Source organism: Alphaproteobacteria bacterium 33-17 (assembly GCA_001897445.1).
Lineage (GTDB): Bacteria > Pseudomonadota > Alphaproteobacteria > Rickettsiales > 33-17 > 33-17.
The window spans coordinates 1-57671 of sequence record MKSX01000022.1 but is presented as its reverse complement, the minus strand read 5'-3'; the positions used below and the strand labels follow the sequence as shown (position 1 = coordinate 57671).

The window sequence follows — 57671 nt, the reverse complement described above, 5'->3', positions numbered from 1 at the left end:
ATACCAATCGAGTCATCATTTTCTAAAACTTTAGATATTATAATATTATTATTTGCACCATTCTGAATGTACTGACTATCACTTCTAATCTTACGATTCGAGCCAAGCTCAGGATGGATTAGCATCTCAATTAAAGCATCATAATTAGTGCTATTGGATCCTGGGCCATAAAACTTAATTTCAAGTTTAGGAAGAGCAGGGTCTAAATCACTAAATTTATATGCTTTGTTATTAGACAGGCTTTCTGCTAGAGCATATTTAGATATATTGTTAATTTTAAATTTCTTATTAGCTATAAATACTAACGCATCTTTTCCTACTAAAATATGATCGATATTTTTAATATTATTTTGTTTGCATAGACTTATTTCGCTAGGCTTAATTTCACGCGAAGCCATTACAATATCTGGATAGGCTTGCGTATTTTTCATGCAAAAAATGTTAAACCCAGCCCCTGTGCCTGTGGCTTCTACTAAAGGGATTTGGAAACTTCTGTTTTTACCAAACTCTTCTGCAAGTCTTGAAATTGCTGGATAGAGGCTTGTAGAGCCTACTATCCTTACGTAATCTCTTGTATCTGCATTTGCATTAAAACTTGCAAGTAAAATAAGGTATTTAAGCAGTTTCACCATTTAGCCTCTTTAATGCTTTTTCTCTTCCTATTACAGGAAGTAAATATTTAATTTCAGGACCATGCTCAAGACCTGTTAATGCTTTTCTAAGTGGCATAAATAAAGCTTTACCTTTGAGACCACTCTCGTTTGATATTGCTTTTGTCCAGGCTCCCCAGGTATCTAAATTCCAGTTACCTTCTGGCGCTAGTTTTATAGCTGTACTTAGCAATTCATTGTTTTCTAAAACAGGTGTAATTGGGTTTACACACATATCCCACCAGTACTTAATGTCATCAACTTTATCTAGGTTACCTTTTACGCCATCCCAAAACGTACTGCACTTTACGCCTAAGTTATTAAGCCTGCTTTCTGCTTGAGCATATGGCATGATCCCAACAAGTTTACGGTTAAGCTCAAATAACTCATTTTCATCGTAATTTGCGGGTGCTTTACCAAACTTGCTAATATCAAAGCTTGCTGTTAAATCATCCATTGTTAAAAATGGTTCAATAGCATCTGATGTTCCAATTTTTGCGAACATTGAGGCAATAGCCATAGGTTCTATGCCTTTTTCACGCAATGTCTTAATATCGAAGCCACCAAGCCTTTTAGAAATTTCCTGCTCTTTTGATTTTATAAGCGCTGTATGACCAAACTGTGGATGCTTGCTTTGTAGAGCTTCAAACATTTGAATTTGTACTGCTGTATTACTTACGTGATCTTCACCCCTTAAAATATGGGTGATATTAAAATCAATATCATCGACAACCGAACATAATATATAAGTCATAGAATTATCTTCACGAATAACGATAGGATCGCTAATATTGTTCCCTGCAAACTTAAGTTCGCCTTTTACCATATCGTTCCATGTGATATCGCTATCATTCATTTTAAAACGGTAATGCGGCTTTTTACCTTCAGCTTCTAGAGCCTTAATTTGATCGGCTGTAAGTTTTAGAGCGCTTCTGTCATATATTGGTGGCTGACCACGAGAAAGCTGCATTTTTCTTTTAATTTCAAGCTCTTCCTGTGTTTCAAAGCATGGGTAAAGTCTCTTCATCGATAAAAGCTTTGTTTTTACTTCATTGTATCTTTCACTTCTGGAGGATTGTCTTTCATATGAATCCCATTTAATACCAAGCCATGTTAAATCTTCTTTTATCTGATTTACATATTCTTCTTTTGAACGCTGCAGATCTGTATCATCCATACGAAGTAAAAACTCACCACCGTTTTTGCGAGTGAATAAATAGTTTACTAACGCTGTTCTAACGTTACCAATATGTAGAAAACCCGTTGGACTTGGGGCAAATCTTGTTTTAACTGTCATTTGTGATTTCCGAATGCTATAAATTTTTAAGTACTATAGCACTTTCTTAGGCAAAATCAACTTGTCTAAAAAGCTTTCCTCGAAAGCCTGAGTTGCGTTAAGATTTTCGCGCTTAATCTTATTATAAATTTCTTTTCTAAGGACAGTAATATTGCGTGGAAATTTAAAGCCAAGCTTTACCATCCCGCCTTTTATTTCTTTTACTACCATTTCAACTTCATTTGCAATAATGATAGATTCGCCAATTTTTCTGTTTAAATATAGCATTTTGTATAACTAATTAAGTTATTGACATACATAGAATATTATAACAATATTTAAATGTAAACTATTATTACGGTAAAGTGTAATATGAGTATTAAAAAAATAGATATTACTAAAAATATAACTTATGCAATGCAATATGCGGCTGAGAAGCAAAAAGTAATTGCTGGAAACATTGCACAGGCAAATATACCGGGCGCTAAGTCTAAAACACTTGAGCAACTGGATTTTAAGGATTTGCTAGCTAATAAAAAGCGTAATTCATTTAATTTAGCGCGTACTGCGTCTAAGCATATTCAGGGTAAAGATGTTCCTGATTATTTTAAAATTATTAATAATCCTGAAGCTACAGAAATCACTCCATCAGGCAATAACATAGTACTTGCTGATGAAGTAAAAGAAGCTTCTAATAACAATATTAATTCAACAGAATATGGTCGCATGTTCTCTAAGTTTATAGGAATGCTAAAATCAACTGTCACAGGTAGGGTATAAAAATGCTTAAGCTAATATTTATCGTATTATCTTTTGTGTATACTTATCAAATTTCTGATGCAGCTTTTAAAGGTGGTCTTCGTGATGCGATGGAAGTTTCAACCTCGGGGCTTAAAGCGCAAACTAAGCGTATTTCAGTCGTATCGCAAAATATTGCCAATGCTGAATCAAGCGGTTCTGTTCCAGGCGCACAGCCATATAGAAGAAAAGTTATATTTTTAGATTTTGCTAAAGACAGAAGCCGTGGTATAGATATTGTAAAAGTAAAAAAAGTAGATAGGGATCCTAGTGCATATAAAGTAAAATTTGATCCTCACCATCCGGCAGCTAATGACCAGGGCTATGTTCTTTATCCAAACGTTGACAGAACTTTAGAGGCGATGGATGCAAGAGAAGCTCAAAGAAGTTATGAGGCAAATATGAGTATGTACGAAATAAGTAAAAATATGGAAATGCGTACTTTAGATATTTTGAGATAAGCTATTGAAAAAAATATATTTAGTGATAGTATGGTAAAAAAACAGTGTAATATTAGCAAAATTCGCTCTTTTAAGAATTTAAGTCTAAAGATTTCACCTGGAGTTAGAAATGTTTTCGCTATTTAAAACTGCTGCAAAAGCTTACAATGATACTCAAAGTATGAAGGTAAACCCTAGTGTTTCCAAGCCTTCCGTTGATAATATTTTTGCAGACTTTGTGAAATCATCTTATAACGATGCAGTAGATACAATCCAAGGCTCCGAAAAACTGTCCATGCAGTCTTTGCAAGGAAAGGTAGATACCACAACAGTAGTAACAGCAATATCAAATGCAGAAGTAACACTTCAGGCGGTACTTGCCATAAGGGATAAGTTTATTGCTGCGTATCAAGACATAATGAAAATGCAAATCTGATAAAAATAGATTAGATTTGCTATTATTGCTTCTCTCCTTGCTCGTGTACTACATCGTACACTTCGCTCGTCGTTCATGATACTATCTAAACCTAATCTATTTTTATTGCGAGCAGTTTTGAAGGTTCAATATTATTGCTATTATAAAATTTCATAAAAAATTAAAGTTTAAAGCTTTAGTTACTGTCATTAACAGGAATGCAAAGCATTCCTTGGTAATTCATAAAAATAATAATAGATTTCTACAAAATAATACTCATAACCTATACAGTTACGATAATATCAACCTACAGACCACTTTCTAAAATAACACTTGCTGATACCATGTCGTCAACTTTATCGCGATCTTTGCGTTTGATATTGCCTTGTTTTAAAAGTGTATTTGCCATGCGGGTGGTCATTCTTTCGTCAGATAGGAATATAGGTAATTCAATAGCTTCAAGAATTTGTGCTGCTACTTTTTCTACAAATAAACATTGTTCATTTTTTTCGCCATTCATGCTTAAAGGCAGCCCTATTACAAGTCCCGCAGCTTTATACTCAGATATTAAAAGCTTTATTTCGTTGATATTTAAGGAAATGACTTTAAGAGGCATCGCCATAAATCTTGCTGCGTCACTAATTGCTATGCCAACTTTCTTTTGACCAATATCAAGGCCAAGTAATATTCCGCTAGATGCAAGGTTTTGCTGAAATTCTGTTTTATTATAATAAATCATGAAAATATATTTTTGATTAGCAATATGTCATTGTTAATATATAAAAGCAAGATTTAATCTTTATACTCTAAAAACTTGTTTAAAGTATTATATAGCTGAATTTTAGAGACTGGTTTGCTAACAAATTCGTTCATTCCCGCTTTTAAACACTCATCAAGATCATCCTGCGTTGCTTTTGCTGTAATAGCAATTATTATGCTGTCTTTAAACTCAGGCTTTGCCCTAATTTCCCTTGTTGCTGTAAATCCGTCCATTTCTGGCATTTGGCAGTCCATAAGAATAAGATCAAATTTATCTCCGCAATTTAATCTGTCCAGCGCCTCGCGCCCATTATTAGCGATTACTGCAGTAATACCAAAGCTTTCTAACATTTTAACAATAACGATCTGATTTACCGAGTTATCTTCGGCTATTAAAACGTGACCCTTTAGTTTCTTGAATACTCTAACTTCGCTATTCTCTTTTTTACGCAAATCTTCAATATCTTTTTGGCTTGCCACAGGAAGAGGGGCAGTAAACGTAAAGGTCGATCCTACACCGTACTCACTTGAAACTGTAATATCACCGTCCATTATATTCGCAAGTTTTTTGGAAATTGAAAGCCCAAGTCCTGTGCCGCCATATTTCCTAGTTGTTGATAAATCTTCCTGTGTAAATTTTTCAAAAATGCGATTAAGGTAATCAGCTTTGATGCCAATTCCTGTATCTTTTATTTCAATTATCAAATTTAGAATTTTTTCATCTAAAATGGAAGGTGTTTGGCTGATATGAATCATCACATAACCCTGATGAGTAAATTTAATAGCATTATTTACTAGATTAAGGGTAATTTGTCTTATGCGGCTTACATCTCCGATTAGGTAATTTTGAACTTCTTTATCTACTTTAAATAATAAATCAATATTCTTTTGAGCTGCTTTAATTTTCATTACTTCGTGAAGGCTTTTAATAGAGTCGGTAACATCAAAAGGTATATTTTCAAGGTTTAACATGCCTGATTCAATTTTAGAAAGATCTAAAATGTCGTTAATAATTACCAGAAGGTCTTCACTTGAGTTTTTGATAAGCTTAATATAATCCATTTGAGAAGAATCTGTAATTTTTTCTTCAAGTAGTCCTACGCACCCCATAATCCCATTAATTGGAGTACGAATTTCATGAGACATATTAGCTAAAAACTCAGATTTAGCTTTATCTGCCAGATTTGCATGGTTTTTTGCTATCTCAAGTTCTTTATTAATGAGTTCAAGCTGGTGTATCTGCTCAACATTTGCAGTTAGATCATAGATAAAGAATATATAATGTATGTCTGTTTCGTTTTCTAAAACCTGGGATACACATAAATCAATTGATTTTTTATTGCCCAAAATATCATTTGCCTGACATTGAATTGTTTTGTCCAGTTTGGAAAGTATATAATTTACAGGAGAGGGCTGATTAATCACAATTAGGTCAAATATGCTTTTATCAAGAAAGCTATCACCTACGCCAAAGATTTTGACTGCGTAATTGTTATATTTGAATATTTTAAAATCTTTGTCGCAGAAAAATATAGAATTTGTAATATTTTCAATCACTTTAATATTTAAAAACTCGGACTGATCAACTTTATTAAGCATACTATTAAGGTTTTGAGTAAGATTTATAATCTCATTATTCATAGCCCTATTGTTATATACTGCTTTTACACCTTCAGAGCGTAAGTTGATAATATAGTTGATGTCATCAATCGGTTTAATTACTTCCTTATGGATAAGTATTATTATAAGAATAGCTAACACTATGCTAATAAATATGATAGCAAAAATAATGTAAACAGCCCAATTTTGCAGGTTGCTATCCAGCCAGTTATGCGTTTCAAAGTGGATAGCAATAGGATTAGTGTATTTTGTAAATTTTATAACAGTGAAATGTTTTTCGAGATTATTGCTTTTATCAATAACAGAATAAAACTTTGGTTTATCTTTGTGATAATATTCTGGTGAGTTTTCAAGTTTTTTAACATTATCCAGTATGTAATCTATCTCGTCATCTTCATGAATTCCTTCTGCGTGATTTTCTTCGGTAATGTTAAATATGGTTTTCTTTGTAACTGTATCAAAAACCACGAATTCGTTGCAATTTATATTATTTAGTAAGAAGCGTAGTTCATTTTTAAGTTTTTCTTTATTGCCAATCTCATTTTCGACTTTATGTATAATTATTTGATAAAGGCTTTCAAGCTTACTTTTAAGTTCAATCTGATAGTTTAAACTTAATTTTTCAATGAAAAAGAAGGAAAAGATTGCAGAAAAAAGCCACGGAATCATGATAATCGCAACAATCCTGGACTTTAAGGATGTAATCCGAAATATAGTTATATCATTTTTCCAGTTTAGCAGACCCATAAACCACACACCTTAAGCTACAGCACTCTAATTTGCATAGTGAAATTACAGTATTGGCATAAATATCAGATACTTAAAACATCAAATAACAATCAATGTGTATGCTGATAGAATGCCAAAACCGAAATAATTTAGCTTATTTATATACCTACTTTAGATTGTACATCTAAATGCATGTTGGGTTCAAGTTAATTTATTAACTTTTAAAAGGACTTGGTATAAATCTATATTATTCAGATGCATCCCTAGGTGTATTGCCAAGCATACTATCTAGTTCTGTCTGCTTACAAAGACCTAGTAATACAGGGTCTCTTGGTCTGATGTTATTAGCATTCCAGTGAGTTCTTTCTTTAACCGACTGAATAGTGCTTTTTGTTGTACCAATAAGCTTAACAATCTGTGTATCCTTAATTGTAGGATAGTTCTTGAGGAGCCATGCAATAGCGTCAGGTTTATCTTGTCTTCTTGCAACTGGTGTATATTTGGTACTTTTCTTGCGTTTTGCTTCAACGTGCTTAAGAGCTTTTTCAGATAAATGAAGCCTTGCGTTAGGGTTCTCTTCGCATTTCTTAATGTTTTCGGCAGTAAGCTGACTATTAGCAATAGGATCGAAACCTATAATTCCATTTGCTACTTCGCCATCTGCAATGCCCTGAACTTCAAGTGGGTGCATGCAGCAAAAATCAGCAATTTGATCAAATGTTAAAGATGTATTTTCTATAAGCCAAACAGCCGTTGCTTTAGGCATGAGTGGAGGCGTCTTGTTATTCATACTAAATTGTCCTCGATTTTTTTGGGTATAGAGTAAACTACTTCCCATTACTTTGTCAATTTGTTATATATGTTTTACAAGAATAATTTTATGGAAGTTTTATATGTCATTATGTTTATTGGATAATAGGGCGGTAATAAGTCTGGAAGGAAGGGATAAGTTACTGTTTTTAAATAATATTTTATCAAATGATATATCTGCTATCAGTGATAATAAGCTAATGTATGCTTTAATGTTAAGTCCGCAAGGTAAATACCTTAGTGACTTTTTTATACATGAAAATAATGATACTTTTTACCTTGATATTCCTAGTGATATCGCTGAAAACGTAACTAAAAAATTAAATGTTTACAAGTTAAGATCTGATGTGATTATTAAGCAAACTAATAAAAATGTATATTTTTCAGATACTTATATTGAAAATGCCTACGAAGATCCAAGGCTTAAAAATTTAGGTTTTAGGTTGTATGCTGAAGAGATTAAGGGCATAGAGTTTGGTTTTGATTACAAAAGTCATGCAATAAGTCATGTAATTCCAGAGCATGGGGCAGAATTACTGCCAGATAAAACATTTCCTTTGGAAGTTGGCATGGATCATATTAATGCTATAAATTTTAAGAAAGGATGTTATGTAGGTCAGGAGGTTACAGCGAGAACTAAATATCGGGGTGTAGTGAGAAAGGCTATGTATAACGTTTTGGCTGATTTTGATTTGAAAGATGGTGATATTATTCTCAACGGTCAAGCGCATGAAATTGGCAAAATCACTAAAAGTTTAAATAAAGCTGGCAATTCAATTATACGTGATGTAGAAACAGATATGTCTTTGCCAAATATTTTAGGTAAAGAAGTAAAGTTAAGTAAAGCGGCGTGGTATAAAGATGAGTGATGTTTTTGGGATGATTGGAGTAGTATTTGTTCTTGGTACATATTGTTTATTGCAATTTGGCAAGATGAAAGCAGAATCTTTAAATTACTCCCTAATAAACTTTTTAGGCGCTGCATGTATATTGTATTCTCTGACGTTTGAGTTTAATTTACCCTCATTTATTATTGAAATTGTATGGCTCATTATGAGTTTTTTTGGCATTTGTAAATATTTTTATTTAACAAAATACAAAAAACTTAATAAGATAAAATGAGTCCTAAGAGTTTAACTAATATGAAGTATTAAAAATGGCTGATGAGAAAGCACCCTTACCTAATCCTGCTGATGAAATTGAGAAGATTGCTGCTGGCGGTACAACCGAAACAGATGAAGAAAAGCAGAAGGCTGCTAAAGTTAGAAAAAAACGTCTTTTAATGGTAATAATTATTGCCGTTATTTTATTAGGTGGGGGAGGTGCAGCAGCCTTTATGCTTCTTGGTAAGAAAAAAGAAGATAAGAAAGAAGTAGAAAAAGCAGCGGTCGCAGTTCATACCAGTATTTATATTGATCTTGAAGATTTTATTGTTAATTTATCTGCATCAGCTTCACAGCCAAGGTTTTTAAAATTAGTAGTTTCAGTAGAAGTTGGTAGCGAACCTGATAAAAATCAGGTTATTGCAAATATGCCTAAAGTCAGAGATGCTTTTCAGGTTTATTTAAGGGAACTAAAACCAGAAGACTTGCAAGGTTCACAATCATTGTTTAGACTACGTGAAGAGCTATTATTTAGACTCAATAAATTATTATACCCAGTTGTAGTAAAAGACATATTTTTTAACGAGGTCATAGTACAGTAACTATGGACGAAGATAAAGACAAACAGGATCAGGAAAAAGGAAAATTTGCGGAACAGACTGTAGCAGACTGGGAAGCAATGGTATCCAAAGACGAAAAAAAAGAAGATGCGGCAAAAGAAGGTGCTAGCGAAGAAGATATGATGGCTCAGTGGGAGGCCATGTCATCTGGTGATGAAGCACCAAAAACCCTAAACCAAAATGAAATTGACGCCTTATTAGGTGTTGCGTCTCAGAAAAATGATCACCCAAACCGCGGTATAAGGGCGCTAATTGAAAGTGCCATGAAATCATATCAAAAACTTCCAATGCTTGAAGTTGTATTTGATAGATATACCAGACTTGTATCAACAAATCTAAGAAGCTTAACATCTGAGAACGTCGACGTAGATGTTCGTAATATATCATCATTACGTTTTAGTGATTACATCAATGCTGTAGCAATGCCTGCGTTACTAGGGATCTTTAGAGTGATCGAGTGGGATAACTTTGGTATGGTAAATATCAGCGGTGATTTGGTATATGCTTTATTAGATGTATTATTTGGTGGAAGGAAGGTTATTAAAGCAACCCGTTTTAATGGCAAGCCATACACCAATATTGAACAAAATGTTGTACGTCAGTTTTGTGATCTTTTGCTAAACGATTTAGGTATAGCTTTTGAGCCACTTAGTCCTTCAACCTTTTTATTTGAAAGGTTAGAAACAAATCCAAGATTTGCAACAATTGCTCGTCCAGGGGATGCCGTTATATTAATTGAGCTTGATATTAATATTGAAGACAAGGGCGGTAAACTCGAAATATTACTTCCATATGCAACACTTGAGCCAATTAGAGAGCTTTTAACTCAGGTATTCCTTGGTGAAAAATTCGGTAAAGACAGTACATGGGAGCATCATATTTCAAAAGAGCTTATGAACACAACCATTACTCTGGATGCGGTTCTTGCTGAAAAAGAAACCAAATTTGAAAATATACTAAAGCTTGACATAGGGCATACAATAATACTAGATTGTGCGCCAGGGGATGACGTAATTTTGAGTTGTGCAAACATAAAGTTATTTGCGGGCAAACTAGGTAGTTTTGAAGATAACATTGCTGTTAGCGTAGAGCGACCTGTTCATAAAAAACTAGTAGAGATGATGGAATGATAGCTATAGATTTAATAATTGCAGTGCTTTTACTTGTTACTATTTGGTACTGTTTTAGACTTAATTCTAAAATTGTAGAACTCCAAAGAGGTAAAAAAGATTTAGCTATTCTTTTTAAATATTTTGACAATGCTATTAAAAGGGCGGAAGAGGCGCTAGAGTCATTAAAACATAGTACTTCTAAAACCAGCCATACTATTGATGCTAAAGTTCAGGAATCTAAAACTATGATTGATGAAATGGCATTTTTTATTGAAAAATCTAATAAAACTTTAAAACATTTAGAAGATATTCAGGCGAAAATATCCTTAAAAGAGCATATAATTCAGCAAGACACTGCTGCTGCGGTACGTCATAATAATAACTTTTACACACAACCTTCAAATGATTATAAGCCCCAAGAGCAACTTAAAAAGCCTATTATAACTTCACCTTCAACAGTAATATATGGTAGTAAGCCTGCTGTCCCACAGCCACAGGAAGCCGAAGATAAGCAAGATAGTAAAAAACTGGCTATCGAAAGTTTGTTAGAAAAAATAGCTGAAATTCAAAAGAGATCTCGCGGAAATGCCAGCTAATACTTGTGCAATTATTGTTGCTGGAGGAAAGGGTATAAGATTTGATCCAAGTCTTCCTAAGCAATATTATAAACTTGGAGTATCAAGTATAATTGAGCAAACTATTAATAAATTTGCCAAGTTGGTGAATAGAATAATTGTTATAGTGTCTCCAGATGACAAATATATCGACAAGTATGAGTTTTTACCAAGCGTAATTGTCGCTAAAATCGGTGGTCAAACGCGGTTTGACAGTTCTAAAAATGCACTTAAATTTATAAGAGAAAACCTGCCATGGTGTGAAAAGGTTTTAATTCATGATGCATGTAGACCTTATGTATCCGAAGACCTGATCAGAAACTCCATTCACACACTTGACAACCATGAGGGAGTACTGCCTGTTGTTGACCTTATTGATTCATTAAAGCAAGTACAGGAAGGATTTGTCCAAAGCAATTTAAATAGAGAAGAATTTAAGCTTGCTCAAACTCCGCAGAGCTTTATTTTTAGTAAAATTTGGAGCGCTTATAATAAAACGCAGTATTCCGATTTTACAGATGACGTTGGTGTGTTCGCAAGTCAGGGCGGCAAAATAAAGATTATTCCCGGGGAAAAAACTAATATTAAAATTACAAGTAAGGATGATATAAAAATAATGAGTGAAATGAGAGTTGGTTTTGGTATAGATGTACATTCATTTGAAGAGGGTAATGGCATTATGCTGGGTGGTATTATGGTTCCATGTCAGTATGGTGTGAAAGCGCATTCTGATGGTGATGTGCTGCTTCATTCTTTATGTGATGCAATATTAGGTGCATGTGGGCTTGGTGATATTGGTGTTTTCTTTCCGCCAACAGAACCTGAATGGAAAGATATGGCGTCAAAAGTATTTGTTAAAGAGTGTATAAACAAAATGCAGGAAATGGGTGGTCAAATTGTAAACATTGACTTAACATTGATGGCAGAAATACCTAAAATTAAAGATGTGCGTGATGATATAGTAGCAAATATTGCAGAAATTTGTGGCATTTCAAAAGAAAAAGTAAATTTAAAAGGTACTACTACTGAAAAGCTTGGCTTCTTAGGAAGAGAAGAGGGGGTAGCTGCTAACTGTGTTGTAATGGTAAATTTCATAAACGGAGCGCCAATTGTTTGATTATAATAAGCTATTTGCTACATTTTTTTATTCTGGTTGTTCAAAAAAAGCTCCTGGTACAGCTGGTTCTATTGCGGCGCTTCCATTTGTTTTTTTAGTCAATTATTTGATTTTAAAACTTCATGATTTCAATGGATTTAAGGAAATTAATGATTTTTTCCATTTATTAGGTGTGCATTTTATTCTATGTGGAATATTGTTTGCAGCAGGAAGCTGTAGCGCAGATAAATATGCCAAGGATGTCGGAAAAGATGACCCTAAAGAAGTAGTGATTGATGAAGTTGTAGGTATGTGGCTTACTCTTATAATATGCGCACCTGGCGCAATAGCAATTGTTGATCAAATTCATAGTGCAATATTATTAGTATTCATTTTTTTATTATTTAGAATGTTTGATGCTATTAAACCATGGCCTATATCATGGCTTGACCGAAACATAAAAGGCGGTATTGGAATTATGGTTGACGATATTGCAGCCGCATTCTTTGCAAGTCTTATGTTTTATTCTGTTTGGTTTGCATTTGCAGATTACTGGAAAGCATAATTAATTATATGAGAATATTTTCGTGGAATATCAACTCTATACGCATTAGAGGGGATTTAATTAGATACATTTTTGAAAAGTATAATCCTGATATTATAGTCTTGCAGGAAACTAAAGTCAAAAATGAAGAGTTTCCATTGCAAATATTTACTGATAATGGATATAAGTATAATTTTATAAACGGTGATAGTCATTATAGCGGTGTTGCTATCTTATCGAAAATACCTGGCAAAATACTTCCGTATAAAAATTTTGTAGGACTGCCATCCAGGGATATAGCGGTTAGTTTTGATAATTTTGAACTGCACAATTTATACGTACCTGCGGGCGGATATGAGGCATCGCTTGAGCTTACTAAGTTTGCTCAGAAAATTGAGTATTTTAAAGAGCTAATAAAATGGTCGAAAGATTATCATTTAGCTAATCAGTCTGCGATTATTCTGGGAGATATTAATATAGCACCAGAAGAAAATGATGTATGGTCGCATAAGCAATTACTTACAGAAGTTAGTCATACGCCACTTGAGACATGTCTTATGAAGGAATGGATTAATGATAATAATCTTGAAGATATAATGCGTAAATTTGTAGGTGATGGCAAAGTTTACAGCTGGTGGAGTTATCGTAACAAGGACTATAAAAAATCAAACAGGGGCAGAAGGCTTGATCATGCTTTTGCATCTGGCGGAATCACAAATAATGTTACATCAAGTGAGTATTTACATTATTTCAGGGATTTTGCCAAGACTTCTGATCATGTACCACTTATTATTGATTTAAAAGGGGTAAGTTCATAAGCTGTTTTGAACTTACTACCCATTTTTAAGCTAGTGACGCCTACGCATTTTTATCGATTAATTAAACAATTTTCTTGAGTAAGTTTCTTTTATCAATAATTAAATGTTTTAAAAATCCAGCCACATGAAGTGCTATAAAGAACATAAGCGCATATGTTGAAATATCATGCATTTGACCAAATATTTTTCCAATTTCTGGGTTGTGTGAGTATATATTTGGTACTGTATATCCAAAAATACTAACAGGATAACCTGATAAACTTGAAGCGCTATAACCTGAAAATGGTGCTACAAACATAAGTACATATAGTACAAAGTAGTTAGCTTTAGATAACTTAATTTCCCATGCCTTACCTTCTGGAGCTGGTACATTACTTTTCATTCTATTAATAAATCTGATTATAAATAAAAATAATGCTATCATTCCAAGGGATTTATGGATTGCGTAAACTTCCCATTTAGGGTCGCCATCAGGCATACCTGTCATGTAAAGACCAAGTGCTAAAATAGCTATAATTAAAACGCCAACTAGCCAGTGCATTATACGCATAGATGCATTATATTTTTCCATAAATTCCCTCGTAAAAATTTTATAAACAATTGATTACTAAAGATATTCTAAGTGCAGCTATTAATTAAGTAAACTTAAAATTTTCTCTTTAGCATCCTGAATTGCTTCTAAGGTAATTTCATGACCTGCGTAAGGCATTTTATGTGATGATACCTTCACGCCTAATTCTTTAAGTTTTACTTCTGCTTCATTCATGCATGCAAAAGGTACAACATCATCATAATCACCGTGATATAAAGCTACAGTAGGTTTAGATTTAATCTCATCAGCAAGGTTGCTAGCTCCAATTAATCTACCTGAAAAACCTATAACGCCTGCAATTGCTTCGTCTCTTCTGAGTGCTGTATAAAGTGACATCATTGAGCCTTGTGAAAAACCAAATAATATAACTTTTGAAGCGGGAAGGTCAAAGCGTACCATAATATGGTCTAAAAATTCATTAAGTTTATCAGCTGCTTTAGAAGCGAGCCTATCTATAACTTCAGGAGTTCTGTCCATAAGGCTAAACCACTGATAACCATCTGCCATATCATATTCAAATGGTTCTATTGCATTAGGTGACAAAAACTGAGTGTTTGGCATTTCGCGTGCTAAGAATTTTGCTATATCAATAAGATTATAGCCGTTTGAGCCATATCCATGTAAAAATATTACTATTGAATCTGGTTTAATGCCTGATATCGGCGGGACTTCTGGTCCATTGATCATTTCTTTTACCCATTGCATAATTCATCATAAACGCCTTAAGTATAGAAATCTTATTAATACTGGCAAGTCCTATTTTACGCATTAATGTAAATGGTGGGAAGTTTACTTTAAAAACTTTATCAATAATATCAGTGATATAAATCATAGACATGTCATCGAACTTAATTGAGGTGTGATATTTTTCAGTAACAGAGGCAGACCCAATATCCATGCCTAAGTTAGAAGCCTCTTTTATAATATCGATAAGTATATCGCAGTCTAAAAGCGATAAGTTAAGCCCTTGACCTGCAATTGGGTGAATGCTGTGAAGGCTGTCACCTGCAAGTACAAAGCGTGTTATACTACTTTTCTTAGCATATTTTAAAGTAAGTGGGTAGCAATATGGAACTGTTATAATTTCATTTTCACCCAAACAATCTCCCATTTTTTGCATGAAAAATTCTTTTATCAGGCTAATATCTTGTTTCACAATTGCTTTTGCAGTTTCGGGTTTCTCCATCCATACGATACCAGATACATTTGGGTCATTCATAGGAAGTACTGCAAAAGCACCGCTTGGATAAAACTTTTCCCATGCAGTACTTAGGTGAGGTTTTTCGTGCCTTATTTTGAATACTATAGCGGTTTCACCATAGTCTTTATCTTTAACTTCAAAGCCAAAATGCTCCCTTGTTTTTGAGAACTTGCCATCGGCAATAATACCCAAGTCGGCTTCAATGGTATGATTTTCAGTAATTACAATGGCTTTGCAATCTGTATATTGAGCATCTTTTACTTCTTCGTTAATAAAGGTGATATTTTTATTTTCACTTACCATTTTATTAACAGTATGGATAAGTAGCGTATTATCTACCATATAGCCAAGCGGGCTGCAGCTAACATCTTTGCTATTAAAGTGTAAATATAGAGGAGAATCGTTATCTGTAATACGTATTTGTTCAATCTTTCCAACTTGATCAGATATTTTATCCCATACTTCGTATTTGATTAATCTTGCATGAACTTCGGCAGCGATCGCAATAGTTCTATGGTCAAAGCTTGGGTTAAAATCCAGCATTAATGGTCTTTTGTCAATAATACTTATTTTTAGCCCTAATTTGGCAAGCTCGAGCGCTAAAATACTACCCACAACCCCAGCGCCAATTATAACCACAGATGATTTATTACTCATATGAAAACCTATTATTTTCTATCAAATTAATACTTTTTGATAATAAAAACAATAGCATAAATTGTGTGTTGTTATTTATTTTAATAAAAGTTAATAATGTTGACTTTTGTTAAATTTTGGTTATTATGCATTTCAATCTTAACTTACTTATAATGTGAATTTTACAATGAAAGCTATAAACTTATTAAATAAAAGTTGCTTAGCTGCGTCTGAGACTATCGAAACGCTAGCTATAATCAAAAGTATGGATAAATCAGAGTTATTAACATTATATCTTCAAGATGATTCTGGTATTAAGCAATCAATTCTTCATATCGCTGCCAAAAATGGTCATATATACTTTGTAAGGTATTTGCATGAAGTAAAGGGCTTAAGTATAAATTTACAGAATACTTATAATGCTACTCCACTACATATAGCAGCTGAATACGATCAAATAGACGTCGTAAAATATTTAGTTAAAAAAGGCACTAACCCAAATTTACTTGATAAAAGTAATCGTTCACCTCTTCAAATTGCAACATTTAGTGGTTTTTTAGATATAGCTATATTTTTATGGCCTTATACATCTTTCAAAATGAAAGATGATTTGCTTAGTATAAATTTTAAAGCAAAATCATCAAAGTCGTCTAGATTAGAGCCAGAGGTTTTAGGAATAATGAGGTGGCAGGAAAATGAATTCTATAATAAATGGCTTTCTCTTCAGTTTGAGCTAGATCAATTAACAAAATTAAATTTTCATGAAGTATTGATGTCATTGAAGCAAAAGAATATAAGTGCAGATAGGGCAAGAGAGTTCATATTAAGCTTTGGTTTGACTCTTATAGCTCAAAATAAAGCTGAATACACATTAATAAAACCAGAAGAGATTTATCTGTTAAATAGCCAGCGCTGTAAACAGGATAAAAAACGCAAGGCTGAAGAAGTGGGAATAGATGAAAGTCCTGACAATACTAAACGACAAAAGATAAAGGAGTAACAAATGCTATCACAAGAAAATGTTTTGTTTAAGGCTGTTTGCTATAATGAAATATCAGTGGTTAAAAGCTTGCTAGAACAAGGTGTTAAACCTAATGAGACAAAGGAACTTTATGATTTAGGGAATTTTACCTGCTTACAAGTTGCAGCAAAATATAATTTTACTGAAGTTATGGAGTTGTTGATGCAGAGTAATGCTGATATTGATGAGTAAACATTAAAATTTTTGATTGATAATCAACAAAACCAGATTTTTGGAAGACTATTTAACACTTTAACAGCAGCTAAAATGTCTGAAGAAAATCTTGAATTAGTGGAACATTTAATGTTCTGTGCCATTGAAAGAAATAACCTTGGCGCTATACCATATATAATTCACTATGTTAATCAATTATATAGTTCCCAGGATAAATCAAGATTTGGATACATTAGAAAAGTTATAATGGATGGGCTTTCAAAAGCATATGAATTAGGAAGACAAGAAGTTGTTTTGGTGATTTTCAGTAATTATAAGGGTTCTATAAATAAGCCATTTGCAGTAATTGCAAGTTTAAAAGCTGGTCAGGTAAATATTGCTAATAGGATATATTCTGAGCTATCTGAAGAAGAAAAAAATCAGTTAAAAAGTACAGTAACAGAACCAACTCCTATTATTGAAGAGGCTTCAAAATATTTTGGTAAAAAAGAAAATTATCAAATTGATTTTTTCTTTTATGTAAAACATGAGCTTACTGCTAGATTTAAAAACACTCATCCTAAGGCATCACTAGAAGAGATCAATAGTAAAGTAGATGCAATTTGTAATAGGTTTGGAAAGTCTATTCAGGGAAATCACAATTCAAATTTTATTACTTTTGAGGATTTTAGAAAAAAATATAAGCAAGTTTTTGATGACTTTATGAACTTTACTTCAAGTGAAGCAACTATAGTAAAGTTATTTAAAGAAAATCAATCTCTTCCTTCAGATGTTATATCGAATATATTAGAATATAGAGGTTCTAAATTTGATGAATTTAAAGCTTATAGAAATTTGATTGATAGTAACAAAAGTAAAATAATTTCAAAATAGTTGTTTGATTAATTATCAAACTCATCAAACCATAATCCATTTTGAATACATGTGGCCTTTAGCGTATTTTGCATAAGCATCGCAATTGTTAAGGGCCCTACGCCTTTTGGAACTGTTGTTATATAAGACGCCTTTTGGCTACAACTTTCAAAGTGGCAGTCCCCAACAATACCGTTATTGACCTTGCTAATTCCAACATCTATTACAATTGAACCTTCTTTGATCATATGACCTTTTATAAACTCTGGGCTACCTATGGCTGGAATGACAATATCTGCTGTTTTCAGCTCTTCTTCTAAGTTAAGTGATTTAGAATGCAAGCATACAACTGTAAAATCCTTATTAATCAGTAAGTTAACAAGCGGTCTTCCTACGATATTAGACCTGCCTATTACAGCTACTTTTTTCCCAGTTAAATCTAAATTAAGTGAATCTAAAATCTTGGTGATACCTAATGGTGTGCACGGAATTAATGTTGCTTTATTATATGATAAAAGCCCAACATTTTGTAAGGTAAACCCATCAACATCTTTTTCTGGTGATACTTTTTGGGTAATTCTAAAGCTGTCTAAATGGTTTGGCAAAGGTAGTTGCACTAATATGCCGTGGACTTTGTTGTCGTTATTTAGGGTATCTATAAGGCTCTCTACTTCTTCTTGCGTAGCATTTATACTTAAAGTATGAACGCTAGATTCAATGCCAAGTTCATGGCACTTTTTAACCTTATTATTAACATATATAGTACTTGCAGGATTATCCCCGATCAGAAGCACCGAAAGCTTAGGAAAAATAGCACTATCCTTAAGCCTTGCGACTATTTCGCAGCTTTGGTCATTGAATTTCTTAGCAAGCCCTATACAGTCAATAATATTGGTCATTCTTAAACTTTTTCTACCCCTTTGGTTGTTGAGTATTCAAAGTGCAATGCTACATCAGGGTAAACAAGATTATAGATATCGTAGCAAGCTGTTGCAGCTTCAGCAAAGCCATTTAAAATTAGTTTTAATTTGTTTTTATATGTGGCAATATCCCCAATTGCATATACTCCTGGAATGCTTGTAGCCATGGTTGATGGCTCTACAGCAATATGCTTTTTCTCTAAATGGAGTTCCCAGTCTAAAATTGGTCCCAAATCCATTGATAATCCAAAGAATGGTAATAAATAATCAGCTTCTATGTACTTAATATTATTATCTAAATCTTTTACTACAACATGTTTAATCTGACCATTATCACCTTCTAAACCTTCAAGCTGGTATGGTATTACCATTTCTAACTTTTCAGTTTTACTAAGTTCTGCAAGCTTATCACAGCTTTCAGGGGCTGCACGGAACTTATCGCGCCTATGAATTACATATATTTTTTTAGCTATATCATAAAGGTTAATTGCCCAGTCAACGGCAGAGTCACCTCCACCAGCAATTACTACTGTTTTATCGCGGTAAAATTCTTTATTGTTAATCAGGTAAAATACTGATTTTCCTTCATATTCTTCCAAATTTGCAATAGGCGGACGGTTTGGACCAAACGACCCGCAACCACCAGCAATGATAACGGCTTTACATTCAACAATATTGCCTTTTGATGTTGTAAGCTCAAATAAGTCATTGGTTTTATTAAGTTTTACCACCTGCTGACTTAATAAGTATTCAGGTTTAAAGGGTGCTGCCTGCGCTTCTAAATTTTTAATCAAATCTTCTGCTAAAATGCTAGGGTGAGCAGGGATATCATAGATAGGCTTTTCAGGATATAAAGCCGTACATTGACCGCCAATAAAGTCTAAAGCTTCAATCACAACCGTTTTCATTTTAAGCATTCCTGCTTCAAATACGGCAAAAAGACCTGTTGGCCCCGCCCCAATTATAGCTATATCTGTAGTATATTTCATTTGAAAATCCTAATATATTTTAATATAAGCTGTAAATTTGGGGTATTTAGGGCAATTTGTCAAGTTTGAGCGTTTATTTTATTTCCTAAGGATCTCTTCTTTTAAACTATTGCGGATTTCTCTATCTGTAAAGCTTTCACCTATATAAATAAACTGAGCATCTTTTGCTATATTATTTTCAATAATTTCAAGCACATCGGCGTTAAGGATCTGTTGGCTTGCAATTTTTTTACGCCAATGTGTATTGTTTGTAAGTGTGCTTTCCTTACATTTTGTAGTTTGGTATAATTTAGCTAAAGTTTTGCCACTTTCACTTTCCCTAGAAATTAGCACGTTGAATTCTTTAATATATATTAATGCAATCTCTTTGGGATGCTTAGAATTTAGCATTGCATTTATATGCTCGTTTTCAGATTTATAACCATGAACGGATGCGCCCTTTAATATAAGCATTGCAACAATATAGGTGCATTCCGTATTTACTGCCCAGTACATTGGTGATGAACCCATTTTGTCCTCTAAATTAGGATCTGCGCCATACATTAATAATTTTGCTGCGACTTTTTCATGCCTGTTGAGTAAAGCTTTGTGTATTGGTCTGGTTCCTACAAGGTTTTGAGAGTCTATTTCTGCATTATTTTTAATTAAAAAGTCTACTGCTTCATCTTTACCTTGATATGATGCGTCATGTAGCGGTGTATTACCTGCACGAGATTTGGCGTTAATATCAGCACCTTTATTAAGAAAAATTTTTGCGATGCCGCTAAATCCACCGTGCGCTGCATTATGCAGTGGTGTTACTCCATGATTATTTATTGCATTTATGTCTGCGCCGTTTTGAATTAACCGAAGTACAATTGATGAATGTCCATTTAGAGCTGCATCATGTAGTGGTGTATTGCCATTATGATCTCTTGCTCTTATATTGGCTCCTTTTGCTATTAAAATGCCAGCAATTTCAGTTTTTCCCTGATAGGCTGCATCTGCAAGAGGTGTATGGTTAGAGTTATCTTCTAAATTTACATCTGCACCGCATTCTATTAAAAATTCAACAAGTAGAGGTTTATCATAATATACCGCTAAATGAAGCGGTGTTTGTCCATTTAAATCCTGATGATTTGGATTCGCCCATTGCAAAATTAATAGCCTGGCTATTTCTTCACGACCAATGTGTATTGCATGGTGAAGTGCTTCGCCCATTTCTGCCGAGTTAACAGGTGCATCTAAGTCGATCAAGTATTTATATATTACTCGCCAGTCTTTTTCCTTTTCTATAAACTCTGAAAGTTTAAAATCCGATAATCTCATATATTCCCCCTCTAATATTTAGTAAAATATTAGTTAAATAATGGTATCAATTAATTAATAAATAGTCAATTAATTAACTTAATTTTAATTAAGTATAAGGGAATTTTTCTATAAATTTTAAAGCTTTGATGTAAGAGTTAAAATTAGATAAATATTGGTTTTTTTGCTTGAATTAAACTGCTAAAAACAATATTCTAAGGTGTTTGGCTTTTTAAAGGTAACAAAAATGACTACTTCAAATTTAACACAAAGAATACTTTCTGCATTGGTTTTGCTTCCAGTTGTGGTGATTATTACCATAAGCGGTGGTAAAATTTTTGAAGCTATGATGCTGATAATATCTATTATTATGGCGCTAGAATGGAAAGGTATAACAAGTTTAAGAGATGATATAAATAAGTTTAAATGGGAAGTATTAGGAATATTTTATATATTTATTCCAATGTTTTTAACTGCAGAGCTTAGAGACGAATATAACGGGCTTGAAAAAATAATGTATGTATTTGCTCTTGTGTGGGCAACAGATACAGGAGCTTATTTTGCAGGTAAAACTATAGGGGGACCTAAAATTTTACCAAAGGTAAGCCCTAAAAAAACATGGGCAGGTCTAATTGGTGGTATAATAACCGCTCTTGTTATCTCATTTGTAATCAAGCAATATATATCTGAATATTCAAGTATAGCTTTTTCATATATAGTTGTACCTTTTATAAGTATATTTTCACAAGTGGGTGATTTTATTGAGTCGGCCGTTAAAAGATATTTCAATGTTAAAGATAGCGGTAACTTAATACCGGGTCATGGTGGCTTCCTGGATAGATGCGACGGAATGATGTTTGCAGTACCACTATTTTATTTATTACTAAATTTTTAAAGCAGGAGATTTTCAGTGCCTTTAAAAGAACAGCTATTTACCAAAAAGCATAAAAAAATGGAGATAATCATTTTAGGTGCAACTGGTTCTATCGGAAAGTCAACTCTTGATGTTATAAGGGCGCACCCTGAACAGTTCCATATTTTAGGTATAGCTGCACATTCTAACTTTAAAGAACTTAAAAAAATTGCTGATGAATTTAATGTGCCTAATATTGCTATAGAAGATGATAATGCATATTTGAAGCTAAGAGAATCATATGAAAATGATAAAAGCAAACATATTTACGGTGGTAAAAACGGTATTTTAGAATTAGCAAGTATTAAAGCTGATTTGGTTGTAGCGGCTATTGCTGGCATTAACGGACTTATGCCAACTGTTCAGGCTCTTAAATCTTCTAAAAAAATTGCTTTAGCAAATAAAGAGGCATTAATTTGTGGTGGGCATTTGCTTAAGCTAATTGCACTTGAATATGATGCTGAAATTATTCCTATAGATTCTGAACATAATAGCGCTTATCAATTAATTCATCATGAAAATCATGCATCAATCAAAAAGCTAACCTTAACTGCTTCTGGTGGAGCTTTTATAGATATGGCTGCAAGTGACATGGTAAATATCACACCTGAACAGGCCGTAAAACATCCAAACTGGAGTATGGGCGCAAAAGTATCGGTTGATTCTGCAACTTTAGTAAACAAAGGTTTAGAACTTATCGAGGCTTATTATTTATTTAATTTAAAGCCCAATCAGCTTGATGCAGTTATTCACAGAAGTTCAATTGTTCATTCGGTAGTAGATTTTGTTGACGGTACAACTCTTATGAATATGTATAACCCTCATATGATCGTGCCAATTTCACATGCTCTAAGCCTTGGAGAAAGATTAGAATTAAACCATGCTCATTTTGATATTTTAAGGGATAGTCATAAACTGGAGTTTGAAGCAGTTGATTATATCAGATTTCCAGGGTTTAAAGCTGCTGTTGATGTAATAAAAACAGAAAATCAGTCATGTATGATAGCATATAATGCGGCGAACGAATTTGCGGTAGATGCATTCTTAAAAGGCAAAGCTAAATTTACGGATATTCCAAAAATTATAAATGAAGTACTTGATGGCTTTAATAGTGCGCATATTAATGACTTTGATGATATTATTGAACTTGATATTAAAATTAAAGCAAAATGCAAAGAAATTGTGACTGAGGGGGTCATATAAAATGCAAAGCGTTTTAAAGCTATCATTAGATGAAGCATTTAAAATTATATCAGATGCGGTAAGTGAACGCTTAGATGAGCTGTTGCCACCTATTGACCAAAGTTTAGAAGCAAAAATATTTGATGCAATGCGATATTCAAGCATGAGCGGTGGGAAAAGACTTAGACCTTTTTTAACATACATAACAGCAATGATGTTTAATGTATCGCATGATTCTGCCATAAATACAGCATGCGCAATTGAAATGATTCACACTTATTCCTTGATTCATGACGATTTACCAGCAATGGATGATGACACTGTAAGACGTGGTAAACCAACCTGCCATATTATGTTTGACGAAGCCACAGCTATTTTAGCTGGGGATGCATTACTTACATATGCGTTTGAAATTCTAGCAAGTGAAAAAGCTCATCCTGATACTGCTGTTAGATGTGAGCTTATTTCTAGGGTAGCATCATCAAGCGGTCATTCTGGAATGGTCGGTGGACAGATGATAGACATGGAAGCGCAGAATTTAGAGTTATCAATTTCAGAAATCACGAGACTTCAGCGTATGAAAACAGGCGAGCTTTTTGCAGTAGCTTGTGAAGCAGGAACAATTTTAGGAAAAGCATCGAAAAATATTAAAAATGCTATTAGGAGCTATGCAATTTCTGTAGGACTAGCATATCAGATTATTGATGATCTACTTGATATTATAGGTGATGACAAAATTGTAGGTAAAACCTTACGTAAAGATAGTTCGCAAAACAAGGCAACAATCGTATCGATATTAGGTGCTGAGGCTGCATATAATCAGGCTAAGCTGCTTACTGAGCAGGCAATTCACCATTTATCTGTATTTGATGAGGAAGCAAGACTTTTAAGGGAGCTTGCAGTTTTTATAAACGATAGGTCGCTATAAAATGCAAATATTATTTAAGATTCTTAATCCCTATGTTAAGGCATTTTTTTTGCTTGCGTTTCTGGCAAAAATTACATCTCTGGATGCGCTTACTTATAAGTATTTAAATTCTAGCCTTGCTTATAACATTAACTGGGCGAAGTTTTGGGGATTGGTTAATCACCGCTATGAAAGCTGGATTAATGTTATAGTCATGTTAGGGCTTAATCTAATTGCACTAAAAGATGTTGAAAACCGAAGTGTATATTTTAAAAGAATTATAGGTGCGGTATTAATACTTGAACTTGCGATACTTACAAACTATTTGGTATTTCAAAAAGCTTTAGCAATTAACAGGCTGTCTCCCAGCATGGTATTCGGGGAGTATTTTCCAATGCAACATATGTTTGGTGCTTACAGCGTTAAAGTTGCTTCTAAAAACTCTTTTCCAAGTGGGCATGCATTGGTTGCGGTTTACTGGGGTTTAGTGTCACATTACATTATGCCAAAAAAATATTTTCCATTGATAAAACTTGTTGCACTTATCCTATGTACAAGTAGGTTATTTACTGGCGCTCACTGGCTTAGTGACGTTCTGGCAACCGCTGCTATATCAATAATTTGGTTCCAGATATATGTGAATTTAAGACAGGCAATATCTGGGTATAAATTATCAAGATTTAAAAATAAGTATTTTAAATAAAATTGTAAGTCAGAGTAATCTTTTCTTTTGCGATTTTTGAATATTTTGCTATGGTAACTTCGGGTAGAATTTTTATCACAAAGCGGAGTAGATTATGAAAATCAAAGTTGCAAATCCAATAGTTGAAATTGATGGCGATGAAATGACCAGAATTATCTGGGATCAAATCAAAGAAAAAATGATCCATCCATTTTTGGATATCGACCTGAAGTACTATGATTTATCTATCGAAAACCGTGATAAAACCGATGATCAGGTTACTGTAGAAGCGGCTAATGCTATTAAGCAATATGGCGTAGGCGTTAAGTGTGCAACAATTACTCCTGATGAAAATCGCGTGAAAGAATTTAATCTTAAAAAAATGTGGGCTTCTCCTAATGGAACAATAAGAAACATTTTAGATGGTACAGTTTTCCGTGAGCCGATTATTTGTAAGAATATCCCTAGATATGTAAAAAACTGGAATCAGCCGATTATTATTGCAAGACATGCATTTGGCGATCAATATAAAGCAACAGATTTTAAAGTTACAAAACCTGGCAAGCTAAAAATGATTTTTAAAGCTGAAGATGGTGAGGAAATTGTAAAAGAGATTTTTGAGTTTAAAGGGGCAGGCGTTGCTCTTGGTATGTATAACGTTGAAAACTCAATTAGGGCATTTGCAAGGTCATGTTTTAACTATTCGATACTGCAGAAAAAATCATTATATTTTTCTACCAAGAACACTATTTTAAAGCAATATGACGGCAGATTTAAAGATATATTTGAAGAAGTTTATAGCAGTGAATTTAAAGATAAGTTTGCAGCTCAGGGTCTTACTTATGAGCATAGGCTTATAGACGATATGGTTGCTTTTGCTATTAAGTCAGAAGGTGGCTATATCTGGGCATGTAAAAACTATGATGGTGACGTACAGTCAGATGTAGTCGCGCAAGGTTTTGGATCATTAGGGCTTATGACATCAGTTCTGCTTTCGCCTGACGGAAAAACAGTTGAAACAGAAGCAGCACACGGTACAGTTACAAGGCACTATAGAGAATGGCAGAAAGGTAATAAAACTTCAACAAACCCAATTGCTACAATTTTTGCATGGACGCGCGCGCTAATGTACAGAGCTGATTTTGATAAAACTCCTGAAGTTAAAAAGTTTGCAGAAAAGTTAGAGGCGGCGTGTATTAAAACTATTGAAAGCGGCAAGATGACTAAAGATTTAGCAAGTCTTGCTGGAATTGATAGCTACTTAACTACAGAAGATTTTATCGATGCAATTGTAAATAACTTAAAGTAATTATGTTTAAAGTAATTTTATTAGTATTTTCAGTAATATATTCTGCATCAGCATCTTCAGCTATTGAGGCAAATGATTCACGCTTTAATGATCCTCGTTTTAAATCTGCATATCAAAGTATGGACGGGCTGATAGATTTAACTGACAGAACATTAAAAGAAATGAAGCAGGATGTAAAAAAGCTGGAGAAGAAAGCAGAAGAAGCAAAGAAACTCAGACAAAATGTTAATAAGTTTAATGCTGAAGATCAGAAAAATTACGATAAATTACTAGACTCATTTGTTTACATGAAAAGAAGTATCGAAGACTCAAAACTTGTTATGAAAAAAATCAGGTATTATGAGAAAAAGGCAAGGGAAGCTGAATCTTATGAAGATTTAGTAGGGGCGACAAGTGTTATTGTAAATCACCATAAAAAGATAAAACATTATATGACTGATTTTCATATATTTATGATGGGAAGTCAGTCGTATTTTAAAAAACTTACCGACACTTCTAGCTTTTGATTAAAAATTTTTGTCAAGAGGGTTTCCTATAATAAAAAAACTAGCTATATTCGTATAAATTGAAAATTGAATTAAGCAGATTGAATAATGTTAAAAGAAGATATACGCCTAGAATACGATGATTTAGTAGAAAAAATAAAGCTATATAATTATTATTACTATGATCAAGATAGCCCAATTGTATCTGATGCTGAATACGATAGAACTTACCAAAAATTGCTGAAGCTTGAAAAAGATTATCCAGAACTTAAGGAAGACTCAGTTACTACTAAAATTGGTGGTAGTGCGCGTGATGAGTTTACAAAAGTTACGCATAAAAAACCGATGCTATCGCTAGGTAACGCTTTTAATCAGGAAGATATAGATGACTTTATAGAGCGTATAAACTCTTTTTTAAACGCAAATCTTACATATAACGTAACTATTGAGCCTAAGATTGATGGGCTTTCTTTTTCTGCTATGTATAAAGGTGGGAAACTTATGTATGCCGCAACACGTGGTGATGGGCAAGTAGGTGAAGATGTTACAGAAAATATCAAAACTATATTTGGTTTCCCGCATCAAATAACTCATCCTGATTTACCTGAAGAATTTGAGGTGCGTGGCGAAGTATATATGTCTCATGAGAACTTTAAAAAGATAAACCATAGAAGGTTAGAAGAGGGCGAGCAATTATTTGCAAACCCACGTAATGCTGCGGCAGGATCTTTAAGGCAGCTTGATTCAAGCATTACCGCTTCAAGAGGTTTAAGTTATTTTATATATTCGGTTGGGTATTTATCAAAAGATTTTAGGTCAAAACATAGCGAATACCTAGCGTTTTGTAAAAGTTTAGGGTTTAAGGTTTATAGTAATATTGTTACCACAACCGACCTTGCAGAAATTGCAAAATATCATGATAACATTATTAAAAACAGATCTAATCTGGGATTTGATGTTGACGGAATTGTTGTTAAGATTGATGACCTTAATTTACAGTCAAGATTAGGATTTGTTGGTAAAACACCACGCTGGGCGATTGCATATAAATTTCCAGCAATTGAAGAAGTTACAAAAGTAAATGACATTATAGTGCAGGTAGGCAGAACGGGAGCACTTACTCCTGTTGCGATTTTAGAGCCTGTAAATGTTGGTGGGGTAATGGTGTCCAGGGCATCGCTGCATAACCGTGATGAAATAGAGAAAAAAGACATTAGAATTGGTGATGCGGTTTATATTAAAAGGGCAGGGGACGTTATACCGCAAATAACCAAGGTTATTCTAGAGAGAAGATCGGAAGATTCAGTGCAGTATGAATTTCCAAAGCATTGCCCGGTTTGTAATGCTGAGACCGTACAGATAGAAGATGAAGCAGTAACGCGCTGCCCTAATCAAATGGGATGCGAAGCGCAGGTTATAGAATATCTTATATATTTTTGCTCAAAAACTGTTTTAGATATTAACGGGCTTGGCATAAAGCAGGCTGAGTTTTTATATAAACATGGCTTTATAAAAAACGCTGCTGATCTATTTACCCTAGAAGAAAGAAATAAAAACTCATTAACAAAGCTCGAGAACTATCCTGGGTGGGGTAAAAAATCGGTAGGCGTTATTTTTGAAGGAATTAACAAAGTTAGAACTGTAAGACTTGATAAGTTTATCCACGCTCTTTCTATAAGGCATATTGGTAGTGGAATAGCGAAGATATTAGCGCAGTCATATGTTGATTTTGATAGTTTTTATAATGCCATGATAAATTGTAAAAGAGACCCACAAGAATACGAGCATTTGATTAATACAAATAATATAGGTGAGCGTATTGCTGAGAGTTTGGTTAGCTTTTTTAGTAATAATATAAATTTAGAATACATTAATGAGCTTGCAAAGCATGTTACTATCACACCTTATGAAATTAAAATGAACAATACGGAACTTTCAGGTAAAACAGTAGTCTTTACTGGTGCTATGTCAATTTCACGAGGTGAAGCAAAAGAAATTGCGGAAAGATGTGGCGCAAAAGTTGCAAGTAGCGTATCCTCGAAAACAGATTATGTTATTGCTGGTAGTGATGCTGGTTCAAAGCTAAAAAATGCAGAAAAACTAGGTGTCAGGATTATTACGGAAGAAGAATTTTTGGATCTTGCAGGAGTGAAAATATGATTAAAGTATGTATAATTGGTGCAGCAGGAAGATTAGGTAGTATTTTAACGGATGCTATTAGAGAAACTCAGGATTTAGTAATATCGTATTTAATTGTTGATGAACAAAGCAAAAGCTTAGGGCAAAAAAACCAAAACCTCACGTATACTCATTACATTGAAAATCCTGATGAAGTGGATATAATAATCGATTTTTCTACCAGAGAATCAGCACTTTTGCATTTGCAGACTGCTATAAAATATAACAAGCCATATGTTATTGGTACAACTGGCTTTTCAGATATTGAATTAAATATTATAAAAAGCGCTGCAAAAGAAATTCCAATTATGCATTCTCATAATTTTTCATATGGTATCGCTGTTCTTAAAAAGGTTTTAGAAGTTACATGTAAGGCTTTGGATGAAAGCTTTGATATAGAAATTTTAGAAACACATCACCGTAATAAACTTGATAGTCCATCTGGTACTGCTATTAATTTGTTTAACACTATAAAACATAATAACCCTAGATATTACCCTGTTACAGATGAAAGGTATCAGGGTGAGAAAAGAAAAATGCGTGAAGTTGGTATAATGTCGCAGCGTGGTGGCAATATTTGTGGTGAGCATGAAATTAGGTTTATATCAGATCATGAAGAAATATATTTAGGTCATAAAGCATTTGATAGAAAAATATTTGCACTTGGCGCAATAAAAGCAGCAAGATGGCTTATAGGTAAGCCAGGGGGACTATATGAATTTGAGGAAATTCTTTAACTTAATTACTTTTGGCGTTTGTGTTTCGCAGCATTCACATGCAGCAGTGGTTAATATACCAGAATCAATGTATACTCCAAAATATACTTTAGAAGAAATACTTTATCCTAAAGCAAGTCCGTTTAATGAGGGGCATCTGTCGGTTTCAGAAGTGCATAAAATTTGGTATGCAGAATTTGGTAACCCAAAAGGCGTTCCTGTAATATTTATTCATGGGGGGCCAGGTGCAGGAACTTTTGAAAATGATATGCGCTTTTTTGACCCAGAATATTACCATATAATATTATTTGATCAGCGCGGCTCTGGTAAATCTTTGCCATTTGGTGAGCTTAAAGATAACAATACTCAAAACCTAATAGAAGACATCGATAAACTCAGAAAACATTTAAAAGTTGATAAGTGGTTTGTTTTTGGTGGTTCGTGGGGTAGTGCGCTCGCAATGCTTTATGGTGAAACCTATCCTGAGAATTGTCACGGATTCGTTTTAAGGGGGATATATTTAGGTACAAAGCCAGAATATGAGCAGCTTTGGTATGGAATGAAAGATATATTTCCTGAATATTGGGAAGAGATGGCAAATTACATTCCTGAAAGTGAAAGAGATGACCTTATTAAGGCTTATTATAAACGTTTAACAAGTTCTGACCCTAAAATTCAGGAAGAGGCAGCTGGATACTTTATGAAGTATGATGCTTTAGCTTCTTATCTGTTTGATAGTAGGGAAAAAGTAAGTAGAATTTTATTAGATGAAGATAAGCTTGTGCTAGGTTGTTCAAAATTATTTACCCATTATTCTATCAATAAATTTTTCCTGAGTCATGATCAGATTATAAAAAATATTGGCAAAATAAATCACTTGCCAGCATATATAATTCATGGAAGATATGATGTTATTTGTAGAGCTGAGCAGGCATATAGACTTCATAAAAACTGGCCTAATTCACACTTAACATTTGTGCAGGACGCAGGACATGCTTCAACAGAAATCGGTATTGCAAAAGCCTTAGTTGACGCAACAAATAAAATGAAAAAAGTACTATAGTATTTTATGTTGATTATATATACGTCATTTCCTCGCTTACCGAAGCATTACTAGGCTTCGCTCTTTATTCCTGTATCTAATCTAAAATACGATACGTTTTGTCAATTACTTTGCAAGCTGCCTAAACTCATTGGTATTATTAATGTCAAATTTAGAACGAATTTCCTGGGTTGCTATTTGAACGCTATATGCCTTTTCTAAAAAACTAATGATCTTTTTATGATCAAGATGAACTGCAAGTGCGTATGGTGTAAGGTTTGCTTTGCTGTCTTTTGGGTAAAGCTCACTGAATGTCGGTACATAATTTAAATGCTGAGAAGACATTTTTGAGACTTTTTCTTCTACTGTAATAGCCCCTAAATTTGCGCCTTTTTCTACAAGTAATATTACCATTTTTAAATCATTATTTTCAACCGCATAATGAAGTGGTGTCCAGCCTTTGGTAACAACACTATATCTTAAATCTAAATCATAATTAGGTAACGCGCCTTTTTTAAGCATATATTCAGCAATTTTGGAATAACCGAAATACATTGCCTCCTGAAAAGGTTTTTGGTGTTTATCATCAGGGGATGAAAAATCAATTTTTAAATGGCTTAAAATTAAATCTGCGATATCAAGATTCCTGCGCTCTATTGCAAGCGCTAAGTGATGAGTTTCAAGAATAGATCTGCTAAACTTTAAAACTTTTGCCACAATATCAATTTGATCATAAATTATTGCTATATCTAAGGCAGTATGCCTCGCTTTATCAGTAATATTAATATCTATCCCTTTTTTTATAATTTTTTTAAATGCTTCAAGGTTTCCAAATTTTGCAGCAATATGGAGGCAAGTTTCTCCCGCGCTGTTTGTTTGATACAGGTCTTCTTTTGAGGCATTTTTTAAGGCTTTTAAAAACAATTTCCAGTCACTTTTAGAAATGTTAGTATCATTAATATGTTTGAGAAGCGACATACATAACTCTTGCTTGAAAATTAAAATCTATAAACAGTATATTAATCTTTTGTTAATCAAAAGTCATGTATTTTTATAAAAATATTTACTTATACTTAGAAGATGCTTGGTTATATTCATTCAGCTGAGGGTTATCTAGCTTTTCTCTAGCTGAAGGTGTGTTATTTTGAACTTCTTTTGAGTCTAGTATCTTTTTTATTAATGCTAATGAAGCCTCAGTTGAAAACTTATTTTCGATATAATTATCATTTTTTAAAAAAATTGTATAATCATATTGGTTTGAAGATACTGTACAATAAAATTTTAATGTTAAGGCAATAAAATGATCTTCAGATGCATATTCATTGCATATTTCAAATAATGAATCTATTTCTTGAGGAGTCAAATCTTCATCGTCTAAATATTTTAAAGTTTCTACAAAATCATTCATATTCGTAGTGTGATTTTCTTCAGAATAACACAACATTAAAGTTATTAAATGCTTTATGTTCATTTCATCACCTCATTTATAATAATTAGGTGAATATGTAGTATTAACTTAAGTGTTTGTCAATTAACCAATAACATCCATTTCATTAACGTCTTTAAGTAACTTGTCTGCGGCTTTTTGTGCTTCGGCTGATATTCTATCGCCCGACATCATTCTTGCAAGTTCAGTAGATTTTTCATAAATTTCAAGATGTTTTAAAGTAGTAAAGGTTTGGGTTTCATTGGTATACTTAGAAATATAATAATGATCATTTGCAAAGCATGCTACTTGTGGCTGGTGCGTTACTACCATAACCTGATGCTTTTTGGACAGCGCATAAAGTTTTTTGCCAATAGCATAAGCAGTAGGACCGCCAACACCTGTATCTATCTCATCAAATATCATGGTAGCTGTAGAGTCAGTTGCGATAATAATTGTTGCAGCTAAAATAAACCTGGATAGTTCACCACCTGATAATGCATCGCTAATACTGCTAATATTTGCCCCTAAATTAGGTCGCATTAAAAATGTAACTTTATCAATGCCTTTTTCACTAATATGGTTTTCATCTGGTTTGATATCTATAATAAACTCAATTTTATCCATTTTAAGGTCTTTAAGCTCATTTAAAATAGCAATTTCTAAGCTTTTAGAATATGCACTGCGTAAATCGCTTAATTTATAAGCAGCATCTAAGTAAGCTTCTTTAGCTTTATTGCTTTGGATTTCTTTATCGGCTATTAAATCTTCTATATTACTAAACGTAGAGACTTTTTCCTGAATATTGTGATAAAACTCAGGGAGTTCTGCGGTACTAATTCTATATTTTCTTGCAGCGCTACGAAGCTCCATAAGCCTTTCATCAATTGCATCAAGCTCACCCTGGTCAAAATCCATAGAACTGGTTTTACTGTAGATTTCATCGTTTATAATGCTTAAAATGCCGTACATTTCATCAAGTTTATCCGATATTGTATCAAGTCCAAGGTCATTAGATAGTTTCTGATTGCGTAGCATTACTTTTTGGATACGTGATATAACGCCATCGATATTAGCATTATCTAACTCTGAAGATATATCATTTAAAAGTTCAGCGATTTTATTTCTGTTTGCGGCAATTGACCTTGCTTCTAAAAGCTCGTCTTCTTCATTTGCCCGTGGTGATAAAGTTTCAAGCTCACCTATAACATACTCTAAATATGATTGTTCCTGAGCTAATCTATCTTTTTGCTCATAAAGGCTTTTAAGTTCTGACTTTATGTTTTCATAAATGTGATATTTTTCAGATACGTCACTATAATGGGTATTTGCGCCAATATAACGATCTAATATCTTAATATGCTCAGCTTCAAATAATAGATCAGCTTGCTGATGCTGGCTATTGATTTGGACAAGGTCATTACGGAAAGACTTAATAGTGTTAAGTGAGACAGAAATATCATTTATCCAGCATTTTGTTTTGCCATCTTGCGATATAACCCTGCGAATAATGAGGTGATCATTTGGAATGTCAAGTTCATCTAAAACATTACTTATTTTTTCTGATATTTCAGAAAACTCAAGGCTTACGCATGATGAATTAGACCCCATTTTGATAACTTTGTTACTAACTCTATCGCCAAGAACAAAGCCAATTGCATCAAGGATTATAGATTTACCTGCGCCTGTTTCCCCTGTAAAAACACTTAAACCACTATTTAAATCTAGGCTTAGACTTTCTATTAAAACAAAGTTTTTAATGGTTATGTTTGTAATCATTTTAATATACTATACGCTTTGTGATACCATGGGTCATTAGGATAATTATGCCCTAAAATTGCAGCATATTTTTTAGCTTCATCTACAGCGCCCATAGAGTAATAAATTTCGGTTAGTCTATATAATGCTTCTGCTACATAACTGGTTTTAGAATAGTTTTCTACAACTGCATTAAACCTGTTAAGCGCTGCAATACGCAAGTTTTTGTTTAGATAAAAGCGACCCACCTGCATTTCATGAGCAGCAAGGTGTGCTTCTGTTAAATCTAGTTTTGCTTTAGCATCTTTAGCATATTTTGAATCAGGGAAACGATGTATAATATCTTCTAATGCATTTTTAGCCTTAACTGTTGTTTCCTGATCTCTACCTGCAACGTTAATTTGATCATAATAACACATAGCTATTAAGTAATATGCATAATCAGCATTTTCGTGAAGTGGGTAAAGCTGTAGAAATTTTTCTAAAGAAAGAATGGCTGATGGATATTGCTGCTGTAAGTATTTTATATAACTATACATAAGCTGACCTTTAATTGACCATGGAGAATATGGAAATTCTTTCTCTAAATCTTCAAATAGCTCGGTTGCTTTTTCAAAGTTTTTGCTATTAATTTCTTTTACAGCAAGGCTATATACTTCTTCAGCCGAGTCATATATTTTATCCTGATTGTTTTTATTGGTTTGGCAGGATATTAAAAAAATTGAAAAAATTATAGCTAAAATATAATGCATTTAAAAAACCTTAGTTATTTTATTGTATCGATATATATATTGATATATATATCGATATATGTTCTTACCAAAATACAGTTATTCGTTTAATACCTCAATATAAATTTTCATTGGATAAATTGTAAAGTTATGATATGTTTGCAAACCAATTATTAGTAATTATTAATTCTCCTCAAAATATAAGTAGTATGTTAGGCAGAAATCAGATTCGTGAAGTTATTCAGGAAGATACAGGTGTCTTCCAAATCAAGTCAATTGTAGCATCTTTTAAGGGTGATGAGCCATATTGCGGTGCGCCTGCTATTTTTGTTAATTTTGGTGGGTGTAACCTTGCATGTAACTTTTGTGATACAGATTTTGAAGACTTCATAGATATGAAAAACGATGAGATCATACAAAAAATTAATGGTCTTTCACTCAATAATCAGGGTAAAAGAGTAAGAAATCTGGTGGTTTTAACAGGTGGTGAACCTCTAAGGCAGCCAATTAGTCATTTATGTAACCTGATTGTTGATCAGGGCTTTGCTGTGTTAATTGAGACTAATGGAACTATTTTCAGAAATATAAGCCCTAAATGCGAAATTTTAATATCACCAAAAAATACAGGTTCGGGTTATAGTTTTATACGTGATGACCTTTTAAGGCGTGCAATAGCCATAAAATTTGTAATTTCAAAATCCCACCCTTTATATCAAAAAGTCCCGGATATTGGTCAGTCAAGGTATAACACAAAGGTCTACTTACAGCCCATGGACGAGTTTGATATAATTAAAAATTTAAATAATTTGCAATATATACTGGAAATTGCGGAAGAAACAGGTTATTATTATAATATTCAAACACAAAAAATTATTGGATTAAGCTAAAATGCAACCGGAATTATTTTTAAAAGAATTTCCAGTATTAGATCTGGATTCAAGAATTACATTAAGAGAGCTTTCGGTAGAAGATGCTCAGGAATACTATATATTTATGAATCATCCGGATGTATCAAAATATTTAGCTAGCGAAGACATCCCTACTTCAATAGAGCATGCCAAGCATGAACTTAACTACTGGATTGGGCTTTTTAGGAATAAATACAGTATTTACTGGGGCATAGTACTTAAGGAAGATAACAGGCTAATTGGCACATGCGGATTTAATAACTGGAACTTCAGGCACGACAGAGCGGAAATAAGCTACGATATTAATCCTGATTTCTGGAATCAGGGAATTGCAACTAAAGTAAGTAAGAAACTTACAGAATTTGCCTTCAAAGAAATGAATGTAATTAGGGTGCAGGCAACTGTTGAAAAAAGCAACTATGCTTCTATGAGGGTGCTTGCAAAATCTGGTTATGTAAAAGAAGGCACACTAAAGCAATACGCTAAGTTAAGTACTGGTCAGTGCGACTTCCATATGTTTGCAGCAGTCAGAAAGTAATTAGGCATAAAATTACTTTTTTGGGCTATTTCCTTTTGTAATGTTTTGCTGATTATTTACTTGTGCAGTCCATCCTGTTTCTCTATTTATATCATTACCTTCTATACTTACTCTAACTTTAGACCAATCTATATCTGGGTTGTTTTCTATCTGTCAGGCTTATTAATTATATATTAATGTCGTTTTTATGCTGATTTTGAGGTTTTTGATTTAAAACCTGAGTCTGCCAATGTTTTTGTTTTTTGCCATTAACAGTTTTATTAACATGATTATAAGTAATATTATAATTATTTATATTTTCATTAGTTTGCTGATCAATATTTCGTCCATGACCTATTCCTATTATATCTCCCAAAGACTTAGCAAACTCTTCAAGTTTCCAAAATCTTTTTGCTTTATAAGCTGCATACATTCCGCCAATAAACTTTGGTGTTGCGTATGATGCTAATGCTATTCCCACGCATACTATAGCAGATAATTGCATATAAATAGCTAATCCTGTAAGTGCAACTGCGCCTATAATACTGATAGCAGTTAACATTCCAGAGATATTAAGGTATTTGTTTTTTGCCATATCTCTCTTGGAAGGGTGTGGCTTTTGGTTAGGTGTGTCCTTTCCACCTTTAAATCCTCTAAATGCTAAAGGTAGTGCTGGCTTTCCAGTATTGTTGGGCTGATTAGCTGGTTTTGTGTTATTAACTGACTTTGGAGGAGTAGCCTGATTTGAGGGTGTAGTTATTTTCGTTGATGGGTTTATCTGAGGTGTTGTTGTATTTCGCCAGTAAGTTTTTGCTGGAATATCGTATGTTCTGTCCTTTGAATCCCTTATAACCTGAACTGTATGATTTTTAACTTCAAATCTATCCCCGGATAATTTTACTTTTGCATCTTCAAATCCTGCGCCGACAAAGAAACCATCAAATTTCTTTTGAACTTGTAGCATGTTTGATGAGCCTGAAGGATCTGGGTAAATGCCATGTAAAGTGGTTGGTTGACTTGCTATTTTGCTTCCATTTGGCTTTACTTCATCGGAAATATTGGTTACTACATTCCAGTCGCCCATAACACCATTTAAACCCACGTTAGGAGCATGGTTTGTATCACCACCCATAATGCATAATATACCATTATCAGCATAATGTTGCTGGATTTTATCAAGTTCAGCTTGTTGTTCTGAATGTAAAAGATAATCTAAATGCAAGTTACAAAGTGCTACTGCTATTCCTGTAGTATGGGCAAATTCTACTAATTGTCCTTTAAAACTACTATTATTTACTTTTACAGCCCCTTTAATATCAGGATTGCCATTTGCTAATGAGGGATTAATTTTAGTTGGATTATATAGTATAACCAAATCTCTGTCGGTTATATGATTTTTAGCACTAAATTCTAGAACTTTCCAGCCTCTAGCCTCAAGTTGACTTTTAAAGCCTAAGCTCAAATCCGTCAAAAAATCTGCTTCCTGAAGTAATACAAAATCAGTATCATCAAATAATTTGTTAATTTCCTCAACCTGCTTTTTTTTCCTCTCGTTATACTGTTCAGGTGTTTCGCTCACATTGGCAGGATTATTTGCGAAACGTTTTCTATATTCATCTGCAATATTCCTGCATTTATTTTGAACGTTCCAGGTTGCACCTTTAATTGTTGCATGAGAGGTTGTAACTTCAATTTTTTGTATAGCATGGTCTGACGTATATCCGCCCATATAATCAATAAATTTGTTTTCTATACTAGATTTCGACATTTTAGCCCTGTATTAATGAATTTTCATATACTTAATATTATATTCAAAATCGTTAAATTTGTCAAGATAGATTGATAATTTATTAATTTCTAATGTGTGGATAAATGTAATATGTAAAATTACATATTAATATCTAAATTTTAATAAATATTGCCAAAATACCCTTAAAATGATAAAAAACACTAAAATTATAATTAATTCGGTTCTTATATTATGAAAAAATTTGGCGTTGTAGCCATTGTCGGCTCTCCAAATGCAGGAAAATCTACATTACTCAATAATTTAGTAGGGGTGAAAATATCAATCGTATCCCCAAAGGTACAAACAACACGCAGCACCATGAAGGGAATTTGCGTAAAAGGTGACTCACAAATAGTATTTATGGATACTCCAGGAATTTTCAGGCCACAAAAAAAGTTAGAAAAAACAATAGTTAAGCATGCTTGGAGCGGCGCGCATAATGCTGACGTAATACTATTAATTATAGATAGTACTAAAGGTATTACAGAAAATGATGAAATGATCATTAAAAGCATATCTAAAGAAGAAGTGCCATGCTATGTCGCCCTAAATAAAGTCGATAAAATAAAAAAGGACAAGCTTTTTAATATGGCTGAGAAGCTTGCTGAGTTTAATGTTTTTAAAGAAATCTTTATGATTTCAGCGCAAACAGGTGAAAGAGTAGACGTACTTACAGACATTCTTTTTGACAGCATGCCTGAAGGTGAATGGCAGTTCAGTGAAGATGAAATGACGGATGCGCCAATGAAATTTATTGCTCAGGAATTTACCCGAGAGCAGATTTTCTTGCTCTTAGATAAAGAGTTACCTTATAATATGGCAGTGGAAACTGATAAATGGGAAGTCGATGAAAATGGCAAAACTATTATTTATCAGACAATATATGTTATAAAGGACTCACAAAAAGCGATCGTATTGGGTAAGGGTGGGTCTATGATTAAAAAGATTGGTATGAACTCTCGGAAGAATATTCAAAAATTGCTAGATGGACCTGTACATTTACAGCTTTTTATTAAAATTAAGGAAAATTGGGTAGAAATTCCTGATTTATGCTTATAAATAAGTGTAAAAAAGTCATATATATGAAAGTCTTAGGCATTGAAACAAGCTGCGATGAAACATCTGTAGCAATTGTTGATGAACATAAAAACATACTATCCCATAAAATTTACTCTCAAATCAAGGAGCATGCTAAATATGGCGGGGTTGTGCCAGAAATAGCTGCAAGATCACATGTTGAGGTTTTGCCAAATTTAATTAAAGATGCCTTAGATGGTGCAAATGTAACGCTAAATGATATAGACGCCATAGCTGCGACCAGAGGGCCAGGCTTAATAGGTGGCTTATTAGTTGGGCTTATGACTGCAAAAGGGATCGCTGCATCAATTGATAAACCCTTAATCGGGGTAAATCACTTAGAGGGACATGCACTAACTGTAAGGCTTACAAATGAGGTTGAGTTTCCATTTCTATTATTATTAGTTTCAGGTGGACATTGTCAGATTCTATTAGTTAAGGGGGTGGGTCATTACCAAAAGCTTGGTACAACCCTAGATGATGCCATAGGCGAAGCATATGATAAAGTTGCAAAAATGCTTGGTCTTGGATATCCTGGGGGGCCTATAATTGAGCAATACGCTAAAAGAGGTAATCCGCATAAATACAGTCTTCCAAAGTCTATGGTCGGTAGAGAGGGATGTGACTTTTCCTTATCTGGTTTAAAAACAGCGGTAAGAAGAATAATTGACGAAATAGAGATAACTGAAGATGTAAGGTGTGATATTGCTGCATCATTTCAATACACAGTTGCGCACATTATCAAGGACAGATTAACAAATGCTATTGATATTGTTGAAAATTTAAGTATAAAAACTTTAGTTGTTGCAGGTGGGGTAGCTGCAAACCAGTATTTAAAAAATGAAATTTCTACCTTAATAGCTTCTAAAGGAATGGAAATGGTGGCTCCGCCCCTTAAGCTTTGTACCGATAATGCAGCTATGATTGCCTGGGTAGGAATTGAAAAATTAAGGCTTAATCAGCTTGATTCTCTGGACATAGAACCCAAATCAAGATGGCCATTAGATGAAAATTTTGTATAAGTATGCAAAATATAAAGAAAAAAAAATTGAAATGGTTAATTTTTTAATATATTATAAAAATATAAACTGGGAAAAAATATGGCTGAAAACAAGACAAAAGAAGTAATAACCGTTAAATCAGGTGAAGTAATCAGTGAAGTAAAGAACTGGTATTACGATCGCTATTCTAACGTATTGGCTCAAAGAAACTTGTTTTTGCTAATTATTATTTTACTTATTATAGGATGTATTGTGGGTTTAATTTATATTAAAGAACTGACTCTTGCTAGAACTGTAAAGCCTTTTGTAATTCAGGTTGAAGAAAATACTGGCATTACAACCGTTGTTGACAGTGCTAATATGAATAACTATATGACACGTAATGAGTCAATCAAGAATTACTTTATTGTTAAGTACATTAGAGCAAGAGAAACTTATAATAATGCAGACTATGAATATCAATTTGATACAGTAGCAAGGCTGCTTTCTTCGCCGAATGTATATCAGCCATTTAAAAGATTTTTACTAGATCAAAAGCAAAGTCCGATATATTTATACGGTGCAAGAATTTATACAACGATTTTAATTAAGTCCATTCAATATAATGATCAGGGAAATGTTGCAACAGTAAGATTCAGAATTAATGAAAACGGCGAAAGCTTTAGAGTTTTCAACAAAATTGCAACACTTCAGTTTGACATTGCAAATATGACTCTTTCAGCGGAAGAAAGATTCGTAAATCCAATTGGTTTTAAAGTGACATCTTATAGAGTAGATGAGGAGATTGTACAATGATAAGAGCGATAAAATTAATGTTATTAGCTGTATTGCTATTTGCATCTAATGCAATTGCATACGATGTTTCTAAAACAGATAGCAGGGTGAAAACTTTTGTATATGATGAAAATGATATATACAAAGTAGTTATGCATACTGACTTCCAGACAGTAATCGAGCTTGGTCTTGATGAAACAGTGCAGGGTTATTCTTTTGGTAATCCATATGCATGGTCAATTGAAGCAGATGGCAGAATGATTATAATAAAGCCTCAAAAAGAGTTTGTTCACACAAACCTTATGATTGTATCAAATAGAAGAACGTATAATTTTGATATTTTCTCGAAATTGCCTGAAGCAAAAGTAGATGATGACTTAGCTTACGTTGTAAGATTCTATTATCCTGATGAACCAAAAAAATAGGCGGGAATTATCATGTCAAAAGATAAAAACAACCCAAATAATAAAAATGAACTCGATGATGAGTTTGAGAATCCTGAAGTAGAGCGTGGTTTATCTTCAGTTGCTGCAATGCCAGGTAAAAATATTGCTATAATAGTAGTATTCGTTGTTATGATGGGCTTTATTTCGTATAATTTCTTTTTCTCAAGTCCTGAGCCAAAGAATACAAAAGATATGCCAAAGATTGAAGATGTTAAGGCTGTATCTCCTCCGCCTGTTGATGTATCTAAGTCTACATTACCTTCAGTACCGGCAATGCCAGAAGCGCCAAGAGTTATAGAGCCAGAGCCAATTGTGGTTGCGCCTGCGGTTCCAGAGCTTCCAAGAGCAGAACCGATTGCTCTTCCTATTGTTCCTGAAATTCCTGCTGTTAGTCAGCCTAGAATTGAAACAAATAATGAGCAGCTTCAGCAAAGAAGAAAGTCAGCAATTATGTTAGGCGGTGGCGGTGCTTCAGAAACTCCTGAAGAATCAAAGAAAAAAGAGCAGTTAAGACTTGCATCTCAGGTAATTACTCCTGATTTCTCGCCAACTAAAACTTCGGCAGAGCAAGTTAAGGCTTCGCGTATTGGTGAAACAGACTATACAGTTGCACAAGGTAAAATTATTGATGCTATCTTAGAGACTGCAATTAACACAGATATGAAAGGTTATATCAGAGGTGTTGTAAGCCGTGACGTATATGGTGAGTCTGGAAGAGCAATCATGATTCCAAAGGGTTCAAGACTAGTTGGTAACTATTCAGCTGAAATTAAACGTGGTCAAAAGAGAGTGACCATTGTCTGGAGCAGGATTATTAGACCAGATGGTGTAGATATTATGGTTGATTCACCAGGTATTGATCAAATCGGTAGAGCAGGGGCAGAAGGCTTTGTTGATAATAAATACTTTGAAGTTATGTCAAATGCTATTCTTTTATCTGTTATCACTTATGCGGTTTCGTACCAAGCTGAGCAATATACAAATCAGCAACAAACTCAAGGTCAAACACAGACCATTACTACAACAAATCCTACAACTGGCGAGGTTACTCAGACAACAATTCAGCCTGAGAAAACAATTGGTCAAAAATCATTATATGATTCACAGCAAAATATTAATGATGCTGCTAAAAATATTGCGAAAGGCAGCCTTGATGAAAGACCAACCATTACAGTTGATCAAGGTACAAGAATTAAGGTATTTGTGAAAAAAGATCTATTATTCCCTAAGAATAAATCTTTAATTAAAAAGTATTAGTAGTTATGACTAACTTTACCGCACTAGAAACATATCTGACCCCCTTTAATAGCATTTTTGCTGAAGAAGGGGTGTCGGAAATTTCGGTAAATGTTCCGGGTGAGGTATGGATAGAAAAACGCGGGGATATGCGTAATGAAGTTATTCCCGAGCTTAATTTAGAGCATTTAAAGTCGCTCGCGCGTTTAGTTGCTCAATCTACTGAGCAAAAAGTAAGTGAAGAAAACCCATTGCTTTCAGCAACTTTACCAAATGGTTTCCGTATTCAGATAGTATTCCCACCTGCATGTGAAGCTGGTACTATTGCTATGTCTATCAGGAAAGGTTCAACAGAGCGTTATACATTTGATACATATGAGCAGCGCGGTGCTTTTGATATGACAGCCACAGGTGAAGTTGAAGATCCGCTCGACAAAGAGCTTGCAGATCTGATGCAAACTCATAAGATTCGTGAGTTTTTAAGTAAAGCTATTAAGGGTAAAAAAAATATTATAATAAGTGGTGGTACGTCTACTGGTAAAACAACCTTTACAAATGCTGCTCTTTTAGAGATTCCAACAGAAGAAAGACTTATTACAGTAGAAGATGCAAGAGAGGTATTACTGCCAAATCATAAAAACAGGGTACATTTGCTTGCTTCCAAAGGTGGGCAGGGTAGAGCAAAAGTCACTACTCAAGATCTTATTGAAGCGTGCCTAAGGCTCCGTCCTGATAGAATTATTGTAGGTGAGCTTAGAGGAGCAGAAGCTTTCAGCTTTTTAAGGGCTATAAATACTGGTCACCCAGGATCAATTTCAACCCTCCATGCTGATACGCCAAGAATGGCAATGGAGCAACTAAAGCTTATGGTAATGCAGGCAGGTCTTGGCATGCCACCAGCTGAAATCAAGGATTATATACGTTCTGTTATAGATATAGTGGTTCAGCTTAAGCGTGGATCGGGCGGCAGACGCTATATTTCTGAGGTATATTTTAAAGGTTATAATAATATAACGCCTTCACCATCTCAAGATTCTTAAACTTTGTATACAAATCAGTTAGATAATGCCAATGTTAATTAAAAGTTAATATTTGATTGACATTTTGCGATTTTTACATTATAATTAAGCCAAATTTTTAAAATAGGCGTGATTATGGCTAAAAGTAAGCAAGAAGTTCTAGAACTTGTATTAAATGCTCAATATGATGAACAAAATTGGAATGAATTTGAAAATTATTTAAATCAAGGTGAATATACACCTGCTGATTTAAATCAAATAGGCAACAATAGTTTTACGCTATTACATCATGCTGTTTTCCATAGAAGTAAAGAATCAATTATGTTACTTATCGCAAAAGGAGCTAATATAGAAGCTCCAGATAACAATGGTGTAACTCCACTTGGTTATGCTGCAATACGTGGTAAAAAAGAAGTGGTAGAATTATTATTATCAACAGGAGCTAAAATAGAAGCTCAAGATAATAAAGGCGGAACACCTTTATTATATGCATTACTTTCAGATAGATCAAATGATGAGACAATTAAAACTCTAATTAAAGCAGGTGCAAAGCTTATTGCTTCAACTTCTACAAAAGCTAGATTAGATAAATTAGTAGAAGAAGTTAATCAAGAACAAAATCCAGCGCCACAACCTATTATTCCTCCTGCCAAGTCTGACAATAAAGCATTAGAAGATTTAAAAAGTATTTTAGAAGGAACAGATTTAACAAGAGAAGTATTTGATCGTGTTCACGAAAATATTTTGAAGCACATGTATAGTATTGATGATTTGAATAAAAAACATAATAATACTCACTTTCTTTTAAAAGCTGCATCACAACACAGATGGGATATAGTTGAAACTTTAATTGATACCCAAGGTATTGATTTAAATGCACAAGATGTAGCGAATAATCAATATGACAAATCATTCATCCATTACTTAGTAGAAAACTATCAGTATGATTTAATTACAAAGCTTAAAGATAAAAATATTAATCTCAATGCTATTAACAAAGATAATAAAACCCCTTTATATATAGCTGTTGAAAAAAATGATTTAGAAATGGTTAAGCGTTTACTAGATCATGGCGATAAAATAGACGTAAACGCCCAAAATGGTACTCACGGTTCAGCGTTGCATTTTGCGGTTAAAGAAAAGAGAGTTGAAATTGCTAAAGCATTATTATCACATAAAAATATAAATAAAGGTGGTACACTAAGCGATTTAGCTAAGTATTCAGGGAACGAAGAGTTAAGAAAATTATTTGGACTGAGTACAACACCACTTCATGATGCAATTGCAAATGGTGATAATAATGAATTAGATAAGCTTATTGAAAGTAAAAATGAATACTATGAATACTTAAGCGACTTTAAGTTACCTGTTGAGCTAGCAATTGATAAAGGCAATCTTTATGCGTATACCAAATTAGTGGAAGTTATATGTATAAATTCTGAGAAACTAAAAAAGCATTATAACCTCGCTGCAGAAGCAGGTCATGTCAATATTATGCAAGCAATACCAAGTGAACATATTGATCAAAATACAAAAGACGATGCTATTAGAAAAGCTGCAGCTGCAGGACATGAAAATGTTGTAGAATATTTAATGGATAATCTCGCAAGTATTACGGCAGGAGGCGTAAATGAAAATAATGCTTTACATATTGCTGTTGGACATGGACACTCGAAAGTAATTAAAGTTTTACTTAGCAGAAAGGAAGATGATGATATTTATAAGAGAGGTACATTACCTAATGCTAATAAAGCGAATCGATTGGATCAGGTTGTCAGATATGCGCATCAAACTTCTAATTCTAAAACAGAATATTTGAAACTTATGAATGTAGGCAATAAATCTTGTATAGAAATTGCACTAGAATCTCCTAATTCAAATGATGAGACTATCAAGCTTCTTCTTAAAGCTGGTGCTACAAAGCCAATTTTTTCAGAATCTCAAAAGGATAAGCAGGAAAGATTAGATAAGCTAGAAGAAGAAATAATGAAAGAAAAAGAAGCAGCAGCAAACGCAGCAGTTGGTCAGCCTAATGGCACTGGTTCTGCTCCTACGGGTGTAGCGCCGTCGGGTAATCCTGCTGGAACAACACCTCCTGCGCCTCAGGTTCCTAACCCTCCAGCGCCAACTCAGCTTAGTAAAGAAGTTGTTGTAAAGCATATGGATAGTAAGTTTAAAATATCATTCAGCTTTGCAAGTATTGTTAAAGTTGGTTTAACTTTGGCAAGAAGAGTTGGTATTGGTGCATTATTATTCAAAGGCATTAATAATATAATGCCGCGCCAGCTTGCTATCGGTATTTCGGCTGCTGCAAGTATAGCTTTCAATTACTATGCTCTTGAAAAGCGTAACTACTCACCAACATCTAAACTAGGCAAGTTTATATGCGAATATTTGTTAGGTGGTCGTAACAGCCTGGAAGACCAGAAAGTGGTTGAGCCTTACGTAGCAACTATACCACTGGATGTTAAAAGCGAAGCAAGAACACATATAGATCAAACAAGTTTGTTAGATATGGCTGTAGGCACAAGAAACACTCGCCAATATAAAGGCTTGTAATCATTTTACAATGCGGTAGGATATATTTAACTATAAATTATTCTACCGCATTTATTATGAAAGAAATTCTTGAATACCTTTTAAATAAAACATGTGATTTTTCAAACCCTGAAAGTAAAAATTTATTAAAACAAGATCCCAAGTGGCAGGAGTTTATTGATAACTCTCACTTATACAAAAGAAAGGAAATTTTAAGCAATACATCATCTGATGGTTATACAATATGGCATTTAGCAGCAATTATTGGTAAAATTGATATACTTCAGATAATGCTTGATAAAAAAACTGATATTAACCTTGAAATTACAAAAGGTGATCAGGGCTTTTCTGCATTGGTACTTGCTATTTTATACAATGAAAAGGAAATTGCGGAATTTTTGCTGAAGAATGGAGCGAAGTTATTTATTCCTCAAGATCAAACACCATATCATTATTTCGCTAAGTTTTTCACTACCGATATCAATCTTATAAATGACATTATTATAAGCCAATATTCAAATTATGATATTAACAGTGTTAATGAGAGCAATCAGACAGCTCTTTATTTTGCTGTCTGGTTACAAAACCATCAGTATATAAAATATTTGCTAGAAAATAAAGCCGATCCTGGTATTCCAGATGGTGATTCAAAGTTACCAATATATATTGCAGCTGAAAATCAAGATGAGCAAACTGTTAGGCTATTACTTGCGTACAATGCTAAATTTGATATTGAACAAAATTCTAATGCAGCACCTTACAAGTTAGCAAAACTTTATATAGAATCCATAAAAATCAAGATGGAACAGGAAATAGCCGAATCTGTTATAAACAAAACGGCCTCTAAGCAAAACGATAATCAAAATAAGCAAAAGGAAAATTCACAAGATTCACAAGTGCCGCTAGTAATTAATAAACAAACCTTATTACAGGAGCTTGATAAGTATTATACTCTGCAATTGAGTTTAATTAGTGCTTTTTTAGTCTGTATTAATTTAGCTAGAAGAGTGGCATTTGCTTCTTTAATTAATAATAACATTAGTATTTTGAAGCCATATACAAAAAATCTGCTGGATAATAAATTTATCAAAATAGGAATTTCTTACATAGCATCAAGTATTCTAAATTATTTTATTTTAGAAAAACGTAATTATGAACCTAAAGGATTTTTAAGTAAAATCTTTTTTAACTGTATTTTAGGTGGGCGTAATATTAGCAAAGATATAGAAACCATAAAACCTATGGCATCTAAGAATCTAAGTATTGAGGCTCAAAAAGCACTAGAAAACCATCCATATACGACCACTAAATGGGTAGACGTAGCTTTAGGTACAAGACCAATGAGAGATTATAATATCCCAAGATAATTAGTCTCTTATATTTTTATAGCAGAAGTCTTTAATCACTGGTACTATACTTTCTCTGAATTTACGACCGTTAAACACGCCGTAATGTCCTACGCCTTTTTGCAAATGGTAATGAGACCTGCTTTTTGGAATATGCGTACAAATATCTATAGCAGCTTTAGTTTGACCAATTCCAGATATATCATCAAGTTCACCTTCAATACAAAGCAATGCCGCATGTTTTACAGCCTCAGGCTTTACTTTTCTATCACCTACTAACATTTTTCCTTTTGGAAGATCAAAATCTTTGAATACTGTTTTAATTGTTTGCAGGTAGTATTCCGCTGTCACATCTAGTACCGATAAATATTCATCATAGAACTTAATGTGTTGATCTGCACTGTCACCATCACCAACAACTAAGTGCTGATAGAGTTTGAAATGTTCACCAACGTGACGTTGCATATTCATTGCCATAAAACCAAATAACTGTATAAATCCGGGATAAACAGGTCTACCAAATCCTGGGTAGTTAATAGGAACCCTTGTAATAACATTAGTTTCAAACCAGTTCATTGATCTGTTTTCAGCAAATTTTGTAACCTGAGTACTTGATTTACGTGCATCTACAGGTCCCCCCATCAAAATCATATTATCAACAGGCGTTCTTCCTTCTTCCTCAAGTAAGCAAACAGCTGCAAGAACTGGAACAACAGGCTGGCATACTGCCATAACCGATAAATTAGGTCCTAAATTATTCATGAAGTCTTTGGTGTAGTAAATATAGTCATCTAAATCAAATTTACCATGAGCCATAGGAACTTTAGATGCATCTATCCAATCAGTTATATATACGTCAAAATGAGGTAATGTATCCTTTACTGTCCCTCTAAGCAGAGTTGCATGGTGACCTGAAAGAGGCGCAACAATAAGTAATTTAGGTAAATTCTGATATTTTTCAGATATTTTTCTAAAATGTATTAAATTGCAGAATCTTTTACGCATTACCACATCTTCTACAATTTTAATGTCTTTAGTCCCGATCTTAACGCTATTAATACCAAATTCTGGCTTTGAATATTCCTTTAGGAATCTATCTGTAAATTCTAAATTAGCATTTAACAGTCTATCAATTTCTGTTCCTTTAAATATATTTAACGGACTTGATTGATAAACTTGCAGCATGTTTGCAAAATTCTTAAGAGGAAGAACGTTCTTACGAGAAAACTCTACCATGGTGTATAACATACTATTTTCTAATGGCGTAACAAACATAACTCCCTCCCGAATATACGTACTTACCTAATGCTTTTTATGATGGTCTCCACCTTTCATTTCTTTAAATATTGCTGTTGTTTCTACTTCTAAGTCCTTATCAAACTTAACTTTAAGATTCACTGGCTCTGATGTATCTATAGTGCCTTCTAGTTTCATAAACATTACATGCATTCCACCACGCTTTAAATGAACGACAGAATTGGCAGCAATGTCTATAGAATCAACTTTGTACATCTTCATTATACCACCTTCATGTTTCATATCATGAAGCTCTGTAATATTCTTAAATGGCGCTTCTACAGCTAATAATTTTAAATCTTCAGCACATTTATTTCTAATTGTCATAAATGACGATATCGAGTTCTTACCTTTTAAAGGCTTCGATATTACGGCATCAGATACTATAATATCCTGAGCGCTACATGCCAAAGCACTATTTACAAAAAAGGTAGATAAACATAAAAATGCTAAACTTATTCTCATAACAAAATCTCTCAAATTATCATTTAATTATACATTTGTTTTAATAAATTAACAATTGTATGTTTAAAGATTATAATAAAAGTTTTATACTTAATCAACATGTCGTTGAAAAATATAGAAAAATATTAATATATATTTTTTTAAGTTCACAAATCTGGTTTATAGTTACAAAAAGATGTATAATTATATATTTGATTAACTATTTATTGAGGTTCGCTATGGCATTAAATAAAAATAATACTAAAAAGCGAAAAGATTTTAACAAATTACTAGGTAAATCTAGTGATTATTCAGTTTTAAATTACTTTGTGAATAATCTTATTTCACAATATAAACTTAATTTACAGGCCTCTACTGACCCTGGTTTTGTAAGTTTTGTCAATCAACTGATGTGTAGTAAGTTTAATTCCTTACTTAGAATTACCGAGGGTTTTGAAAGCCCATTACATTTAGCAGTGTCACTGAACAACCCTGAATGGGTTAATACATTACTAAAGAATGGTGCGGATCCTAATTCAAGGTTAAGCACTCATAATAACACGCCTTTACATCTGGCTTGTGAAAAAATACCTGATGAGAATACTCTTAAAATTATCAGATTACTTTTAACTAATAAAGCTTACCCCAATTTAATGAATATTTTGTCTCAAATGCCTATTCAGGTACTTGCTCATAATATAACTATCAATAAACTAGAACTTTCTGAAAAAATGGAAGAAATTTTTGAGCTTCTTATAAACAGTAAGGCAGAGTACCTACAAACAGGATATAAAATTGATTTTTCATCTTCGCCATTTAGAATGGCGGCTTGCAGAAAGCATATTAATTTACTTAAGTATCTGATAAATAATAAATTATACTCTGAAAAAGTCTTAAAAGATACAATTTCGGCAACAAATGATTTTGAAACATTACTGGTTATTAGTACATATTCAGAAAATTTTGACCTAGGTAAAATTATCCTTAAAGACAGAGTAATCAGGAATGATAATTTACCAATGTTACTACTTAAAGCATGCTACAAGGCAAATTTATGTAAGAAAGGAGAGTATTCTGCAGTAGAGCTATTATTGGCTTTACGTGAGATGCAAACACACTTTAATAAAGATTTAATGTTTTCAAATACTTTTCATTTTATGAAAATTAATTTAGACCCTTACATTTTAGGATCCGTTACCAAAGAAGATGCCAATAAAACAGCAAAAAATATATGTAATGAACTTAATGAAATTTATAATCAATTTCAAAATGTTTATACTGCAATAACATTAATACCGAATGATAATATTATTATTTCATCTTTATATTCCATATCAAGCATTTTTAAAAGCATGATACGCAAACCGAATTTATCACCAAATGAACATATTTATTCAAATCATAAGGTTAAGGATGCTATCAAAATCGAATATGATCTGGGCAATACTGCACTTGTATGTAAACAAGATTTTGTTGGTAGTTTCCTGCAGAAAGCGGAGCCAGACCTTCCTAACGAAATTTGCTATAGAATCATGGCGATGACTGAAGAAAACTTAAGTAGCAACAATTTGGCGTTTGTTGATAGAGTTATAAGCACAAGAAGTGCGCAGATTTACAAAAGTCTCAGCGACTAACTTTTGGTTGATATTACATCGTGATAGGTATATTACCTTAATTTAATAAATATTATTAAGGTAATATATGCGCCGCCAACAAACTGTTGCTGAAATTTATTCAGATTTATATGAAGCTATAATAAGTGATAATGAGAAAGATTTAGAAAATTCTTTCAAAAATTTGAGTAAAACTGAGATAGAAAATATACCTAATAATATATACTTTCAAGCAATTGTAATTTCTGAAAACATATCGTTAAAACTAATTGAAAAAATCACTCCAGAAATATTAAAAGCTAATATTCAAAATAATCAAAATTGTAATATTTTTACAGAAGCTTGCGACTATAATTATCCAAAATTAATTGAAAAACTTACAGAATATTTAGGTAAAGAAAAACTACTGGAAATCTTAACTAGAGAAAATTACGGCTATAACCCTTTAGAAATTTTATGTGAAACGGGAAATGTTAAATCTGTAAGATTATTTATAAGTCTCTTTTCAAAAGATACTACAAATTTAATCATAAAAGGATATCGCAAAAATTATGCTTCTATTGGTAATGCTCTGAGATGCGGTCATATTGAAATTGCTCAAACTTTATTTGAGGCATTGTATACTGAGAATAAATTAGAAGCTTTAAAACACCTCTCATCTCCTGACTTTACTTTAGAAGAAATCATTAAAAAAGATTATATTGAATCTTTTAATTTTTTGTTGAGTAACATACAGCCAGAAAATAAGAACAGTTTTTTGCAGTTAGTTTTTAACTATGCCTGTATGTATGATAAACCCGAATTTGCCAAGCTATGTTTAGAAAAATCGCATAAAACAAGCCATTTAAGCATTGTTCGTGGAATTAAGAATAATTTTAGAAGCTTAGGATATCCAGCTGAGTCAGGTGAAATAGAAATATTTAAATTGTTAGATCAAACCATTTTAAAAGAAGCTTTGGTCTTTAATAATTTTTATGTACTTACTGAGGCTTATTTTAGTGGCAATTCTGAGCTATTTATCTTTTTAAGTAGTCAAATTTTGCCAGAAGATTTACATAAGTTTGCTATACTAAATGATTATCGCAGATTAAGAGTCGGATTTACTCGTTCTTATTTTATGAGTTTAATAAAGCCAATACAACTAGATTCATTAATTATCCTTTATAAAACCCTTACAAAAGCTGAAAAGGAAGAATTTATTAAATATAATCAATTTGAGGTATTTAGAGAAATATGCAAGCGCTCTAAGGCTGAAATAATAGAATTCTTTCTAAACGAAGTAGATGGAAATCTTAAACTTGAAATGATGATTAACGTTAGGGATTTAAAAGAAAAGTATGAAATATACAGATTATTTCCCGAAGGTATTGTGCAAATAATTAGCCAAGATTCTAATTGCAGAAAATTATTTTGGTCTTGTCGCCTTGGCTATACAAATATAGGAAGATATCTGCTGCATAAATTTTATAAAGAAGAAAAGGCAAAAGAGGATTCGGCAATTATTGACATTGATGACTGTCATTTCGTTTTAGAACATGCGTATCGCAAAGAAAATTTTGAATTGGTATCAGCTATTTTAAATACCGTAGGAAGGGATAAAATGGCTAATTATATAGTAGGTAAAGAATATAGTTTATTTCATGATGTAGCTAAATATGGCAAATTAGTTGCATTAATGGCATTATTTGAGGAATTCCCAGAGCTTACAGAAAATGTCCTATCAAGTAATGGTGGGCTTGTGCACGGTCACAATATGCTAATGAGCATACTTTATTATAAAAGAAGTAATATAGAGAAAATTCATTTTCTGTACTCTTTATCACCAGAAAAATTTAAAAATATGTTAAAGGAACGTAACTATTATGCTATTTACAAACTGAGTGACACTTATCATGGTAAAGATCAGATTCAAATAATAAGGTTTTTTCTAAACTTCATTCCTGAGATAGATTTAGAATTAGCAATAACTAGACCATTGTTAAACACGTATAGATATAACCAAGGTCATATCACAAAGGTATTATTAGCAGGAGTACCGCAAGATATCGCTAAAAAAGTTGCGCTCAAAACAACGTATCAAGATAATCAAATTATTGGCTTAAAGACACTTATAAATCATAAATGCATTGTGACACTTAAAGCTATTTTAGAGTCAGGAGCTTTAAGCACGGATAATATTTTAGAGCAAATTAAAAAATCTAAAAGAACTGAAAAAGAATTTTTCCAAATAATGCCCTGGATTAATTTAAGTATATATATCGATAAAATGGCAGGAATTGATTTATCGTATGTTATTGAAGAGCTGCAAAAGCAAAATTACTCTCCCGATAAATCTCTTCAAATTGCTATAAAGTATTTAGATGATTTTAAGGCGTTATCTCATATACCAAAATTAAACGATTTCTATGAAATAATATTGCAAAAAGATGATCAGGAGTTGCTTGAAAAATTCCAAAAGGATATCAAAGGATATCAGATATGTTATAGAAAAGATCATTTAAAAAAGTATTATCCTAAAGATAAAGTGCCTAAAGTAGAGCGAAATTTAGATAGTATGTTTAGGGATCTAGATGATGCCAACGAGGGAATAGCTAGAATAATTTAAAATTTTAAAGATAAGGTATATGAGATTAAAAATGGGTGAGCTGGGGGAAGTAAAAAAATAGTCCGGGGAACTATTTTTTTACTTAACACCCATTTTTAAGCGAATAAACGCTTTGGCGTTTTTCGCAATCAAATAAACATGATTCACATGTCCAGTTTATAAAAATAATTCTATTCAAGTTACAGAGATTTGCCCTTAATCTTATACACGTAGCTAATAACTTCCGCAACAGTTTGGTATAAGTCAAGTGGTATTGATTCATCAACTTCCACTAACCTGTGAAGATCACGGGCAAGGCTAGGGTTTTCAACAATCGGCACATTATTTTTAGTACCAATATCCCTAATTTTAAATGCCATATGATCCACACCTTTAGCAATAACCATTGGCGCTGGCATTGTCTGCGGATCGTACTGCAGCGCAACCGCATAGTGAGTTGGGTTAGTAATAATCACATCTGCTTTAGGAACATTGGCAAGCATACGCTTATTTGCACGCTCGCTACGCATTTTCTTAAGTTTAGCTTTAATTTCAGGGCTACCTTCGGTTTCTTTGTATTCCTCTTTAAGCTCGTGACGTGACATACGTAAATTTTGCATATAATCAAAGCGCTGATACAAATAATCGAAAATCGCCATAAAAAACAGTATGATTGCTACCGATAGCACCAGCTCTTTTGCCATAGAATGAATAAAAGTTATAACCGAGAAAATTTCATGATCATATATGGTTTTTAATCTTTTTAGAGAAGACTTTACAGTTAGATAACATATTACACCTGTAATAGTGAGCTTTATTAAGCCCTTAACAAGCTCCACAACTGTTTTTGTTGAAAAAAGTCTGCCTAATCCCTTTATTGGTGATATTTTTTCAAACTTAGGTATTAATGGCTCGGCTGAAAAATTGATCTGACCATTTTGTACAAATACAGAAACTATCGCCATAACCATTACTACACACGCAGGCACTAAAGATAGTAACATAAAATCTAAACTCACCTCATACAATATTTCTTTGAGTAAGTTTTCAGTAAGTCCAAATTCATCCGGGCGTTGTATATACTTTCGAAAATCGAAAATAGCTTGCCGACCTATAATAGGAAGACCTTGCCAAACTATAGCAACAATTGCCAAGAAAACCAGGAAGTTAGTAACTTCTTTTGAATATATTATTTGTCCACGTTTTAAGGCTTCCTCAAGCCGTCTGGGCGTGGGATCTTCGGTTTTTTGCGACTTGTCTTCGCCTTCTTCAGCCACTAATTTGTATACCAAAGTTAAAAATTAAAATATTATTTTAATATAACCATTTAAAACCTGCGGTAAACAAAATAATTGAAAAATTAAAATTTATCTCTATGATAGTATAAAGATAAATTTAACGAATTTACAAGGGTATAAATATAATGGGTAAACATACAGAAGAAAGTTTTAGAAAAAAATTTGAACGTAAATCAGTTGAATTTGATAAATTATTTCCAAATGCCAGAAGTGATATTAAAAAGCTTAAAAGACTTAGTGACTGTTACAAAATTACAGAAGAATTAAATAACAACGGTGAGAATCCAGATGCAATTAGAAGATTCTTAGAGTCGCACGGATGTAGTAAACTTTTTCCTCAAGAAAAATCTATTTATGAAAGAAATGATACTTTAAGAAACCTTGGTTTAGGTAGCTAGTCCAAAAAATTTATAAAAAAAAGCTATTTAAGTTATAAAAACCTAAATAGCTTTTTTTTTGTTATATTACAAGCCTTTATATTGGCGAGTGTTTCTTGTGCCTACAGCCATATCTAACAAACTTGTTTGATATATATGTGTTCTTGCTTCGCTTTTAACATCAAGTGGTATAGTTGCTACATAAGGCTCAACCACTTTCTGATCTTCAGCACTGTTACGTCCACCTAACACATATTCGCATATAAACTTGCCTAGTTTAGATGTTGGTGAGTAATTACCCTTCTCAAGAGCAAAGTAGTTGAAAACTATACTTGCGACAGCCGAAATACCGATAGCAAGAGGGCGCGGCATTAAATTCTTGATACCTTTAAATATTAATGCACCAATACCAACTCTTCTTGCTAAAGTAAAACCAACTTTAACAATATTTGTAAGGCTAAATGATGCCTTAAATTTACTGTTCATATGTTTCATAACAGCTTCTTTACTAAGCTGAACTGGCGCTTGTGGCTTAGGAACCTGAGGAGGGGTTGTGCCAGAACTACCTGTAGCTGCAGGAGCTGGAGCCGCAGGAGTCGCTGGAGTTGCTGTCGTAATAGGTGATGCTGGCGTTGTGACTGTAGTTGTGGAACCAGATGGCGGTGTCACTCCACGTAATGCAGCCCCCGTAGTCGTAACCGAATTTCCAGAAGTAGTGGTCGATGATGGTGTTACTGATTTATCAGGACTAGTCTTAGATAAATCTACTGGTGGAACTGGGGTGGGTACGGTTGTAGAATTATCATTATGTACAATATCATTCTTAATTAAAGCTTTTAAATGTAATTTAATTTGCTCATTTGTTATTTTTTCCACAAACTCAGTAGATAATACAGAAATTTTTTGTTTAATAATTGTGGCAATACGATGGCATGTTATTGTCTTATTAAATTCAATATTAGTAATATCAAGAATTGAGTTTAAATTATTATTTTCTTCAATATGCTTTTCAATAAGATATTTAATAAAAGTATCATTTAAACTTTCAGCTTTTAAGTTTTCAAAAATAAACATTGCTTTATTTTCATCTACATTAAGAGAATTGTATAAGAAATCTAAGTCAGCAACATAATTTACAGTTTCGCACACACTTTTAAATTGATTTACAATAACTTTGTTATAAAATTCCTGAGTTTTATCAATATGCTTAATTATTTCAAGTACAACATTGTCACTTGATTTTTTCATATAATCATTTAAAGCAAATTTAAAAACTTTCTCATTTACAAGTAATGGTAAAAGTTCATTATGTTTCTTACTTAAAGCTATAGAAAATAAAGATGGATATAAATTTCTATCTGTTTGTGCCTTATTGTCAATAAGCAACTTTGCTATTTCAACATTATCACTTTTTACAGCGAGGAAAAGAGCGCTATTTTTATCTTTATCAAGAAGCTCTAAATCTGCACCTTTAGAAATTAAGTATTTAGCAATTTCAAGATATGGTACAGGATTATTTTTGCTTGCTTTTGCAGCAGCCATAAGTGGTGTTGCTTTAGAAATAGACGCAACATTATTAACATCAACTCCACCTTCGACTAAAGTTTTAACAAGGTCAAAATTCGTATAAACTGCATAATGTAAAATTGTAAGTCCACTCGAATCTATACTAGATAATATGCTTTTTATTTGTTCTTCTGAAAACTTATTGCTTAATTCCTTTAGCTTTTCAATAAGTTCATTTGCTTTTGCATTTAAAAGAGTGAGATTTGTGGTTTTACCAGCTAAATCAATATACTCTTTAATTAATTCTACTGGAACATTATTTGAATCTTTTGCCATATGGTTCTCTGTATTATTATTGTTTTTATAGTTCTGTATTGTATTTAAAAGCTTCAGTAACTTTGTTAATGGTTGTTCGACCATTCATATAATTTCTAATAAATGTATATAAATGAGGTCTTAAAATTGCTTTTGTCATGACTGTATAGTTTATGATTTAATTGGGATATAATATCATAAAACAAGGTAATTATCAATATTGTAATTTAACTTTTTGTTAATATTAGCTAGTTAGATCTTAATATTTTTTTATGAAAAATATGGTTTTGAACCACTTAGAGCTATTTAATAGAAATAGCTCTATATCTTTTAAAAACTTTAATCAATCGAGGTTTATAGATTTCATTCCCATTCAAACCTCGATTTAGTAATTGATAAATCAAAAAAAGATTACAAGCCTTTATATTGGCGAGTATTTCTTGTACCTAAGGCTAAGTCAGTCCAGCTTGTTTGTTTTGGATGATTGTCAGCTGCAATTTTAGCGTCATCTGCCATATTATTAGCATTTTTATATGCATCAATTGCTTTTTGATCTTCTAAGCTGTTACGCCCACCTAAAACATATTCACATATGAACTTACCGAATTTAGATGTTGGTTTGTAGTTTCCTTTCTCAAAAACAAAGTAGTTGAAAGCGATACTTGCAGCAGCCGAAATACCGATAGCAAGAGGACGCGACATTATATTCTTGGTGCCTTTGAATAAAAATGCACCAATACCAATTCTTCTTGCTAAGGTCAAACCAACTTTAATAATGCTTTTAAGGCTAAATGATGCTTTAAACTTACTATCCATATGCTTTATAACAGCTTCTTTTCCTACCTGAGTTGGCGCTGGAGGGTTAGGAACCTGAGGAGGGGTTATGCCAGAGCTACCTGTAGCTGCTGGAGCTGGAGCAGGAGCCGATGGAGTTGCTGAAGTAGTAGGTGATGCTGGCGTTGTGACTGTAGTTGTGGAACCAGATGGTGGTGTTGCTCCATTAAACATAGTTCCAGTATATGGATCGAAATTTCTATAAGCAGCAGTTGGTTCTGGAGCCGTTGACTTACTAGAAGGCTGCTGAACTGGCACTTGTGGCTTGGGAACCGATGGAATCACACTGGTAGAAGCCGATGGTATTGGAGCCGAAGGAGCAACTCCAACGCCATTATTCTGACCAGC

At 33.2% G+C, this 57671-nt stretch carries 57 protein-coding genes and 1 pseudogene (1 of these 58 running past the window's edge); 36 read left to right on the top strand and 22 right to left on the bottom strand.

The window, feature by feature from the left end; translation table 11 throughout:
- The 3 genes in view from BGO27_04850 to BGO27_04840 are tightly spaced (at most 33 nt apart) and all read right to left on the bottom strand, a layout consistent with a single transcriptional unit that may run on beyond the window.
- Positions 1-632: the 5' portion of a hypothetical protein gene (locus BGO27_04850; GenBank protein ID OJV13516.1), read on the bottom strand. The gene continues 208 nt to the left of window position 1, outside the view; only the first 632 of its 840 coding nucleotides appear in the window; the start codon lies at positions 630-632; its stop codon lies beyond the left edge, outside the window.
- Positions 616-1947: a glutamate--tRNA ligase gene (locus BGO27_04845; protein OJV13515.1), complete on the bottom strand. Its 1332-nt coding sequence runs from the start codon at positions 1945-1947 to the stop codon at positions 616-618. The genes BGO27_04850 and BGO27_04845 overlap by 17 nt, the downstream gene beginning before the upstream one ends.
- Positions 1948-1980: 33 nt before the next feature.
- Entirely contained in the window at positions 1981-2214 is a 234-nt protein-coding gene (locus tag BGO27_04840; protein OJV13514.1) for a hypothetical protein, read from the bottom strand.
- Between the two features lie 84 nt (positions 2215-2298).
- Here BGO27_04840 and BGO27_04835 point away from each other — a divergent pair, with 84 nt between their 5' ends.
- The 3 genes from BGO27_04835 to BGO27_04825 all read left to right on the top strand — a co-directional run bounded on the left by BGO27_04835 (position 2299) and on the right by BGO27_04825 (position 3600).
- Positions 2299-2706 carry a hypothetical protein gene (locus BGO27_04835; protein OJV13513.1) on the top strand — a complete coding sequence of 136 codons (408 nt, stop codon included), beginning with the start codon at positions 2299-2301 and terminating at the stop codon, positions 2704-2706.
- 89 nt (positions 2707-2795) lie between these two features.
- Positions 2796-3185 (top strand): flagellar basal body rod protein FlgC, encoded by a 390-nt coding sequence (locus BGO27_04830; protein ID OJV13537.1) that lies wholly within the window; start codon positions 2796-2798, stop codon positions 3183-3185.
- A gap of 109 nt (positions 3186-3294) precedes the next feature.
- Complete coding sequence (locus BGO27_04825; protein ID OJV13512.1) at positions 3295-3600, top strand: flagellar hook-basal body complex protein FliE; 306 nt, start codon at positions 3295-3297, stop codon at positions 3598-3600.
- A gap of 286 nt (positions 3601-3886) precedes the next feature.
- Here the strand turns inward: BGO27_04825 and BGO27_04820 are convergent, their stop codons facing one another.
- From BGO27_04820 to BGO27_04810, 3 genes are all read right to left on the bottom strand, one after another.
- Complete coding sequence (locus BGO27_04820; protein OJV13511.1) at positions 3887-4318, bottom strand: hypothetical protein; 432 nt, start codon at positions 4316-4318, stop codon at positions 3887-3889.
- A 53-nt stretch (positions 4319-4371) separates the two neighbouring features.
- Positions 4372-6705 carry a hypothetical protein gene (locus BGO27_04815; GenBank protein OJV13510.1) on the bottom strand — a complete coding sequence of 778 codons (2334 nt, stop codon included), beginning with the start codon at positions 6703-6705 and terminating at the stop codon, positions 4372-4374.
- Between the two features lie 229 nt (positions 6706-6934).
- Entirely contained in the window at positions 6935-7477 is a 543-nt protein-coding gene (locus BGO27_04810; protein OJV13509.1) for a cytoplasmic protein, read from the bottom strand.
- A gap of 103 nt (positions 7478-7580) precedes the next feature.
- Here BGO27_04810 and BGO27_04805 point away from each other — a divergent pair, with 103 nt between their 5' ends.
- From BGO27_04805 to BGO27_04770, 8 genes are all read left to right on the top strand, one after another.
- A complete protein-coding gene (locus tag BGO27_04805) occupies positions 7581-8366 on the top strand; it encodes a hypothetical protein (GenBank protein OJV13508.1) in 786 nt (261 codons plus the stop codon).
- Positions 8359-8619 carry a hypothetical protein gene (locus BGO27_04800; protein ID OJV13507.1) on the top strand — a complete coding sequence of 87 codons (261 nt, stop codon included), beginning with the start codon at positions 8359-8361 and terminating at the stop codon, positions 8617-8619. Before BGO27_04805 ends, BGO27_04800 begins: the two co-directional genes overlap by 8 nt.
- Before the next feature lie 85 nt (positions 8620-8704).
- On the top strand, positions 8705-9202 hold the full coding sequence (locus BGO27_04795; protein OJV13536.1) for a hypothetical protein: 498 nt from the start codon (positions 8705-8707) through the stop codon (positions 9200-9202).
- A gap of 2 nt (positions 9203-9204) precedes the next feature.
- Positions 9205-10350: a flagellar motor switch protein FliM gene (locus BGO27_04790; GenBank protein ID OJV13506.1), complete on the top strand. Its 1146-nt coding sequence runs from the start codon at positions 9205-9207 to the stop codon at positions 10348-10350.
- On the top strand, positions 10347-10928 hold the full coding sequence (locus BGO27_04785) for a hypothetical protein (GenBank protein ID OJV13505.1): 582 nt from the start codon (positions 10347-10349) through the stop codon (positions 10926-10928). Before BGO27_04790 ends, BGO27_04785 begins: the two co-directional genes overlap by 4 nt.
- Positions 10918-12063 (top strand): 2-C-methyl-D-erythritol 2,4-cyclodiphosphate synthase, encoded by a 1146-nt coding sequence (locus BGO27_04780; protein ID OJV13504.1) that lies wholly within the window; start codon positions 10918-10920, stop codon positions 12061-12063. Before BGO27_04785 ends, BGO27_04780 begins: the two co-directional genes overlap by 11 nt.
- A complete protein-coding gene (locus tag BGO27_04775; protein ID OJV13503.1) occupies positions 12056-12607 on the top strand; it encodes a hypothetical protein in 552 nt (183 codons plus the stop codon). The genes BGO27_04780 and BGO27_04775 overlap by 8 nt, the downstream gene beginning before the upstream one ends.
- Positions 12608-12615: 8 nt before the next feature.
- Positions 12616-13404, top strand: coding sequence for a hypothetical protein (locus tag BGO27_04770; protein OJV13502.1), 789 nt, complete (start codon positions 12616-12618; stop codon positions 13402-13404).
- Between the two features lie 61 nt (positions 13405-13465).
- Here BGO27_04770 and BGO27_04765 read toward each other — a convergent pair whose 3' ends face one another.
- The 3 genes from BGO27_04765 to BGO27_04755 are packed head-to-tail and all read right to left on the bottom strand — an operon-like array spanning position 13466 to position 15854.
- Positions 13466-13975, bottom strand: coding sequence for a hypothetical protein (locus BGO27_04765; protein ID OJV13501.1), 510 nt, complete (start codon positions 13973-13975; stop codon positions 13466-13468).
- 60 nt (positions 13976-14035) lie between these two features.
- The gene (locus tag BGO27_04760; protein OJV13500.1) at positions 14036-14683 is read right to left on the bottom strand and encodes a hypothetical protein; all 648 of its coding nucleotides are present in this window, start codon (positions 14681-14683) and stop codon (positions 14036-14038) included.
- Positions 14643-15854 (bottom strand): hypothetical protein, encoded by a 1212-nt coding sequence (locus BGO27_04755; GenBank protein OJV13499.1) that lies wholly within the window; start codon positions 15852-15854, stop codon positions 14643-14645. The genes BGO27_04760 and BGO27_04755 overlap by 41 nt, the downstream gene beginning before the upstream one ends.
- A gap of 154 nt (positions 15855-16008) precedes the next feature.
- Here BGO27_04755 and BGO27_04750 point away from each other — a divergent pair, with 154 nt between their 5' ends.
- From BGO27_04750 to BGO27_04740, 3 genes are all read left to right on the top strand, one after another.
- Positions 16009-16833: a hypothetical protein gene (locus BGO27_04750; protein OJV13498.1), complete on the top strand. Its 825-nt coding sequence runs from the start codon at positions 16009-16011 to the stop codon at positions 16831-16833.
- 3 nt (positions 16834-16836) lie between these two features.
- A complete protein-coding gene (locus BGO27_04745) occupies positions 16837-17046 on the top strand; it encodes a hypothetical protein (GenBank protein ID OJV13497.1) in 210 nt (69 codons plus the stop codon).
- Between the two features lie 75 nt (positions 17047-17121).
- Positions 17122-17901, top strand: coding sequence for a hypothetical protein (locus tag BGO27_04740; GenBank protein ID OJV13496.1), 780 nt, complete (start codon positions 17122-17124; stop codon positions 17899-17901).
- An 8-nt stretch (positions 17902-17909) separates the two neighbouring features.
- On the opposite strand, the gene BGO27_04735 is transcribed toward BGO27_04740, so the two are convergent.
- The 3 genes from BGO27_04735 to BGO27_04725 all read right to left on the bottom strand — a co-directional run bounded on the left by BGO27_04735 (position 17910) and on the right by BGO27_04725 (position 21097).
- On the bottom strand, positions 17910-18779 hold the full coding sequence (locus tag BGO27_04735) for a hypothetical protein (protein OJV13495.1): 870 nt from the start codon (positions 18777-18779) through the stop codon (positions 17910-17912).
- 2 nt (positions 18780-18781) lie between these two features.
- Positions 18782-19789: a ferredoxin--NADP(+) reductase gene (locus tag BGO27_04730; GenBank protein OJV13494.1), complete on the bottom strand. Its 1008-nt coding sequence runs from the start codon at positions 19787-19789 to the stop codon at positions 18782-18784.
- Between the two features lie 78 nt (positions 19790-19867).
- On the bottom strand, positions 19868-21097 hold the full coding sequence (locus tag BGO27_04725; protein OJV13493.1) for a hypothetical protein: 1230 nt from the start codon (positions 21095-21097) through the stop codon (positions 19868-19870).
- A 226-nt stretch (positions 21098-21323) separates the two neighbouring features.
- Between BGO27_04725 and BGO27_04720 the strand changes: the two genes are divergently transcribed.
- From BGO27_04720 to BGO27_04680, 9 genes are all read left to right on the top strand, one after another.
- A complete protein-coding gene (locus tag BGO27_04720) occupies positions 21324-21971 on the top strand; it encodes a hypothetical protein (protein ID OJV13492.1) in 648 nt (215 codons plus the stop codon).
- A gap of 57 nt (positions 21972-22028) precedes the next feature.
- Positions 22029-23192, top strand: a complete 1164-nt coding sequence (locus tag BGO27_04715; GenBank protein OJV13535.1) for a 1-deoxy-D-xylulose-5-phosphate reductoisomerase — start codon at positions 22029-22031, stop codon at positions 23190-23192.
- 1 nt (position 23193) lies between these two features.
- The gene (locus BGO27_04710; protein ID OJV13491.1) at positions 23194-24099 is read left to right on the top strand and encodes a farnesyl-diphosphate synthase; all 906 of its coding nucleotides are present in this window, start codon (positions 23194-23196) and stop codon (positions 24097-24099) included.
- A 1-nt stretch (position 24100) separates the two neighbouring features.
- A complete protein-coding gene (locus BGO27_04705; GenBank protein ID OJV13490.1) occupies positions 24101-24781 on the top strand; it encodes a hypothetical protein in 681 nt (226 codons plus the stop codon).
- Positions 24782-24872: 91 nt separating this feature from the next.
- Positions 24873-26069, top strand: a complete 1197-nt coding sequence (locus tag BGO27_04700; protein ID OJV13489.1) for an isocitrate dehydrogenase — start codon at positions 24873-24875, stop codon at positions 26067-26069.
- A gap of 2 nt (positions 26070-26071) precedes the next feature.
- A complete protein-coding gene (locus BGO27_04695; GenBank protein ID OJV13488.1) occupies positions 26072-26575 on the top strand; it encodes a hypothetical protein in 504 nt (167 codons plus the stop codon).
- A gap of 87 nt (positions 26576-26662) precedes the next feature.
- A complete protein-coding gene (locus BGO27_04690; protein ID OJV13487.1) occupies positions 26663-28714 on the top strand; it encodes a hypothetical protein in 2052 nt (683 codons plus the stop codon).
- A complete protein-coding gene (locus tag BGO27_04685; protein ID OJV13486.1) occupies positions 28711-29469 on the top strand; it encodes a 4-hydroxy-tetrahydrodipicolinate reductase in 759 nt (252 codons plus the stop codon). Before BGO27_04690 ends, BGO27_04685 begins: the two co-directional genes overlap by 4 nt.
- 67 nt (positions 29470-29536) lie before the next feature.
- The gene (locus BGO27_04680; GenBank protein OJV13534.1) at positions 29537-30511 is read left to right on the top strand and encodes a prolyl aminopeptidase; all 975 of its coding nucleotides are present in this window, start codon (positions 29537-29539) and stop codon (positions 30509-30511) included.
- A 105-nt stretch (positions 30512-30616) separates the two neighbouring features.
- Here BGO27_04680 and BGO27_04675 read toward each other — a convergent pair whose 3' ends face one another.
- The 4 genes from BGO27_04675 to BGO27_04660 form a co-directional block, all read right to left on the bottom strand.
- Positions 30617-31468 carry a hypothetical protein gene (locus tag BGO27_04675; protein OJV13485.1) on the bottom strand — a complete coding sequence of 284 codons (852 nt, stop codon included), beginning with the start codon at positions 31466-31468 and terminating at the stop codon, positions 30617-30619.
- 85 nt (positions 31469-31553) lie between these two features.
- Entirely contained in the window at positions 31554-31961 is a 408-nt protein-coding gene (locus tag BGO27_04670) for a hypothetical protein (GenBank protein ID OJV13484.1), read from the bottom strand.
- A 60-nt stretch (positions 31962-32021) separates the two neighbouring features.
- Entirely contained in the window at positions 32022-33695 is a 1674-nt protein-coding gene (locus BGO27_04665; protein OJV13483.1) for a DNA repair protein RecN, read from the bottom strand.
- Positions 33692-34426: a hypothetical protein gene (locus tag BGO27_04660; GenBank protein ID OJV13482.1), complete on the bottom strand. Its 735-nt coding sequence runs from the start codon at positions 34424-34426 to the stop codon at positions 33692-33694. Before BGO27_04660 ends, BGO27_04665 begins: the two co-directional genes overlap by 4 nt.
- A 188-nt stretch (positions 34427-34614) precedes the next feature.
- Here BGO27_04660 and BGO27_04655 point away from each other — a divergent pair, with 188 nt between their 5' ends.
- Positions 34615-35292: a hypothetical protein gene (locus tag BGO27_04655; GenBank protein ID OJV13533.1), complete on the top strand. Its 678-nt coding sequence runs from the start codon at positions 34615-34617 to the stop codon at positions 35290-35292.
- A gap of 1 nt (position 35293) precedes the next feature.
- Positions 35294-35851 (top strand): hypothetical protein, encoded by a 558-nt coding sequence (locus tag BGO27_04650; GenBank protein ID OJV13481.1) that lies wholly within the window; start codon positions 35294-35296, stop codon positions 35849-35851.
- Between the two features lie 166 nt (positions 35852-36017).
- Here BGO27_04650 and BGO27_04645 read toward each other — a convergent pair whose 3' ends face one another.
- Positions 36018-37598, bottom strand: a complete 1581-nt coding sequence (locus BGO27_04645; GenBank protein ID OJV13480.1) for a hypothetical protein — start codon at positions 37596-37598, stop codon at positions 36018-36020.
- Between the two features lie 213 nt (positions 37599-37811).
- On the opposite strand from BGO27_04645, the gene BGO27_04640 reads away from it, so the two are divergent.
- The 8 genes from BGO27_04640 (at position 37812) to BGO27_04605 (ending at position 47077) form a co-directional block, all read left to right on the top strand.
- Positions 37812-38678: a GTPase Era gene (locus tag BGO27_04640; GenBank protein OJV13479.1), complete on the top strand. Its 867-nt coding sequence runs from the start codon at positions 37812-37814 to the stop codon at positions 38676-38678.
- 23 nt (positions 38679-38701) lie between these two features.
- A complete protein-coding gene (locus BGO27_04635; protein OJV13532.1) occupies positions 38702-39718 on the top strand; it encodes a tRNA (adenosine(37)-N6)-threonylcarbamoyltransferase complex transferase subunit TsaD in 1017 nt (338 codons plus the stop codon).
- 78 nt (positions 39719-39796) lie between these two features.
- Positions 39797-40492, top strand: coding sequence for a hypothetical protein (locus BGO27_04630; protein ID OJV13478.1), 696 nt, complete (start codon positions 39797-39799; stop codon positions 40490-40492).
- Positions 40489-40896 carry a hypothetical protein gene (locus tag BGO27_04625; GenBank protein ID OJV13477.1) on the top strand — a complete coding sequence of 136 codons (408 nt, stop codon included), beginning with the start codon at positions 40489-40491 and terminating at the stop codon, positions 40894-40896. Before BGO27_04630 ends, BGO27_04625 begins: the two co-directional genes overlap by 4 nt.
- A 12-nt stretch (positions 40897-40908) precedes the next feature.
- The gene (locus BGO27_04620) at positions 40909-42174 is read left to right on the top strand and encodes a hypothetical protein (protein ID OJV13476.1); all 1266 of its coding nucleotides are present in this window, start codon (positions 40909-40911) and stop codon (positions 42172-42174) included.
- Positions 42175-42179: 5 nt separating this feature from the next.
- A complete protein-coding gene (locus BGO27_04615; GenBank protein OJV13475.1) occupies positions 42180-43193 on the top strand; it encodes a P-type DNA transfer ATPase VirB11 in 1014 nt (337 codons plus the stop codon).
- Between the two features lie 114 nt (positions 43194-43307).
- Entirely contained in the window at positions 43308-45731 is a 2424-nt protein-coding gene (locus BGO27_04610) for a hypothetical protein (protein OJV13474.1), read from the top strand.
- Positions 45732-45787: 56 nt separating this feature from the next.
- Positions 45788-47077, top strand: a complete 1290-nt coding sequence (locus BGO27_04605; GenBank protein OJV13473.1) for a hypothetical protein — start codon at positions 45788-45790, stop codon at positions 47075-47077.
- On the opposite strand, the gene BGO27_04600 is transcribed toward BGO27_04605, so the two are convergent.
- Complete coding sequence (locus tag BGO27_04600; protein OJV13531.1) at positions 47078-48304, bottom strand: hypothetical protein; 1227 nt, start codon at positions 48302-48304, stop codon at positions 47078-47080.
- Positions 48305-48358: 54 nt separating this feature from the next.
- A complete protein-coding gene (locus BGO27_04595; protein OJV13472.1) occupies positions 48359-48817 on the bottom strand; it encodes a hypothetical protein in 459 nt (152 codons plus the stop codon).
- A gap of 218 nt (positions 48818-49035) precedes the next feature.
- Here BGO27_04595 and BGO27_04590 point away from each other — a divergent pair, with 218 nt between their 5' ends.
- Entirely contained in the window at positions 49036-50430 is a 1395-nt protein-coding gene (locus BGO27_04590) for a hypothetical protein (protein OJV13471.1), read from the top strand.
- Positions 50431-50497: 67 nt separating this feature from the next.
- Positions 50498-53014: a hypothetical protein gene (locus tag BGO27_04585; GenBank protein OJV13470.1), complete on the top strand. Its 2517-nt coding sequence runs from the start codon at positions 50498-50500 to the stop codon at positions 53012-53014.
- 179 nt (positions 53015-53193) lie between these two features.
- Here BGO27_04585 and BGO27_04580 read toward each other — a convergent pair whose 3' ends face one another.
- Positions 53194-54270, bottom strand: coding sequence for a flagellar biosynthesis protein FlhB (locus tag BGO27_04580; protein ID OJV13469.1), 1077 nt, complete (start codon positions 54268-54270; stop codon positions 53194-53196).
- Positions 54271-54416: 146 nt separating this feature from the next.
- Between BGO27_04580 and BGO27_04575 the strand changes: the two genes are divergently transcribed.
- On the top strand, positions 54417-54689 hold the full coding sequence (locus tag BGO27_04575) for a hypothetical protein (GenBank protein OJV13468.1): 273 nt from the start codon (positions 54417-54419) through the stop codon (positions 54687-54689).
- A 66-nt stretch (positions 54690-54755) separates the two neighbouring features.
- On the opposite strand, the gene BGO27_04570 is transcribed toward BGO27_04575, so the two are convergent.
- Both BGO27_04570 and BGO27_04565 read right to left on the bottom strand, forming a co-directional pair.
- Positions 54756-56594 (bottom strand): hypothetical protein, encoded by a 1839-nt coding sequence (locus BGO27_04570; GenBank protein ID OJV13467.1) that lies wholly within the window; start codon positions 56592-56594, stop codon positions 54756-54758.
- 306 nt (positions 56595-56900) lie between these two features.
- Positions 56901-57671 (bottom strand): annotated as a pseudogene (locus tag BGO27_04565) (hypothetical protein).

What these genes read in the sequence shown, in the direction of transcription:
- BGO27_04845 (OJV13515.1), bottom strand. Translation starts at nt 1,947, where the DNA reads ATGACAGTTAAAACAAGATTTGCCCCAAGTCCAACGGGTTTTCTACAT.
- BGO27_04840 (OJV13514.1), bottom strand. Translation starts at nt 2,214, where the DNA reads ATGCTATATTTAAACAGAAAAATTGGCGAATCTATCATTATTGCAAAT.
- BGO27_04835 (OJV13513.1), top strand. Translation starts at nt 2,299, where the DNA reads ATGAGTATTAAAAAAATAGATATTACTAAAAATATAACTTATGCAATG.
- BGO27_04830 (OJV13537.1), top strand. Translation starts at nt 2,796, where the DNA reads ATGGAAGTTTCAACCTCGGGGCTTAAAGCGCAAACTAAGCGTATTTCA.
- BGO27_04825 (OJV13512.1), top strand. Translation starts at nt 3,295, where the DNA reads ATGTTTTCGCTATTTAAAACTGCTGCAAAAGCTTACAATGATACTCAA.
- BGO27_04820 (OJV13511.1), bottom strand. Translation starts at nt 4,318, where the DNA reads ATGATTTATTATAATAAAACAGAATTTCAGCAAAACCTTGCATCTAGC.
- BGO27_04815 (OJV13510.1), bottom strand. Translation starts at nt 6,705, where the DNA reads ATGGGTCTGCTAAACTGGAAAAATGATATAACTATATTTCGGATTACA.
- BGO27_04810 (OJV13509.1), bottom strand. Translation starts at nt 7,477, where the DNA reads ATGAATAACAAGACGCCTCCACTCATGCCTAAAGCAACGGCTGTTTGG.
- BGO27_04805 (OJV13508.1), top strand. Translation starts at nt 7,581, where the DNA reads ATGTCATTATGTTTATTGGATAATAGGGCGGTAATAAGTCTGGAAGGA.
- BGO27_04800 (OJV13507.1), top strand. Translation starts at nt 8,359, where the DNA reads ATGAGTGATGTTTTTGGGATGATTGGAGTAGTATTTGTTCTTGGTACA.
- BGO27_04790 (OJV13506.1), top strand. Translation starts at nt 9,205, where the DNA reads ATGGACGAAGATAAAGACAAACAGGATCAGGAAAAAGGAAAATTTGCG.
- BGO27_04785 (OJV13505.1), top strand. Translation starts at nt 10,347, where the DNA reads ATGATAGCTATAGATTTAATAATTGCAGTGCTTTTACTTGTTACTATT.
- BGO27_04780 (OJV13504.1), top strand. Translation starts at nt 10,918, where the DNA reads ATGCCAGCTAATACTTGTGCAATTATTGTTGCTGGAGGAAAGGGTATA.
- BGO27_04770 (OJV13502.1), top strand. Translation starts at nt 12,616, where the DNA reads ATGAGAATATTTTCGTGGAATATCAACTCTATACGCATTAGAGGGGAT.
- BGO27_04765 (OJV13501.1), bottom strand. Translation starts at nt 13,975, where the DNA reads ATGGAAAAATATAATGCATCTATGCGTATAATGCACTGGCTAGTTGGC.
- BGO27_04760 (OJV13500.1), bottom strand. Translation starts at nt 14,683, where the DNA reads ATGATCAATGGACCAGAAGTCCCGCCGATATCAGGCATTAAACCAGAT.
- BGO27_04755 (OJV13499.1), bottom strand. Translation starts at nt 15,854, where the DNA reads ATGAGTAATAAATCATCTGTGGTTATAATTGGCGCTGGGGTTGTGGGT.
- BGO27_04745 (OJV13497.1), top strand. Translation starts at nt 16,837, where the DNA reads ATGCTATCACAAGAAAATGTTTTGTTTAAGGCTGTTTGCTATAATGAA.
- BGO27_04740 (OJV13496.1), top strand. Translation starts at nt 17,122, where the DNA reads ATGTCTGAAGAAAATCTTGAATTAGTGGAACATTTAATGTTCTGTGCC.
- BGO27_04735 (OJV13495.1), bottom strand. Translation starts at nt 18,779, where the DNA reads ATGACCAATATTATTGACTGTATAGGGCTTGCTAAGAAATTCAATGAC.
- BGO27_04730 (OJV13494.1), bottom strand. Translation starts at nt 19,789, where the DNA reads ATGAAATATACTACAGATATAGCTATAATTGGGGCGGGGCCAACAGGT.
- BGO27_04725 (OJV13493.1), bottom strand. Translation starts at nt 21,097, where the DNA reads ATGAGATTATCGGATTTTAAACTTTCAGAGTTTATAGAAAAGGAAAAA.
- BGO27_04720 (OJV13492.1), top strand. Translation starts at nt 21,324, where the DNA reads ATGACTACTTCAAATTTAACACAAAGAATACTTTCTGCATTGGTTTTG.
- BGO27_04715 (OJV13535.1), top strand. Translation starts at nt 22,029, where the DNA reads ATGGAGATAATCATTTTAGGTGCAACTGGTTCTATCGGAAAGTCAACT.
- BGO27_04710 (OJV13491.1), top strand. Translation starts at nt 23,194, where the DNA reads ATGCAAAGCGTTTTAAAGCTATCATTAGATGAAGCATTTAAAATTATA.
- BGO27_04705 (OJV13490.1), top strand. Translation starts at nt 24,101, where the DNA reads ATGCAAATATTATTTAAGATTCTTAATCCCTATGTTAAGGCATTTTTT.
- BGO27_04695 (OJV13488.1), top strand. Translation starts at nt 26,072, where the DNA reads ATGTTTAAAGTAATTTTATTAGTATTTTCAGTAATATATTCTGCATCA.
- BGO27_04690 (OJV13487.1), top strand. Translation starts at nt 26,663, where the DNA reads ATGTTAAAAGAAGATATACGCCTAGAATACGATGATTTAGTAGAAAAA.
- BGO27_04685 (OJV13486.1), top strand. Translation starts at nt 28,711, where the DNA reads ATGATTAAAGTATGTATAATTGGTGCAGCAGGAAGATTAGGTAGTATT.
- BGO27_04680 (OJV13534.1), top strand. Translation starts at nt 29,537, where the DNA reads ATGTATACTCCAAAATATACTTTAGAAGAAATACTTTATCCTAAAGCA.
- BGO27_04675 (OJV13485.1), bottom strand. Translation starts at nt 31,468, where the DNA reads ATGTCGCTTCTCAAACATATTAATGATACTAACATTTCTAAAAGTGAC.
- BGO27_04670 (OJV13484.1), bottom strand. Translation starts at nt 31,961, where the DNA reads ATGAACATAAAGCATTTAATAACTTTAATGTTGTGTTATTCTGAAGAA.
- BGO27_04665 (OJV13483.1), bottom strand. Translation starts at nt 33,695, where the DNA reads ATGATTACAAACATAACCATTAAAAACTTTGTTTTAATAGAAAGTCTA.
- BGO27_04660 (OJV13482.1), bottom strand. Translation starts at nt 34,426, where the DNA reads ATGCATTATATTTTAGCTATAATTTTTTCAATTTTTTTAATATCCTGC.
- BGO27_04655 (OJV13533.1), top strand. Translation starts at nt 34,615, where the DNA reads ATGTTAGGCAGAAATCAGATTCGTGAAGTTATTCAGGAAGATACAGGT.
- BGO27_04650 (OJV13481.1), top strand. Translation starts at nt 35,294, where the DNA reads ATGCAACCGGAATTATTTTTAAAAGAATTTCCAGTATTAGATCTGGAT.
- BGO27_04645 (OJV13480.1), bottom strand. Translation starts at nt 37,598, where the DNA reads ATGTCGAAATCTAGTATAGAAAACAAATTTATTGATTATATGGGCGGA.
- BGO27_04640 (OJV13479.1), top strand. Translation starts at nt 37,812, where the DNA reads ATGAAAAAATTTGGCGTTGTAGCCATTGTCGGCTCTCCAAATGCAGGA.
- BGO27_04635 (OJV13532.1), top strand. Translation starts at nt 38,702, where the DNA reads ATGAAAGTCTTAGGCATTGAAACAAGCTGCGATGAAACATCTGTAGCA.
- BGO27_04630 (OJV13478.1), top strand. Translation starts at nt 39,797, where the DNA reads ATGGCTGAAAACAAGACAAAAGAAGTAATAACCGTTAAATCAGGTGAA.
- BGO27_04625 (OJV13477.1), top strand. Translation starts at nt 40,489, where the DNA reads ATGATAAGAGCGATAAAATTAATGTTATTAGCTGTATTGCTATTTGCA.
- BGO27_04620 (OJV13476.1), top strand. Translation starts at nt 40,909, where the DNA reads ATGTCAAAAGATAAAAACAACCCAAATAATAAAAATGAACTCGATGAT.
- BGO27_04615 (OJV13475.1), top strand. Translation starts at nt 42,180, where the DNA reads ATGACTAACTTTACCGCACTAGAAACATATCTGACCCCCTTTAATAGC.
- BGO27_04610 (OJV13474.1), top strand. Translation starts at nt 43,308, where the DNA reads ATGGCTAAAAGTAAGCAAGAAGTTCTAGAACTTGTATTAAATGCTCAA.
- BGO27_04605 (OJV13473.1), top strand. Translation starts at nt 45,788, where the DNA reads ATGAAAGAAATTCTTGAATACCTTTTAAATAAAACATGTGATTTTTCA.
- BGO27_04600 (OJV13531.1), bottom strand. Translation starts at nt 48,304, where the DNA reads ATGTTATACACCATGGTAGAGTTTTCTCGTAAGAACGTTCTTCCTCTT.
- BGO27_04595 (OJV13472.1), bottom strand. Translation starts at nt 48,817, where the DNA reads ATGAGAATAAGTTTAGCATTTTTATGTTTATCTACCTTTTTTGTAAAT.
- BGO27_04590 (OJV13471.1), top strand. Translation starts at nt 49,036, where the DNA reads ATGGCATTAAATAAAAATAATACTAAAAAGCGAAAAGATTTTAACAAA.
- BGO27_04585 (OJV13470.1), top strand. Translation starts at nt 50,498, where the DNA reads ATGCGCCGCCAACAAACTGTTGCTGAAATTTATTCAGATTTATATGAA.
- BGO27_04575 (OJV13468.1), top strand. Translation starts at nt 54,417, where the DNA reads ATGGGTAAACATACAGAAGAAAGTTTTAGAAAAAAATTTGAACGTAAA.
- BGO27_04570 (OJV13467.1), bottom strand. Translation starts at nt 56,594, where the DNA reads ATGGTCGAACAACCATTAACAAAGTTACTGAAGCTTTTAAATACAATA.